The organism is Paenibacillus sp. EPM92 (assembly GCF_016586185.1).
Taxonomy (GTDB): domain Bacteria; phylum Bacillota; class Bacilli; order Paenibacillales; family NBRC-103111; genus Paenibacillus_G; species Paenibacillus_G validus.
Genome location: NZ_BCPS01000069.1, coordinates 1 through 57,671 on the forward strand (window position 1 = coordinate 1; position 57,671 = coordinate 57,671).

The 57,671-nt window shown below is 52.0% G+C and carries 47 protein-coding genes, 1 pseudogene and 2 riboswitches (1 of these 50 running past the window's edge); of the genes and pseudogenes, 39 read left to right on the top strand and 9 right to left on the bottom strand.

Annotation, left to right across the window (positions count from 1 at the left end; genetic code table 11):
* The first annotated feature begins 147 nt into the window (after positions 1-147).
* Positions 148-2,724: an AAA family ATPase gene (locus JMF85_RS16055; RefSeq protein ID WP_201318510.1), complete on the top strand. Its 2,577-nt coding sequence runs from the start codon at positions 148-150 to the stop codon at positions 2,722-2,724.
* Between the two features lie 93 nt (positions 2,725-2,817).
* On the opposite strand, the gene JMF85_RS16060 is transcribed toward JMF85_RS16055, so the two are convergent.
* Positions 2,818-3,939 (bottom strand): phospholipase D-like domain-containing protein, encoded by a 1,122-nt coding sequence (locus JMF85_RS16060; protein ID WP_201318511.1) that lies wholly within the window; start codon positions 3,937-3,939, stop codon positions 2,818-2,820.
* A gap of 167 nt (positions 3,940-4,106) precedes the next feature.
* On the opposite strand from JMF85_RS16060, the pseudogene JMF85_RS16065 reads away from it, so the two are divergent.
* From JMF85_RS16065 to JMF85_RS16125, 13 genes and pseudogenes are all read left to right on the top strand, one after another.
* Positions 4,107-5,101: pseudogene (locus tag JMF85_RS16065) on the top strand (ABC transporter permease).
* Complete coding sequence (locus tag JMF85_RS16070) at positions 5,098-5,964, top strand: ABC transporter permease (protein ID WP_236595872.1); 867 nt, start codon at positions 5,098-5,100, stop codon at positions 5,962-5,964. Before JMF85_RS16065 ends, JMF85_RS16070 begins: the two are co-directional and overlap by 4 nt.
* Before the next feature lie 42 nt (positions 5,965-6,006).
* Positions 6,007-6,924, top strand: coding sequence for an ABC transporter ATP-binding protein (locus tag JMF85_RS16075; protein WP_201318528.1), 918 nt, complete (start codon positions 6,007-6,009; stop codon positions 6,922-6,924).
* Between the two features lie 37 nt (positions 6,925-6,961).
* On the top strand, positions 6,962-7,258 hold the full coding sequence (locus JMF85_RS16080; protein WP_201318512.1) for an ATP-binding cassette domain-containing protein: 297 nt from the start codon (positions 6,962-6,964) through the stop codon (positions 7,256-7,258).
* Between the two features lie 186 nt (positions 7,259-7,444).
* On the top strand, positions 7,445-8,365 hold the full coding sequence (locus JMF85_RS16085; RefSeq protein ID WP_127604335.1) for a carbohydrate ABC transporter permease: 921 nt from the start codon (positions 7,445-7,447) through the stop codon (positions 8,363-8,365).
* A gap of 37 nt (positions 8,366-8,402) precedes the next feature.
* Positions 8,403-9,230, top strand: a complete 828-nt coding sequence (locus tag JMF85_RS16090; RefSeq protein ID WP_127604333.1) for a carbohydrate ABC transporter permease — start codon at positions 8,403-8,405, stop codon at positions 9,228-9,230.
* 66 nt (positions 9,231-9,296) lie between these two features.
* Positions 9,297-11,057 (top strand): sensor histidine kinase, encoded by a 1,761-nt coding sequence (locus JMF85_RS16095; protein WP_201318513.1) that lies wholly within the window; start codon positions 9,297-9,299, stop codon positions 11,055-11,057.
* A 2-nt stretch (positions 11,058-11,059) separates the two neighbouring features.
* Positions 11,060-12,667 (top strand): response regulator, encoded by a 1,608-nt coding sequence (locus JMF85_RS16100; protein ID WP_201318514.1) that lies wholly within the window; start codon positions 11,060-11,062, stop codon positions 12,665-12,667.
* Between the two features lie 215 nt (positions 12,668-12,882).
* Entirely contained in the window at positions 12,883-14,151 is a 1,269-nt protein-coding gene (locus JMF85_RS16105) for an ABC transporter substrate-binding protein (RefSeq protein ID WP_164751691.1), read from the top strand.
* Between the two features lie 87 nt (positions 14,152-14,238).
* Positions 14,239-15,261, top strand: coding sequence for a Gfo/Idh/MocA family protein (locus JMF85_RS16110; RefSeq protein ID WP_127604326.1), 1,023 nt, complete (start codon positions 14,239-14,241; stop codon positions 15,259-15,261).
* A complete protein-coding gene (locus tag JMF85_RS16115) occupies positions 15,258-16,283 on the top strand; it encodes a Gfo/Idh/MocA family protein (RefSeq protein ID WP_127604324.1) in 1,026 nt (341 codons plus the stop codon). Before JMF85_RS16110 ends, JMF85_RS16115 begins: the two co-directional genes overlap by 4 nt.
* Before the next feature lie 20 nt (positions 16,284-16,303).
* The gene (locus JMF85_RS16120) at positions 16,304-17,455 is read left to right on the top strand and encodes an N-acetylglucosamine-6-phosphate deacetylase (protein WP_127604322.1); all 1,152 of its coding nucleotides are present in this window, start codon (positions 16,304-16,306) and stop codon (positions 17,453-17,455) included.
* A 22-nt stretch (positions 17,456-17,477) separates the two neighbouring features.
* Positions 17,478-18,263, top strand: a complete 786-nt coding sequence (locus JMF85_RS16125; RefSeq protein WP_127604320.1) for a glucosamine-6-phosphate deaminase — start codon at positions 17,478-17,480, stop codon at positions 18,261-18,263.
* Positions 18,264-18,405: 142 nt separating this feature from the next.
* On the opposite strand, the gene JMF85_RS16130 is transcribed toward JMF85_RS16125, so the two are convergent.
* From JMF85_RS16130 to JMF85_RS16140, 3 genes are read right to left on the bottom strand one after another with little or no spacing between them, the layout of a single operon-like run.
* Positions 18,406-20,079 carry a hypothetical protein gene (locus JMF85_RS16130; protein WP_127604318.1) on the bottom strand — a complete coding sequence of 558 codons (1,674 nt, stop codon included), beginning with the start codon at positions 20,077-20,079 and terminating at the stop codon, positions 18,406-18,408.
* 14 nt (positions 20,080-20,093) lie between these two features.
* Complete coding sequence (locus tag JMF85_RS16135; protein ID WP_201318515.1) at positions 20,094-21,068, bottom strand: hypothetical protein; 975 nt, start codon at positions 21,066-21,068, stop codon at positions 20,094-20,096.
* The gene (locus JMF85_RS16140; protein ID WP_164751690.1) at positions 21,037-21,207 is read right to left on the bottom strand and encodes a hypothetical protein; all 171 of its coding nucleotides are present in this window, start codon (positions 21,205-21,207) and stop codon (positions 21,037-21,039) included. Before JMF85_RS16140 ends, JMF85_RS16135 begins: the two co-directional genes overlap by 32 nt.
* A gap of 190 nt (positions 21,208-21,397) precedes the next feature.
* Here JMF85_RS16140 and JMF85_RS16145 point away from each other — a divergent pair, with 190 nt between their 5' ends.
* The 7 genes from JMF85_RS16145 to JMF85_RS16175 all read left to right on the top strand — a co-directional run bounded on the left by JMF85_RS16145 (position 21,398) and on the right by JMF85_RS16175 (position 35,058).
* Complete coding sequence (locus tag JMF85_RS16145) at positions 21,398-23,170, top strand: vWA domain-containing protein (protein ID WP_308645025.1); 1,773 nt, start codon at positions 21,398-21,400, stop codon at positions 23,168-23,170.
* Positions 23,171-23,241: 71 nt separating this feature from the next.
* Positions 23,242-26,631 (top strand): tubulin-like doman-containing protein, encoded by a 3,390-nt coding sequence (locus JMF85_RS16150; RefSeq protein WP_201318516.1) that lies wholly within the window; start codon positions 23,242-23,244, stop codon positions 26,629-26,631.
* Positions 26,632-26,685: 54 nt separating this feature from the next.
* On the top strand, positions 26,686-29,094 hold the full coding sequence (locus JMF85_RS16155) for a hypothetical protein (RefSeq protein ID WP_201318517.1): 2,409 nt from the start codon (positions 26,686-26,688) through the stop codon (positions 29,092-29,094).
* Positions 29,091-30,377 (top strand): vWA domain-containing protein, encoded by a 1,287-nt coding sequence (locus JMF85_RS16160; RefSeq protein ID WP_127604310.1) that lies wholly within the window; start codon positions 29,091-29,093, stop codon positions 30,375-30,377. Before JMF85_RS16155 ends, JMF85_RS16160 begins: the two co-directional genes overlap by 4 nt.
* A gap of 23 nt (positions 30,378-30,400) precedes the next feature.
* Positions 30,401-31,036: a hypothetical protein gene (locus JMF85_RS16165; RefSeq protein WP_201318518.1), complete on the top strand. Its 636-nt coding sequence runs from the start codon at positions 30,401-30,403 to the stop codon at positions 31,034-31,036.
* A gap of 66 nt (positions 31,037-31,102) precedes the next feature.
* Positions 31,103-32,368, top strand: coding sequence for a TRAFAC clade GTPase domain-containing protein (locus JMF85_RS16170; RefSeq protein WP_127604306.1), 1,266 nt, complete (start codon positions 31,103-31,105; stop codon positions 32,366-32,368).
* Positions 32,365-35,058, top strand: a complete 2,694-nt coding sequence (locus JMF85_RS16175; RefSeq protein WP_201318519.1) for a GAP1-N2 domain-containing protein — start codon at positions 32,365-32,367, stop codon at positions 35,056-35,058. Before JMF85_RS16170 ends, JMF85_RS16175 begins: the two co-directional genes overlap by 4 nt.
* Before the next feature lie 112 nt (positions 35,059-35,170).
* On the opposite strand, the gene JMF85_RS16180 is transcribed toward JMF85_RS16175, so the two are convergent.
* On the bottom strand, positions 35,171-36,259 hold the full coding sequence (locus JMF85_RS16180) for an NAD(P)-dependent alcohol dehydrogenase (protein ID WP_155614300.1): 1,089 nt from the start codon (positions 36,257-36,259) through the stop codon (positions 35,171-35,173).
* 241 nt (positions 36,260-36,500) lie between these two features.
* Here JMF85_RS16180 and JMF85_RS28085 point away from each other — a divergent pair, with 241 nt between their 5' ends.
* The 18 genes from JMF85_RS28085 to JMF85_RS16270 all read left to right on the top strand — a co-directional run bounded on the left by JMF85_RS28085 (position 36,501) and on the right by JMF85_RS16270 (position 53,815).
* Positions 36,501-36,554, top strand: coding sequence for a putative holin-like toxin (locus JMF85_RS28085; RefSeq protein WP_236595876.1), 54 nt, complete (start codon positions 36,501-36,503; stop codon positions 36,552-36,554).
* A gap of 399 nt (positions 36,555-36,953) precedes the next feature.
* Complete coding sequence (fur, locus tag JMF85_RS16185) at positions 36,954-37,430, top strand: ferric iron uptake transcriptional regulator (RefSeq protein WP_054796706.1); 477 nt, start codon at positions 36,954-36,956, stop codon at positions 37,428-37,430.
* A gap of 340 nt (positions 37,431-37,770) precedes the next feature.
* Complete coding sequence (locus tag JMF85_RS16195; protein ID WP_372813713.1) at positions 37,771-38,256, top strand: hypothetical protein; 486 nt, start codon at positions 37,771-37,773, stop codon at positions 38,254-38,256.
* Between the two features lie 27 nt (positions 38,257-38,283).
* Entirely contained in the window at positions 38,284-38,433 is a 150-nt protein-coding gene (gene rpmG, locus JMF85_RS16200; protein ID WP_127604297.1) for a 50S ribosomal protein L33, read from the top strand.
* A 36-nt stretch (positions 38,434-38,469) separates the two neighbouring features.
* A riboswitch (cyclic di-AMP (ydaO/yuaA leader) is annotated at positions 38,470-38,609 on the top strand.
* Between the two features lie 225 nt (positions 38,610-38,834).
* Positions 38,835-40,001: a KamA family radical SAM protein gene (locus tag JMF85_RS16205; protein ID WP_201318529.1), complete on the top strand. Its 1,167-nt coding sequence runs from the start codon at positions 38,835-38,837 to the stop codon at positions 39,999-40,001.
* 93 nt (positions 40,002-40,094) lie between these two features.
* A riboswitch (cobalamin riboswitch) is annotated at positions 40,095-40,292 on the top strand.
* Positions 40,293-40,479: 187 nt separating this feature from the next.
* Entirely contained in the window at positions 40,480-41,583 is a 1,104-nt protein-coding gene (locus tag JMF85_RS16210; protein ID WP_127604295.1) for a 5-methyltetrahydropteroyltriglutamate--homocysteine S-methyltransferase, read from the top strand.
* Between the two features lie 154 nt (positions 41,584-41,737).
* A complete protein-coding gene (locus tag JMF85_RS16215; protein WP_054796705.1) occupies positions 41,738-41,959 on the top strand; it encodes a hypothetical protein in 222 nt (73 codons plus the stop codon).
* 14 nt (positions 41,960-41,973) lie between these two features.
* Complete coding sequence (locus JMF85_RS16220) at positions 41,974-42,306, top strand: hypothetical protein (RefSeq protein WP_127604293.1); 333 nt, start codon at positions 41,974-41,976, stop codon at positions 42,304-42,306.
* Positions 42,307-42,635: 329 nt separating this feature from the next.
* Entirely contained in the window at positions 42,636-43,319 is a 684-nt protein-coding gene (biuH, locus tag JMF85_RS16225; protein ID WP_127604291.1) for a biuret amidohydrolase, read from the top strand.
* 39 nt (positions 43,320-43,358) lie between these two features.
* Positions 43,359-43,799, top strand: coding sequence for a cupin domain-containing protein (locus JMF85_RS16230; RefSeq protein WP_127604289.1), 441 nt, complete (start codon positions 43,359-43,361; stop codon positions 43,797-43,799).
* Entirely contained in the window at positions 43,796-45,580 is a 1,785-nt protein-coding gene (atzF, locus tag JMF85_RS16235; protein ID WP_201318520.1) for an allophanate hydrolase, read from the top strand. Before JMF85_RS16230 ends, atzF begins: the two co-directional genes overlap by 4 nt.
* Before the next feature lie 316 nt (positions 45,581-45,896).
* On the top strand, positions 45,897-47,435 hold the full coding sequence (locus JMF85_RS16240) for an ABC transporter ATP-binding protein (RefSeq protein ID WP_164751688.1): 1,539 nt from the start codon (positions 45,897-45,899) through the stop codon (positions 47,433-47,435).
* Positions 47,432-48,493, top strand: coding sequence for an ABC transporter permease (locus JMF85_RS16245; protein WP_155614293.1), 1,062 nt, complete (start codon positions 47,432-47,434; stop codon positions 48,491-48,493). The genes JMF85_RS16240 and JMF85_RS16245 overlap by 4 nt, the downstream gene beginning before the upstream one ends.
* The gene (locus tag JMF85_RS16250) at positions 48,490-49,404 is read left to right on the top strand and encodes an ABC transporter permease (protein WP_201318521.1); all 915 of its coding nucleotides are present in this window, start codon (positions 48,490-48,492) and stop codon (positions 49,402-49,404) included. The genes JMF85_RS16245 and JMF85_RS16250 overlap by 4 nt, the downstream gene beginning before the upstream one ends.
* Positions 49,405-49,446: 42 nt before the next feature.
* On the top strand, positions 49,447-50,613 hold the full coding sequence (locus JMF85_RS16255) for a BMP family ABC transporter substrate-binding protein (protein ID WP_201318522.1): 1,167 nt from the start codon (positions 49,447-49,449) through the stop codon (positions 50,611-50,613).
* A 52-nt stretch (positions 50,614-50,665) separates the two neighbouring features.
* Entirely contained in the window at positions 50,666-51,403 is a 738-nt protein-coding gene (gene biuH, locus JMF85_RS16260; protein ID WP_236595873.1) for a biuret amidohydrolase, read from the top strand.
* A gap of 48 nt (positions 51,404-51,451) precedes the next feature.
* The gene (locus JMF85_RS16265; RefSeq protein WP_196426864.1) at positions 51,452-52,138 is read left to right on the top strand and encodes a cysteine hydrolase family protein; all 687 of its coding nucleotides are present in this window, start codon (positions 51,452-51,454) and stop codon (positions 52,136-52,138) included.
* Between the two features lie 51 nt (positions 52,139-52,189).
* A complete protein-coding gene (locus JMF85_RS16270; RefSeq protein WP_127604280.1) occupies positions 52,190-53,815 on the top strand; it encodes a PucR family transcriptional regulator in 1,626 nt (541 codons plus the stop codon).
* A gap of 60 nt (positions 53,816-53,875) precedes the next feature.
* Here JMF85_RS16270 and JMF85_RS16275 read toward each other — a convergent pair whose 3' ends face one another.
* The 4 genes from JMF85_RS16275 to thrC all read right to left on the bottom strand — a co-directional run.
* On the bottom strand, positions 53,876-54,622 hold the full coding sequence (locus JMF85_RS16275; protein WP_141333973.1) for an amino acid ABC transporter ATP-binding protein: 747 nt from the start codon (positions 54,620-54,622) through the stop codon (positions 53,876-53,878).
* Between the two features lie 14 nt (positions 54,623-54,636).
* Complete coding sequence (locus JMF85_RS16280) at positions 54,637-55,296, bottom strand: amino acid ABC transporter permease (RefSeq protein ID WP_054799498.1); 660 nt, start codon at positions 55,294-55,296, stop codon at positions 54,637-54,639.
* 74 nt (positions 55,297-55,370) lie between these two features.
* Entirely contained in the window at positions 55,371-56,150 is a 780-nt protein-coding gene (locus JMF85_RS16285; RefSeq protein ID WP_127604277.1) for an amino acid ABC transporter substrate-binding protein, read from the bottom strand.
* Between the two features lie 360 nt (positions 56,151-56,510).
* Positions 56,511-57,671, bottom strand: partial view of a threonine synthase gene (gene thrC, locus JMF85_RS16290; RefSeq protein ID WP_127604275.1) — the 3' portion only. The gene runs 231 nt beyond the window's last position; the window shows 1,161 of its 1,392 coding nt (coding positions 232-1,392); its start codon lies off the right edge, out of view; the stop codon is at positions 56,511-56,513.

Consider the following 57,671-nt stretch of genomic DNA (forward strand, 5'->3'; position numbering starts at 1 on the left):
CCCTCTACTAACCGTTTCATTTTTCGGGTTAAATCGGGTATTAGAGAGAAAGAAATTTTGAGGATGGATAAGGTGGAACTTTCTAGAAAAAATCGCAGAGGTATAGTAAAGTAATACTATAAAATCAATACTACAGGAGGATTGTTAATGGCGACAATATTAGCGGAAGTAGAACAATGGCTCTCACAACGACCACGTTGGATGCAACACGCGGCGCATCTTCTTATTCAAAATAACAATTTACTTACAGAAGAAAACTTCACAGAACTAACGTTAATGTGTAAGTCTGAAGTGCAACTGATAGATTCTGATATCAAACCTCAAAGTGTTGCAGCGGGTAGCCTTGCTGCAAAAGAAAGTTCATTACAACTAAGACTTGACGCAATAAATAGTATCACGGGCATAAGCGCCCTTAGTCCCAGAAACCCTTTAAATTTTCATAGTCCACTTACAATTATTTATGGTCAAAACGGTTCCGGCAAATCAAGCTATGTACGCCTACTAAAACACATATCTGGAGCCAAGAAGCCTGGAAAGCTAATGGGGAATGTTTATGTTAAAGAACAACAATCCCAGGACTGTTCCTTCGTCATTACAAAAGATGGTACTCGGCATGAGATTAGATGGACACCGGATCAGGGGCCGTTGAATGAACTACGCACAGTACAACTCTACGATACAGATTGTGCTAACGTGTATGTTAATGATGAAAACGAAGTTGCTTACGAGCCATGGATACTATTGTTCTTCAGCAAACTGACGGAAGCCTGTATAAAAGTTTGCCAAGCGCTCAAGCAAGAAATGGAGAATATAGCTTTGACAAAGCTTATTCCCCCTGAAGGAAGTTCCAACACAAAAGCCATTCTTTGGCATAAAAAAATTAAGGATACAACTTCAAACAAGGAAGTTGAGGATAATTGTTCATGGACAGAGGCAGATGAAGTCACACTTAGCACTAAAAGACAACAACTAGCCGAGACAGACCCCATTGAAAAAATGAAACAATTTAGGACTACTGCCCAAAGTATAAAGAAACTACAAAGCATTCTTTCAGACATCAGAGGCTCTCTGACCGATGAATCATGTACTAAGATACTAGAAGCCAAACTGGACTACACGGTTAAAAAGAAGGCTGCTGAAGAAGATGCCAAGACGGTTTTTCAAGGACTCCCTATTAACGGTGTAGGAGCTGAAAGTTGGAAATTGCTTTGGGAGCAAGCACGAACTTTCTCTGAGCAGCTTGCATACCCCGGAAAGTCATTTCCATATACAGAGAGTGACTCGAACTGTGTACTCTGCCAGCAGCCACTTACACCTGAAGCTCAAGGAAGACTAAGAAGTTTTGAGTCATATGTTAAAGATTCTCTTAACAAACAAGCAAAATCTGCAGAGTTACATTACAATACATTGTTAAAAGCAATTAAAGAAGTGCCGTCTGACTCGACACTAGCACTTCATTTCAATTCAATAGGCATTACATCAGATGAAGAAAAGCAAGCTATTATTGAATTTTGTGCAACTCTAAAAAAGAGAAGCGATAGCTTGACTACCGTGACTTCACTTGATCAACTTGAAATCTTGCCGCTAGAAGACTTGTTGAAGTCTTTTGAAGAAGCCGCATCTTCGAAAGAACAACAGGCTGCCGATTACGAGAAATTGGATCAAATGGAAAATAGAGATGACTTGAAAAGCAGTGTAGTTGAGCTTGAAGCACAAAAATGGCTGAATCAAAATAAGCCTGTCATTTCAGAAAACATAAAAATGCTAAGTAAAATCGCAAAGTATAAAACTGCCATTGCACTGACTAATACGCAGTCTTTATCGACTAAAAAATCGTCATTATCCAATGAACTAATAACTGCTGAATATATAAATAGATTTCAAAAGGAGTTGCAATATTTAGGGGGGGCTAGAATCAATGTTGAATTGACCAAAACCCGAGCAGAACGGGGGCATATTTACCACCAAGTTAAGCTTAGAAATTGCCCTCCGAATATCCGTACTTCTGAAGTACTGAGCGAAGGAGAATTCCGAGTAGTATCTCTTGCAGGATTTCTTGCTGATGTTGAAGGTGGGGCGGATAATACTCCTTTTATTTTCGATGATCCGATATCGTCATTAGATCAATTGTTTGAGGAAGCAACTGTGAAAAGAATTGCTAAATTAAGCTTAACCAGACAAGTAATTGTCTTTACTCATCGACTCTCATTTTTAACTCTGCTTGAAGATGCGGCTAAAGAAGCAGGAATCCAGAGTAGTGTTACTTGGCTAAGGGCTGAATCTTGGGGTATAGGTGAGCCTGGAGAGACCCCTGTTTTTGCTAAAAGTCCAGAGAAGGCGCTAAATCAACTTCTGAACGATAGACTTTCTCGCGCTCGTAAAATTCTGCTTGAAAACGGAAGAACAGAATACGATCTTTTAGCAAAGGGTATATGTAGTGATTTTAGAATACTTATTGAACGCTTTATTGAAAACGATTTACTTGGAGATGTTGTGCAACGCTTCAGAAGATCAGTAAACACTCTGAACAAAATACATAAATTAGCATACATATCAGTGGAAGACTGCAAGCTCTTTGAAGAATTTATGACTAAATACTCTGCCTATGAACATTCTCAGTCATATGAAACTCCTGTTATGTTACCTGAACCAGATGAATTGAAAAATGACATGGAACGTATAAAGGCATGGTTAGGAGATTTTAAGAAACGGACCACGGCATAATAGCGTCTGTTGAACTGTCCGTATCAAGGGTTCGAGCCTTACTGGATCGAGCCCCTAATGATATTTTATAGATAAGACCTAATAAATAGGGACTTAATTCCTTGTATTATCAATATTCTCATTTACCACATGTTCAGATAATCCCTTCAAACCAAGCAGAATTTCTTTAAGTATATCGATTGTAATTTCCAGCGATATCTTAATTGAATAAACATCACTCTCAACTTCATTACACAGATCTTCTAAAATCTCATTTGCTTCTCCTGTTGCTATCTCAGTGTAGTGCTCTAACATATCTTCAGTAGCAAGCGAATTATATTCCTCAAAACAATCCCAATACGTGTCTTCAAAGTCATATGAGACGTATTTTTCAAACGTACTATCTATGCCTACAAGCTCAATAATATTATCAGAATCTATTTGGTAACATAAATCTGATATTTTTTCTATTATGTCTTCCAGATCATCGTCATCAGTTTCAATATTGTCGATTAATCCGGTAATATCACTTAGTTCATGAAGGTCGTGAAGTAGTTCCAGTTGATCGTTGTTATTAAATCTTGTTTCTTGACCAATAAAAATCTCTTTTCCATTTCGGCTAATAAATAAGGTATCAATTAATCGTTCATAGTGATTATTGAGTCTAGAAAGGATGCTTATTGTGAACAATCGTAATTGGTTATAATCATCATCAAAATAAGGTACCGAGTTCTCCTTTAGAACATTGAAAAACATCACGTAAAGGTTGTTAATAAAATCTTTGTCTTTTACAATAATGCCCGTTTCGTAGTTTTTACTGCTTTCATTTGAGAAATTTGCAGATCCAATATATACAATATTTTCAGTTCCAATAATTTTTGCGTGATTATTGAAGTTAAAAAACGGAATCATGTTAGCCTTAAAGTCGTCTGGGCTTAATTTCTTTAAGTATGCATTAATATTAGTGCTAGCTGTTTTCTTAAGATAGTCACCTGTCTTAGAGGAACTGTACCATTCAAATCTGGATGGGATATTGGTTATCAATTGAATATCGACATCGCTCTCAAGAGACCCTAAGAGTTCAAATAACTTATCATCTTTTGTATCTTTAGATAGGTTAAATGTAACAATCCTTATAGTTTTTGCATTCTTAAAATCTTCTAAAACCTCTTCATAGCCTAATTCATCTTTTGTAGAGACAAAGGTACCTCCATTAAAGCTTAGTGCAGTTTTCAATCCTCTTCCTCCTCGTATAGAATATATACAAAATTTAACACAGATTGTTCTAACATACTATAAATCCTTCGAATACAGAAGTGATGCAAATTATTTGGAACTATAGAAAGGCCATCTTCATTGAAACTCTACAGGTGGCCCTTCATGCCGATTTGCTGCTGATCCCCATATTTTCAAATTCACCTCGTAAAAAACAGAATACCGGGGTCAAGCTCATCGCGCTGCTGCTCGCTGTCAGCGCCGTCTCCTTTACGCTCGTGCAGTATTCCCCGATCGATCCGGTTCAGGCTTATATCGGAGCGGATATGATGCGGGTGAGCCCGGAACAGCGCGAGGCGATTGCGGCGTATTGGGGGCTGGACAAGCCTCCGTTGGAACGCTACGCGAGCTGGCTGGCTTCATTGGCCAGCGGTGATTTCGGCAACTCCATGATCTATCGCCGTCCCGTCATTGAAGTCATCCAGGAGCGGTTTGCCGCCTCCTTCGCCCTGATGGGCGCGGCATGGCTGCTGTCAGGGCTGATCGGCTTCGCCGCAGGCGCGCTTGCGGCGATGAACCGAAGCACATGGATCGATAAGCTGGTCCGCTGGTATTGCTATACGCTTGCCTCGACACCCACATTTGGGGTCGGATTAGTGCTCCTGCTTGTTTTTGCCGTATGGCTCGGCTGGTTCCCGGTGGGACTGGGAGCGCCCGCCGGGGTGACGGCCGAGCATGTAACCCTGGCCGATCGCATCCGGCATATGATTCTCCCGGCAGCGACGTTAAGCGTTACGGGCATCGCCGCTCTGACGCTGCATACGAGAGAAAAACTGATGGACGTGACGGGCAGCGATTACTGGTTGTTCGCCAGAGCGCGAGGGGAGAGAGGCAAGGCTTCACCCTATTCTGGCGGCACGGTCTGCGCAATGTGGCGCTGCCCGCGGTCACCTTGCAGTTTGCCTCGTTCAGCGAGCTGTTCGGCGGCGCGGTACTGGCCGAGCAGGTGTTCTCGTACCCGGGATTGGGCCAGGCCGCAGTAGAGGCGGGGCTGCGCGGCGATGTGCCGCTGCTGCTCGGCATTGTGCTGTTCAGCGCCGTATTTGTTTATACCGGCAATGTGCTGGCCGACCTTGCCTATCGCCTGATCGATCCGAGAATGAAAGCAGGTGGCGGTGCATGAATCCTCTATCCGGCGTTATGCGGAAAAGCGAAAAACATCGGCTGAAGCTTCACTTTCGGCACCGGACTTGGCTGTCGGCCGCCGCAGCCTGCGTCCTGCTCGCGCTGGTTGCGGCGGCAGCGGCACTGATCGACCCTGCCGGACTATCCTCGAATCTGGAGCACCGCAACGCAGCGCCTTCGTTCCATCAACCGTTCGGAACGGATTGGCTCGGCAGGGACATGCTGACGCGCACGGTCAAGGGGCTCGCCCTCAGCATCAAGGTCGGCATAGCGGCCGGAGCGTCCAGCGTGATCATTGCCGGCTTGACGGGACTTGCCGCGGCCGTGATGGGCAGAACCGTCGACCGGATCATGACATGGCTGACCGATCTGTTCCTCAGCGTGCCTCATCTGGTCACCCTGTTATTAATCGCCTTTGTGCTCGGAGGCGGGGCCAAGGGCGTCATCGTCGGAGTCGCCCTTACGCACTGGCCGAGCTTGTCGAGAATCATCCGCGCAGAGGTCATGCAGGTGCGCTCCGCGGCTTATGTCACCGTCTCCCGCAACTTGGGCAAAACCCGTTGGTGGATCGCCACGCGGCACATGTTGCCGCATCTGCTTCCCCAACTGCTGGTCGGTCTGATCCTGATCGTGCCCCATGCGATATTGCATGAAGCGGCCGTTACCTTCGTCGGCATGGGCCTGTCGCCTCATGAACCGGCAATCGGCATCATTTTGTCCGAATCGATGCGGTATTTATCGTCGGGCTTGTGGTGGCTTGCGCTGTTCCCGGGCTTGTGCCTGCTGGTGCTGGTCCGGGCTTTCGCGATGCTTGGGGAAAGCCTTCAGCGTCTTGTCGACCCGAGGCGGGCGCACGAATAATGGGGAAGGGTCAACGAAGAGAAAGGAGGGATAGCCTTGCCTATGCTGGAAGTGAATGAACTTTCGGTACGTTTTACCCGTTATGAGCGCGGCTTGCGCCAGACCACGATTGAAACGATTCACAAGCTCGGGCTAACGATCGATGCGGGTGAAATTCTGGCTGTCGTAGGAGCCAGCGGTTCCGGGAAAAGCCTGCTTGCTCACGCGATCCTCGGTATTCTCCCGGGCAACGCGCAGGTGTCCGGAACGATCCGGTTTGACGGTGAAGAGCTGACGCCCGCCAGACAGGCACAGCTGAGAGGCAGGGATATTGCGCTTGTCCCTCAATCGGTGCAATATTTGGACCCGTTGATGCGGGTCGGCCGTCAGGTCAGACAGGCCGTTCGGACCGGAGATCCGATAGAACGGCAGCGAAGCGCCTTTGCCAGATACAGGCTGAAGCCCGAAGCGGCCGACTTGTTCCCGTTTCAGCTGTCCGGAGGCATGGCAAGGAGGGTCCTGGTCTCGACGGCAACCGTGAGCGGAGCCCGGCTCGTCATCGCCGATGAGCCGACCCCGGGTTTGGACGAGACGGCTCTCCGGGAGGCGCTCGGCCGATTCCGGGAGCTGGCCGACGGGGGCTGCGCAGTCATGCTCATTACGCACGATATCGAAGCGGCGTTATCCGTCTCCAACCGGATTGCCGTCCTGTACGCCGGCAGCGTCGTCGAAATCGCCTGCTGCGAGGAGTTTGCCGGCGATGGAGCGGATTTGCGCCACCCCTACACCCGGGCGTTATGGCGCGCTTTACCGCAGAACGATTTTGTCCCGATTCCCGGCGCGCAGCCGCTGCCGGACGCTTTGCCGCCGGGCTGCGCCTTCGCTCCGCGCTGTTCATGGGCCACGCCGGAATGCGGCGTAGCGCCTCCGGAGCCTCGGACGGTGCGGGGCGGGATGGTGAGGTGCTTGCATGGCGCTTGAAGGGCGAAACTTGAGCTTCCGGTACGGAGAGTCCTGGTTGCTTAAGAACGAAGAGCTGCGAATCGAAGCCGGTGAAATCGTCGGACTGGTCGGGCCGAGCGGCAGCGGGAAGTCCACGCTCGCCCGCTTGCTTGCCGGTCACGAACGGCTGCAAGAAGGCAGCGTTGTCGTCAACGGGTCTCCGCTTCCCGCCCGGGGCCGCAATCCGGTGCAGATGGTCGTTCAGCATCCGGAGCAGGCTGTCAATCCGCGTTGGAAGCTGCGGCGCACGCTTGTAAAATTTGGATCACGCCATATAAACCCGTGTCCGGGCACATATAGAGCAGGCAAGTGAAGGGGGTGTCCCCAAGGGTCTATTTATGACCTTTGGGGACACCCCCTTCGCGTTGCTCAAGGCATCCGGCAAAACCGTGTATATTTTTATAAATAATTATAGATTTCTCTCATTTATATGAAGAGCTCCAAAAGCTAAGATGTGTTTACAAGCGGTGATCTAGATGAAAATACGGGAGTGAGAAGGATGACAGAACTAACGCAAGCGTCAAAACGCAATCATTCAGGAAAACTTAACCGATGGATAGAACCTATTTGGGGTTATGTGTTCATTGCGCCTTGGTTGCTTGGTTTATTTGTTTTAACAATCGGACCGATGTCCCAATCTTTTTATTTGTCCCTGACTCAATATAATTTGTTAGAGCTGCCCTCTTGGGTAGGGTTTGAGAATTACAAGGAAATTTTTACGGACGATAAAGATTTTTGGACCGCGCTGCGGGTCACGATCACCTATGTGGTGCTGTCGGTGCCATTAAAGCTGTTCTTTGCTTTAATGGTGGCCATGCTTCTGTTTAAGCCTATTCGCGGCATGTCCGTTTACAGGGCTATCTTTTATTTGCCGTCACTGGTCGGAGGCAGCGTAGCGATTTCCGCCATTTGGCGAAACCTTTTTGGAATGGATGGATTTATAAACAAGTTTGCGAGCTTCCTTGGCATACAAGGCATCGACTGGATCAATACGCCTGAGACAGCGCTGTATACGCTGGTGATGCTCGCCGTGTGGCAGTTTGGATCTTCCATGGTTATTTTCCTGGCAGGCTTAAAGCAAATACCAAAGGATCTTTATGAATCGGCCTCGGTGGATGGCGCTTCCAAGTTTCGTTCCTTCTTTTCAATCACCTTACCGATGCTGACGCCGATCATCTTGTTTAACCTGGTTATGCAAATTATCGGGAGCTTCCAAATGTTCACGCAAGCCTTTATCGTCACGAAGGGCGGTCCTATTAACTCGACGCTAGTCTATGCCTTGTATCTGTATCAGAAAGCGTTTGCTTACTTTAATATGGGCTACGCCAGTGCTTTAGCTTGGATTTTGCTTACGATCATCGCTTTGTTCACGGCTCTTGTGTTTTGGTCTTCCAAAAAATGGGTTCATTATGAAACGTAAAACAAGCTCTTATTTTAATGGATGAGGTGGCGGCTCGATGAAACAAAACAGGCTCTATCAATATACATTTTTAACACTTTGCAGCGTGGTGATGATTTATCCTATCTTTTGGCTGGTTGGGAACGCTCTGAAATCAAATGAAGAAATACCTAAGTCCAATTTGATTCCTACCGAGTTTCAGTGGGAAAATTTCTATGATGGCTGGGTAGCGATTCCGGGCTTCAGCTTTGCGCATTTTTTCTACAATTCTTTTTTCATAGCGGTGCTTTCCGTTATCGGGACCTTGCTTTCCAGCGCATTTGTAGCGTACGGTTTCGCAAGATTGAATTTCCCCTTAAAGCGGTTTTGGTTCGGTATCTTGATGTTAACCTTAATGCTTCCTACCCAGGTTACGTTGGTTCCGCAGTATATCTTGTTTAAATATTTCGATTGGGTGGGAACTACCCTGCCGCTGATTGTTCCTCATTTCTTGGCCGTTAGCCCGTTTTTTGTATTTCTGCTCATCCAATTTATTCGTGGAATTCCTAAAGATTTGGACGAGTCCGCGAAAATAGACGGCTGTACGACGCCTGGAATTGCGTTTAAGATCGTACTGCCTCTGTGTACGCCCGCTTTTATTACAACGGCGATTTTCAGCTTCATCTGGACCTGGGACGATTTTCTCGGGCAGATGATTTACTTGACTGATACCGCCAAATACACGGTTCCGCTGGCCCTGCGTCTATTCCTGGATAATTCATCGGCGGTAACATGGGGACCTATGTATGCGATGTCGCTGCTATCGGTTATACCGTGCTTTGTCATATTTATCGTGGCCCAAAAATATTTCGTGGAGGGAATTACCACAACGGGGATCAAGGGATAATGTTTGCAAAACGCTTTACTTGACCTTATGCTAAAGCTAAATTACACAGCGACAGGTGATAGGGGCATGAGGAATCCATTTAAAACGTTTTCTTTTCAAACAACGCTTTTTACTTCATTTATTCTGATTTCCGCTATATTGATTTCCCTTCTCGGAATAACGAGTTATTATATCACGAATCAGGAAGTCGTCGAGCAAACCATTTCTTCAAGAAAGCTCTTGCTGAACGAGATTAATAAGCAGCTGGACATTCAATTACAGTCGGTTGAGAACGATTCTTTGGTGCTAGCCAGTAACCCGAAGCTGATCCAATATTTACAGCATAACGAAGACAGCTTCGAGCGAATTGGGCAAACCTCGGATATTATGGATTTACTTAGCCGTCTCAGCTATGTCAAGGAAGGCATACATTCCGTCCAGCTGTATGCCAAAGACACTTCGTTGAATCATCATATCGCGGCAAACGGCGTGTATGATTATGGAATTTTAGAGAGCAGCTCATGGTTTAACGAGATTAAGGATGCCGATTATTGCTGGGTGGGGACTCATCCCATCGAGGTGGAAAGCTATCCCGTCGATGAACGAATGGTAGTTAGCTTTGCAAGAAAGGTGCTCTCCTCTTCAGGCAAAGAGGTTGGAATCCTCGTCATCAATTTGAAGATGTCGTCTATGCAGAAGATCGCCTCCAGCAGCGCGACGGAGGTCAGCCGGTTTATTTTCGATACCCGCAACAGGCTGATTGCGCAGTTTAATGACGATCCGGCCGATCAGGTATCCTACGAGCATATAAAAAGCAGAATTGCTGCAATTATAGAAGAATCGGCAGATGATCATTATGCGGTAGCCAGCTTCGCGGAGAAAAACTTGATCATCTGGAATAAGCAGGCTCGTACTTCATGGATAACTATGGATATTATACCGTGGGACAATATTACGAAGGGGAGCCGCCGTATTGAAAACGTCATCCTGGTGGCGGCCATCTTTTGTATCCTGCTTGCCATTGTCATGGCCTTTTTGTTATCCCGGCAATTCGTCCTTCCGATCCGCAATTTGATTCGTGCCATGAGATTAATGAAAACAGGCAGGCTGGATGTGCAAATTACAAACGATTACCAGAATGAATTCGGCGATATGAATGAAAATTTCAATCAAATGATAGAACGTATCGATCAATTGATTATTCAAGTGAACGAGCAGAATAGACGGAAGCGTGAAGCGGAGATCCAAATCCTGCAGGAGCAGATCAATCCTCATTTTTTATACAACACGTTGGATATGATCAACTGGCAGGCTATTGAATCAGGCTCCCGTGAAATCAGCCATATGCTGGCTCTGCTCGGCAAGATGCTGCGGATCGGTCTTTCCAGCGGCGCGAGCTTCATCACGGTCCGCAGGGAAATGGAGCATCTTCATTGCTATGTGGAATTGCAAAAAATAAGGTACAAACAAAAAATTCAGTTCGTGATCTCCGTGCCGGAATCGATGGAGAAATATTATATCCCCAAACTGATTATTCAGCCTTTTGTAGAAAATTCGCTCATTCACGGCCTTCATGCTTACGAGGAGGGAACGATCACGATTTCCGGACGGGAAGATGAGCAAAGCTTGTATTTGACCGTGGAGGATAACGGCAAAGGAATGGACGTTGAGCATGTCGCAACCGGCAGGGAACACAATGGATACCGCAACGTACATGAACGGATCCAACTTTATTTTGGAGAGCAGTACGGCGTACAAATGGACAGCCAAATCAACCAAGGGACCAGGGTCGTCTTGTCTCTGCCTAAGCTATTATCGGAGCCGGCGAATCCTGCAAAAGGGGAATGAAAATGATCAAGGCCGTAATTATCGATGATGATATGACTACGATTCATGGACTTACCCGCTCTGTCCGGTGGAACGATTATGGGATTGAGGTGGCGGGAACCGCCAAAAACGGGAGAGAGGGATTGGAACAAGTCCGCGCCCACCGTCCCGAAATTATTTTAACCGACATTTATATGCCTGTCATGGACGGCATAGAGATGCTAAAGGCTTTGCGTGAAGAAGGAAACAGGGCGGAAGTTATTATATTAAGCGGTTACGAGGATTTCAAATATGCTCAATCGGCAGTTAAGCTGCAAGTAAACGATTATTTGTCAAAACCGGCTACGCTGGACGAAATTGAACGTGTTTTGCAGGAAGTGGCGGATAAAATCAGAAAGAAGATGCATTCCGAACGAGAGGAAAAGGAATTAAGGGAGCTTCTGGAGCGTAATTTGTCGACGACAAAAAAACAAATGCTGAAGGGCTTGCTTGAGCCCGGATTTTGCCAGACTGCCTTTTTCGATAAAGTGTCCGATTATTTAAAGATGGATTTATCTCGACAATATTTTACGGTGCTGTTGATTGAATTTTTCATTAACCGGGAGCGGAATTCGTACAGACCCCGTGATTTGTCGTTGTTTGCCTACGCCGTCAAGAATATTGTGGACGAGCTGTCGCAGTATAAAAAAGGGGTTTATGTGGCAGATATCCAGCGGAATTTGATCACGGTGATCGTGTCGACGCCAGCACAGGTCAAAAGGGAGAACGTAAAGCGGCAGGTCACACAGATGGCGGCTGAATTTCTGGAGAACATTCAAAAATATTTAAAGCTGCAGGTCTGGGCTTCTGTCGGTTTAGCGGCGGATCATGTAAGCGGCATTCCTAAATCTTACGCGAGTGCTATTGATTTGCTGGCCCAACGGGAAAAAATGTCCGATAAGCAGTTAATCACGGAAGAAGATATAAAAGATATTTCCAAAACGACTGTACGCCGTCCGATGGAAAGCTATCAAGCTATTGTAGACGCTGTCATGATGGGGCAAGAGGATCTTGTGGAGGAACGAATCGCCGAATTGACCAAGAACCTTCATAAGGGCGCCATCCCGAGCATTAGCGTCCTCAGGGAATTTTCCATTGACATTGTCGCCGTCCTGGCTCTCGCCTTACATGACCATGGACTGCAGGTCGAGGATATTCATGCAGGCTTCAACATGTACAAGGAGTTGGAGCTGCTGTACAGCGTTGATGATTTTGCCGCTTGGTTGCGTGACCTTCTTCTTCCGGTGTGCGAGGTTATGAATCGGCGGGGCTCCCAGAAGCACCGTAAAACGATCGAGTTTATCATGCGGTACGTGCAGGAGCATTATTCGGAAGATATTACGCTGGACGTATTGGCGGAGAAGGTGTATTTGACTCGTAATTATTTGAGTCAAATTTTCAAGCAGGCGACCGGGGAGAACTACAACAGCTACTTGACGAGGGTTCGTATGGAAAAAGCGAAGGAACTCATGCTTAGCGGGAATTATAAAGTCTTTGAGATTTCGCAGATGGTCGGATATAAAAACAACGCGTATTTTAGCCAGCTCTTCAAGAAGCATACGGGACTTAATCCCTCCGAAATTAATCAGTAGGCTGCCCCACGGCTCTTACCGCGAAGCTTTGTATTTTTTTAATACATTTTGTAGATTTCTCTTATTTTATAAAACAACAGAAATTTTATAATGAGATTGTAAACCAGTAAACCTTAAGGGGTGTATCTACAATGGCAAGGTATGATCGATTAGGCCGCAGGTTGTCTACTTCATTTCTAACATTGACTTTATGTAGCGGTCTTCTGGCAGGATGTATGCCTACACAACAGAAAAGTGCCGCTCCAGCCAAAGAGGATTCCAAGGATCCGCAAGCGCAGCAAAACGTTGAACTGCGCTTTGCCTGGTGGGGAAGTCAAGGCAGACATGACAGAACGCTGAAAGTGATCGACAAGTTCCAACAGCTGCATCCGAATATCAAGATTAAGCCGGAATATACAAGCTTCGACGGGTATTGGGAAAAGCTCTCTACCCAGGTAGCAGGTAACAATGCGCCTGATTTGATGCAAATGAGCATTCTGTATATCAAGGAATATTCGGACCGCGGTGTACTGGCAGACCTTACACCCTACGCGAATAAGGAAATTCAAATGCAAGATCTAAACGAGGACGTTATCAAAAATCAAGGAACCATTAACGGTAAGTTAACCGGTTTACCGGTTTCTGATAACGCTTCCGTCTTAATTTACAACAAAGAAATGTATCAACAAGCGGGCGTCGAGCCGCCGAAACTGGACATGACCTGGAAAGAGTTCTTCGATAAAGCGCGTGAGGTCAAGTCCAAGCTGGGCGACAAGGTCTATGGGGCCTTCGATATGTCGACGTCCTTAGAGGCTTACATGTACTATCTGTTCTCCGTCGGAGATACGTTGTACAAGAATAATCGACTCGGCTATGATGATCAAAATTTCAAAAACTGGCTGAAGATGTGGGATGATGCCCGGAAAGAAGGCATCGTGCCGCCGGCCACGATGACCGCTTCGTTCCTGCCGATCGGAAACGCCGATCCGAATAAGGACGCCTTAATGAAGGGCGTCGTGCCCATTATGGGACCCCAGTTTACGGCTACGTTCCCGGCTTATGAGAACGTGATGAAAGACAAGATCGATATGGTCTCCTATCCGAAGGACAAAAAAACCGGCAGCGTGCTGTTGCCTGCCATGTTTCTTTCCGCATCTGCCAAATCGAAGCATCCGAAAGAAGCGGCCATGTTTCTGGACTTCTTCTTAAACTCGAAGGAAGCCGCAGATATTCTGGAAATGGATAGAGGCTTGCCGGAAAATAAAAAAATGCTGGAGTACTTGACCCCCAAATTCACAGAGCGTGACAAAAAAATGGCGAATATGCTGCAGCATGTGACCAGCATTCAGCCGTCCATGTACGATGGAGGACCTAAAGGCGCGGGCGAAGTGACTAAGCTTTTTGAGCAGACGGTGCAAAAGCAGCAATTCGGCAAATCGTCTATTGATGAAGCGGCAGCCGATTTCCGCAGGGAAGCCGATAAAATTTTCGAGAAGAACAATTAATTTCATAGCAGGAATATAGAAGGCCGCTCAACAGCGGACTTCTATATTTCCAGCGATATTTTTGGTGTAAAGGGGATTAATGCGAACATGAATTCACGCCGGTTTGCCATTATAGGCTGTCAGCATGCGCATATTGGAATATTTATCAGCGAAATGCTGGAATTAGGTTACACTTGCGCAGGAATATTTGAGGATGATAATGATGAGCTGGCCCAAGGCTTTGCTGACCAATTCGGCATCCCTCTTGCGGAAGATAAAGAAAGCTTGCTGGGGGACGACATTGCTGTCATTGGCTGTGCTTCGATCAATGCACATAAAATAGATGTCATCGAGCTATGCGAAAGCCGCGGGAAGCATGTGATGCTGGACAAACCGGCAGTCACAAGCAGGGAAGGACTGGAGCGATTGAAGGCTGTGCTTGACAGGGGGCGCATTCAAATCGGCATGCTGCTCACCGAACGGTTTCATCCTGCCATCTATACGTTGAAGCAGCAGCTCGAGCAAGGTGCTTTAGGCGATATCGTCACGATCGGCATGCGAAAGCCTCACCGCTTGGATGCATCGAAACGGCCTGCCTGGTTTTTCTCCAAGCAGCTTTCAGGCGGAATTCTGATTGATCTGCTTGTTCATGATTTCGATCTTCTCCGCTGGTTTACGGGAAAAGAAATTGAAAAGTTCGATGGCTGCGTGGGCAAAACGATTTTGCCTGAGCACCCGACCTTTTATAATACGGCAAGCGTTCAAGTTGTCATGGAGGATTGTATCGTGGCCCAGCTTTATGCCGATTGGCATACCCCGGGCAAGAGCTGGACGTGGGGTGACGGACGGATTTTCGTAACAGGAACGGAAGGATTCGCCGAGCTAAGGCTGCAAGGGGATCCATTTGTTCGAGAAGAGAGCACCATGATTCAACTGACGAATGGAGAGCCTGCTGTCTTGGTCCCTCTCCTTTCGCCACCATGCACGATTACGGAAGATTTCATCCGGCGTATACAAGGCTTGGATTCCCTCCTGACCCACAACGATATTCTTAAGACAACGGAAGCGACCATCAAGGCCGATGGGCTTGCAACCATTTTAGATGTGCACGAGAGGAAGATTCAGCGATGAAGAAGGAAAGAACAACGACGAAGTTTGCGATCGTGGGATGCGGTGTTATTGCCGAGATTCATGCCAATGCGATTCAAGAAGTTGAGGAGGCCGAGCTGATTGCGGTTTGTGAAACGGAAGCAGAGAAAGGACAAAAGTTCGCGGATAAACACGGTGGCAAGCTTTATACGCAGCTTGAAGATATGCTGCGCAACGATGATATCGATGTGGTTTGCATATGCACGCCAAGCGGGTATCATGCGGAGCAAACCATACTTGCGGCACGGGCCGGTAAGCATGTACTGGTGGAAAAACCGATGGCGATTCACTTGGAAGACGCACACCGGATGATTCGGGAATGCAAGGAGCAAGGTGTGCTGCTGGCCACTATTTTCCCAAGAAGAATGTCGCCTGCCGCCCAATTTGTAAAGAAATGGATCGCGGACGGTAAGCTTGGGAAATTAAGCTTGTGCGACGCTTATGTGAAAATTTTCCGCAGTCAGCAGTATTATGACAGCGCCGGCTGGAGGGGGACTTGGGAGATCGATGGCGGCGGATCGATGATGAATCAGGGGATTCATACGGTTGATCTGCTGCAATGGCTCGTCGGTCCTGTGAAGTCGATTTACGGTCGCGCCCATACGATGCTTAGAAACATCGAGGTAGAGGATACGGCCGTGTCGCTGCTAAGCTTTCAGAACGGGGCTATGGGAGTGATGGAGATCACGACGACGGTATACCCTGATTTGGGTCAGCGATTGGAAATACACGGCGAGAAAGGTTCCATCATTTATAAAGAAGATGAAATTGAATTGTTACAGGTCGATGGAGAAGATATTCAAATCCCAACGTTCGAGCCTTTCCGTGTTATTCCGGACGGACACCGCATCCAAATTCGTGACATGGCCCTCGCCGTACAAGAAAAACGCGCCCCGATCGTGCCAGGCGAAGAAGGAATTCATGCATTGGACATTATTCTCGGCACCTACGAATCTTCTAAACGACAACGTGAAGTCGTTCTGGACCATTCGGATCGATCCTGACAAAGGGCGGGTGATCATCAATGAGGTCCCGTGGGATAAGATTTGATACAAATGAAGCGGTTGAAGTAGAAATCAGCAACGGTTTGATCGTCTCGGTCCGCTCCATTGCTGAAGAGGAAGGGCTTCCTTGGATTTCGCCGGGCTGGATTGACTTGCAGGTCAACGGCTATAACGGATTTGACTTCAACGGTGAAATCACAACGGTTCAGGATGTGGCCGGTGTCACGGAATCGCTGTATGAAAAGGGCGTTACCCGTTACTTGCCGACGGTCATAACGGGAAGCTTCGAGAGAATCAAGCAAGCCATGACGGCCATCTCTGAGGCTTGTGAGCAATATCCGAATGTCAACAAGTCGGTAATTGGCATCCATTTGGAGGGGCCCTATGTCTCCGGCGAAGATGGTCCACGCGGGGCTCACGACAAGACGTTCGTGAGGGATCCCGATTGGCATGAGTTTGCCCAGTGGCAAGAGGCGTCGGGCAATCGGATCCGCCTGGTTACCGTGGCACCGGAAAGAGAAGGGGCTATCCCTTTTATTGAAAAACTGAAGGCAGCCGGTATTGCGGTAAGCATAGGCCACACCTGCGCTAGTCTGGAGCAGCTTGAACAAGCGGTAGCCGCAGGAGCTGCCTTGTCGACGCATCTGGGAAACGGTGCACATCCTGTATTACCGAGGCATCCCCATTACATATGGAATCAATTGGCGGAAGACCGGCTGTGCGCTACTTTTATTGCAGATGGCCATCATCTGAGTAAGGCTGTGTTAAAGGCGATGCTTCGAGCGAAGCGCGATCAATTCATTCTGGTGAGCGATTGTGTGAAATTCGGAGGCATGAAGCCAGGCCGGTATTCAAGCGTAATCGGAGCGGAAGTTGAGCTTCATGCCGACGGCAAGCTCACGCCCGTAGACCAACCGCTGATATTGGCAGGTTCTGCCCAAGCTCTGGATGTGGGCATTGCAGGCGCCATACAGCTTGCCGGAATTACGCTGAATGAGGCGATTCAAGCGGTCACGCTTCGTCCGGCACGTGTCCTCGGCTTTCCAGGCGGAGATTGGCTGCGGCCGGGTAGTGCTGCCAACTTCACGCTCTTTACAGGACCTGATGAACGGGGTTCCCTGGAAATTAGAGAGACCATCGTAGGCGGGGAAACCCAATACTTGAAGCCTTAATGGCATAAGGAGGAGGAGCCGTATGACAATCAGCATCAAGCCTGAGCGAAGTTTGACGGCAGACCATTTAAAGGTCGGGGTGTATGCCAACCGACGCGAGCTGGGTAGGGCAGCGGGAAGCGAGGCGGCGGAAGCAGTCCGTAACCGGCTGAAGGAGAAGGAGCAAGTTCGTATTGTATTTGCAGCCGCGCCTTCCCAGAATGAGTTCTTGGAGCAGTTAGCTCTGGAGGATGGCATCGACTGGAATCGAATAACCGCATTTCATATGGATGAATACATCGGCTTACCGCAAGGCTCGCCGCAACGGTTTTCGGAATTTCTCAAGAGGAGCATCTTCAACAAAGTACAGCCCGGAGTGGTTCATCTGATCGATGGCAGCGACGGAGTGGAGGCGGAGTGCCGCAGGTATGCGGAATTGCTGCAGGAAGCGCCGATCGACTTCGTATTTCTCGGGATCGGCGAGAACGGGCACCTTGCATTCAATGATCCGCCTGTAGCTGATTTCGCTGATCCTTATGCCGTTAAAGCGATCCCGCTGGAGACCGCATGCAGACAACAGCAAGTCAACGACGGGTGCTTTCCGGATCTGAATGCGGTGCCTACACACGCCCTAACCTTAACGATCCCTGTACTTATGTCCGCTTACCGACTATTCTGCATGGTGCCGGGTCCGACCAAACGCGAAGCCGTTAGGAATACGTTAAAGCTTTCCATTACGACAGCATGTCCGGCGACGGTCCTTCGCACCCACCTGAATTGCACCTTGTATGTGGATAACGATTCGTTTGATATGACTTCATATGGATAGCCCGCCAGCTTCATTCTTAATCACGAGCCACAGACGACTTTGATCTCTGTGGCTTTATTGTTGTCGTGATCAAAGGGAGGCACTTGAGAAAAACAGTACGACGCATCCTCGTTTTCCAAAGTCCTGCAATGGCTTCAATGAATTACTGTTTTTGAGTCCCGTTTTCCGCCGGTTTCTTAGGTATTTCCGGCTGCGTCTCGCTGCCGGAACCTTCGGGCTTACCCGCGTCGGGCTCCGGCGGATGGGGCTTGCCAAGGTCGGGCTTTGTTTCCTCTGGTTGAGCGGGCTCGTTCTTAGCCCGATCCGGCTCAGCGCTTTCCGCTCGAACAAGCACATAATGGTCCTGCTCGTAGCGGTAATAGCCGCGCAGCAAGGCTCCCGCGTCCGACGCGCCGGTTTCCGCCGACAGCGGACGGGCAACCGTCAGCTCGCCGTCCTGACCGGACATTATCGCGTCCGCTTCCACGTCAAGAACCGGATGCAGCCCGGTATTGCCGATTTGCACGAGCACATACCGCGCTTTGCGCTGCGCAGAAACGCCTTCGATCAGCAGCAGCTTGTCGCCGCCCGGACTTGCCGGCTCCGAGTAGCGCACCGACTTGGGCTTCACGCCGGGGCTCAGTTCGGTTTCAAGCAGCCCGGGGCTGCCGTCCGCTTGCAGCTGCGCAAAGAAAAGCCGCGTGCCTGTCTCGCTCAAAGCTGCCGCCTGCGCGGATCCGTCCCGTCCTTTGAGCCTCGTCACCGCTGCCAGCTTGCCCGGGGCGCCGGCTGCTTGCAGCAGCTGCTGAGGGTCGTTCGCCAGCTTCCGCTGCTCAACCGCCAGCAGCTCCTTCGACGTGTCGCGGTAATCGCCGATCGTCCGATACAGGGCGATGGCTTCGTCGTACTTGCCGCTGTCGGCAAGCGCAGCCGCTTTTACCAGCCGATTGCGGATAACCGAGTCGACATACGCGTCGATTTTGCTGCCCGGCCCGGCCCAGGCCTCATACGATTTGAGCTGCTGCGCAGCGTCCAGAAATTTCCCCAAATCCTGCTTCTCGACGATGCTGAGCGAACCGAGTGCGAGCTTCTCCAGCTTCGGCGCGATCCATGCCGCCTCCCAGCCCAGCCGTTCATAAGAGATCCTCAATTCTTCGCCGAGCTTCCATACTTCCTTGTAAGGCTTCGTTCTGGCGAGCGCATCCAGCCTCGCCGTATCGCGACTCTGGAGCAGCGCGTTCACCGCTTTGCGCTTGGCGGCGTCGCCGCCGTAATACGCCGCGGGAATCAGGATCAGCTCGGAAGCCGCGCTGCCGGTGTCGTCCGCGGGCTTGCTGCCCGCAAGCCGTTTCTCCGCCGCTTTGCGGGCAGCGGAGAAGGCGTCCGCGAGCGCCGTTTCGAGGTGCGCTTCGCTTGCGGCCTGTGCGAACCGCTCGGCGTCGGCTGCCCCCCGCGCGGCGTGCTGCTGCTTGGCTTCCTGGTAGTCGGCGTGCGCCTTTGCCAATCCGGCCACGCTGCCGGAAGCAGCCGCTTCGGCAATCGAAGCGGAGAGCGAGGCCACGGTTCGCATCGTGTGAACAACCGGCTGCAGCTCGGCGAGGGAGGCGGATATTTCCTCCTTGCGGTAGTCGAAGCCGGGAACCGAGCTCGCTTTCAGGTACTGCGCCTCCGCTTCCATCAGCCGCCCTGCGGCTTTATGTGCTTCGGCCTGCTTGTACGCGCGAACCGTCTGCAGCGCCGCATACGTTTTCCAGCCCGCCAGGGCGAGCATGATCGCGAGCATCACGGCAGCTGCCGTTCTGACGCGGTTCGCACGTTGATAGGTAAACCCCTTCACAAACTTTCCCGCCTTTACGATTTGGAATGAGTATCTTCACCGGACAGTACCGGTACGGCTTGCGGCTTAGACGCGTCGCCGCCGAAGCGGCGGTTCACCGTTTGCCGCACGCGTTCGAACAGCTCGGGATCCTCGTCCGCGCGTTCTGCCGCAAGCTGTTGAAGCCGGCGCAGCCGGTCCTCCGGCAGCGCGTCGGCATAATCCAGCACAAGGCTGCGGTAGAGGGGCAGATGCGACCGGATGCGCAGCGCCGCTGCGGCTGCTGCCGTCAGCACTTCCGAACCGTGCGGAAGTCGTTCGATCTGTTCGCGGTGCTTCACGACATATTGGATCGTCGGCCGGTCAATGAGCTGTGGCTTGACCCGGCCGACCTCCAGCAGATAGGCCACAAAATCGCCGTCGAACCGGTCCGGAATGAGCGAGGTCAGCTCAAGCTCCATATCGCTGCGCAGAATGAAGCGGTTGAGGCACATGAGCTTGAGCAGCCGGATCGGGTTGTCTTTGATGAAAAATCCGATTTCGCGGAATTTCTCGTACGCCGATTTGTAGTCTTCGGCCTTCAGGTCGGCTTCCGCCTTGTCGATATCCTGCAGCAGGCCTCGACGAATTTTTTCATGTTCTTGCAGGAGTAGACGGCTCAATATACGTCTAAGGAGATAAGGCTCATAGGTTTGGCGGATTCTGGCGTAAACCGCGATCAGCACCGCGCCGGTCCCTAAGGCAGCCGCCATCTCGGCAAAGCTGCGCGCCACAAGAAAGCCCGCCGCCGCGAAGATGCCGAGAACGAGCATGTCCGTATAGGCGCGCTGCCGGCTCACCGCCTCCGCGGGCTTCGGAAGCGGCAGCCACGTCTGCACCGCGCCGCAATCCGGGCAGCTCTCGGCGTCCAGGCAGGTGTAGGCGCCGCAGCGCTTGCATTGGCGCAGACGTTGAAACAAATAGGCCGTTCGCATCGTCTTAGTCAATTGGATGGGTTTTTTTGGACTCATGTGACACCTCCTTGAAGCGTCCGGCCAAAGCTTCGTCGATTTGTGCGAGCGAAATGTCGTGTTTTTTATAATAGACGAACGTCAGCAATCGGACCCCTGCATACAATGCGGCGACAAGCAAAACGATCAAGGTTAGCATGGCACTCTCCCCAGGACAGCGAGAATCTTAAGAAAATGATAAGAATTCGCTGAGTAGCATTTTTATTTAGGACCAGATATTATATTAAATTACTAGCGACTGTAATGAACATTGTACAACCCTATCCGACAAAATACTACAAGAGCGACAGCCTTCGGGCGCAGGCGCTTGTTTGGAGGAATGACCCGCTGTGAGAAAAAGAAACCTATGGCCGCGCACGCTGCTGCCGCTGCTGCTGGCCGTGCTCCCGCTGCAGACGGCTGCGGCACAGACGGCCGGGCCGGCCGGCGATGCGAGAATGGACGCCGTGCTTGCGGTGGATGTCAGCACATCCATGAACGAAAGCGACGTGAATAAGGTAAGCTTCGAAGCCGTCAAGCTTTTTGTCGACATGGCTTCGGTACAGGGCGACAAAATCGGCGTCGTCGCCTATACGGACCGCATTATGCGCGAGAAAGCGATGCTCCTGATGAAGGACGCGTCGGACAAGCAGAGCGTGAAGACTTTCATCGACCAGCTCGACCGCGGGCCTTACACCGATCTGGCCGTCGGTGTGAATGAGGCGTTGAAGGTGCTGGAGAACGGAGCCGATCCCGCTCATACCCCGTTGGTCGTCCTTCTGACGGACGGCAACAACTCGCTGCCTGCCGGCAGGACGCAGGAGCAGTCGGACAAGGAACTGGCCGGAGCGGTCGAGCGGGCCAAGACCGAAGGCATTCCGATCTATACGATCGGACTGAATGCCGACGGTCAGCTGAACCAATCGGCGCTCGAACGGATTGCGGGTGAAACGGACGCCAAATCGTTCGTGACCAGCTCGGCCGACGATCTGCCGGCCATCCTGAGCGAAATCTATGCCCGCCATTTGAAGCTGAAGGTGCTGCCGATTCAAGAGCTGAACGGGAGCGGGGCCTTCCAGGAGGTGGCGCTCGACATTCCGAACGCCAGCGTCAAGGAGGCGAACATCTCGATCATGTCCGGTTCCCCGGTGGAGCTGAAGCTCTCCGATCCGAAGGGCACGGAGGTGCCTATACCTTCGGACAAGATTCTCTTTTCGTCGTCAAGGGCTTATTCGCTTCTCAAAATTTTGCAGCCCGCACAAGGGACCTGGAAGCTGCAGGTGAAGGGCGCGCCGAAGGATAAGATCAAGATCAACCTCATTTACAACTACGATCTGAAGCTGCAAATGGAGCCTTTGCCTACTCAGACGTGGAAGGTGGGGGATGATGTTGCAGTTCAAGCGTATTTGGAATCGGGCGGCCGGAAAGCCGGAGATGCGGATCTGTACAAAAGCTTGAAAGCGACGCTGATCGTCAAGGATCTGCAAACCGGCAGGACGGAGGAAAAGCCGCTCGTCTCCAGCGCGCAGGGAATTGCCGGCAGCTACAAGCTGCCCGAAGCGCACGAATACGAGCTGAAGGTAAGGGCGGAGGATGCGGGCTACATCAGAGAGACCGACCCGGTCAAGCTGTCGGCGGCGGGTGCCGCCGGCAGGGCGCCGTCACCGCAATCGGGGCCGGAAGCGGCGGAGCCGGGTCTCGGGGCCGGGGCGTGGGCGGCGATCGCCGCCGGCGTTTTGGCCGCTGCGGCTGCGGGGCTGTACGGCTTGGCGCTGTGGCGCAAAGCGAACAAAGGCTTCGTCGGGCAGATGGTGATCGAGGTGCGCGACGAAGATACGGGAGAGCGGACAACCCCGCAGTACCGCAAGCTGGACGCCTTCAAAGGCAAGGTCACGCTTCACCAGCTGCTCCAGCTCGCTCCCGAATTTGCCGAGACGAAGGATTTGACGTTCCGCCCCGGGCCGAACGACAGCCTGCTGCTGTATAACGGGTCGGCCTGCGTCATCGAGAAGGGCGGACGGGTACTGGACGCGGCAGGCGGCAAAGAGCTGCGGGCGGGAGACCGCATCCGCATTATGCTCAGCGGGGTCCACCGCTCGGTGACGCTCGAATACATCAAATAGCAGCTTCATGAAAGAGACAAGCAAGCTTGAGCATTCTAACCGTTCATCGTTATCCCATAGGAGGGTCAAACATGAAAGCAGTCGTAAGAGAACATATTCAGCAGCTCGACGTGTCGCTCGGCGGTGGCATCGTCAGCGAGAAAATACGGGTCGACACGATCGACAACCCGATGCTGGTCATCGGTCTCGGAGGAACCGGCATCGATGCGCTGCTCCGCTTAAAGTATCAGGTCAACCGCCGGTTTAAGCTGCCCGAGGACCCGTACACCAAGAAAAAGCGCGAAAAGCCTGACAATATCGAGTTTCTCGCCTTTGAGACGAACGAACACGACCGGGGCAAAAGGTACAAAGGCATCGGCCTCGACCCGATGACCGAGTTTGTGCTGCTTGCCAACGCCGAAATCGGCAGCGTGCTGCAAAACCGCAGCATCCTCGAGCCGTACATCAAGGAATGGCTGTCGCCGGAGCTGACGATTACCGACGGCATTAACGGCGCATCCGGCGTCCGCCAGGCGGGGCGTCTGCTGCTGTTTACCAAGATCGTGCAGGTCGTGCAGACGATCGAGCGCAAAATCAAATCGCTGATGGTCGGCACGAACAAGAAGCTGATGGTGTTCGTGCTGACCGGCTTGTCCGGAGGCACCGGCAGCGGCTGCTTCCTCGACATCTCGTACATCGTCCGCGGCATTCTCGAGCGTGATTACGGTGCGGCCGGGGTGGACAAGGTGAGCATTCTCGGCTACCTGTTTACGCCGGACGTCAATTTGGCGAACAAAAGCCTGACCGAGCATTCGCGCGAATATATCAAGAAGAACGGCTATGCCGCCCTCAAGGAGCTCGACTACTGGATGAACGTCGACGAGCGTGGGGAGCGGTTCCGGCAGCAGTATGCGAACATTCTGAACGTCCAATCGCCGATGCCGCCCTTCAACCTCGCCCACTTGATTTCGGCGACGAATCTCGAGGGCAAGCTGCTGGAGAACGCCTACGATTACTGCATGAACGTAACGGCCGAGAATATCACGAATTTTATGGCCAGCGAGCAGAAGCAATCCGGCGAGGAGTTCGCCATTCACGACTACATCAGCAACATCCGCACGAATATTAACCAGATGCCGAAGGCGTATGCGGCCAACTATCAATACAACATCCTGGGCGCTTCGTCGGCGGTGCTGCCGATTGAAGAGATGACGACTTATTTGGCTTATAAAGTGTTCCAGCGCATGGAGAACATGTTCAATGCCGGTCCGTCCCAGGAGGACGTCGAGAAGCTTGCCCATAAGCTCGGGCTCGATCCCGATTCGATCCACCGCGAATTCGACAAACGCGTGCCGGAGCCGCTGCCCGGCTACAAGAACAGCGAGCGGCTCAGTTACGCGAACGTCGTGAAGCAGCAGGTCGTGCACGTCGACACGGAGCTGGAGCAAAGCTATTTATCCCGCGCGCGCGAGGAATATATCAAATGCCGGAAGCAGCTGCCGGGCGAGATCAAGGAGCGGTTCACCGAGCAGATTACGCGGGTGTTCCTGCATCCGGAGCAGGGGCCGTTCTATGCGTCGCGCATGATCTTGCAGGACAAGGGCTTCTGCCTGCTGAAGCTGATCTCCTCCTACATCGAAGCCTTGAAGGAAAATTTGGCGCGGCTTCCGCGCGATCTCGAAGCGGCTCAGGAAAGCGCGCTGCAAAAGCTCGGCGAAGCCAAGAGCGCGTTCATCTCCAAGGACCGCAAGAAGGATGCTTACATCGAGGCCAAAATTCAGGAGTACCTGCTGCACGCGGATCGTGAGCGGATGGAGCAGATGATCGAGTTTTACGAGGATTTGTACACGCTGATCAACCAGGACAACTCCCGGATCTATCAGGTGTTCACCGAGCTGCTGAACGAGCTGAACCGGATTTTCAAGAAAAACGGCCAGATCTTGATGAACGGCGACGAGCAGGTCGACCACAAGGGGAATAAAACGTACTACTGGAACGTCGTCAGCGTGCCGGATATGGCGAAGATGATCGGCCGGTTGACGGAGGACCGCAACTCGCAGGAGCTGATCCGTGATTTTACGCAGGAGCTGCTGGCGAAGGCCAACCATTGGGTGAAGGAGCAGGAGGTCGATATCGTCGGCTCGATTTCGGACTTCCTCACCGAGCAGTTCGGCGAACTCATCACGAAGTCGATGGAAGAATATTTGATCATCCAATACGGCCATGAGGATTCGATCGAGAAGCTGGTGGAGCAGCGCATCGCCGGAAGGCTGTACGAAGAGGCGAAGCCCGTGTTTCATCTGACCAATTCGTCGGGACACTTCAATTTTCCGTCGTGGGGTTTCGTTTCGGTTCCGGTGAAGGCGCCGAACATCTTCAAGGGCATCCGCAATTTTCAAGACAACGCGATCGCCAATTCGCGGTTCACGATCAAGGAGAGCGAGGTGAAGAACCGCATCTTCTGGCTGAACACGCAGAACGGCGTGCCGTTGTTCCTGTATACGCCGCTTAAGGTATACGAGGAAAGCTACGAGCGCTCGATTCTGGAGCCCGAAGGGATCGGCCGGCATCTCGTGCAGACCGACAAAGTAAACTGGACGTACTTGCCGTCGCCGATTCCCGAGCGTTCCTGGGGCGACACCTATGTGAACGGACGGGTGCGCAGTTACAACGCGGAGGTCCGCGCGCTGTTCGACCGGGCGCTTGCGCTCGGCTGCATCCGTGAGAAAGCGGCCGATTCCGGAGCGATCCACCGCTATGAGTGCGTGCTGTCGGGACCGCTTGACCTGGAAATCAAGGTCGCGTCCTACGCGATGCAGCTGCAGGAAGCGCGTCCGAACTTGAGCGAGGTCAAGCGCTGCGCGACGGAGCTGCGGACGCTGCTTGAGCAGGGGCTGGAGCCGGTGAGCGTGAAGGATATTTTCGGCAGCGTCAGCGAAGAGATGGCGAAAGAAAACCTGATCCGTTCGCCGGAGCTGCTGCGGCTGGTCAAGGAAGAAATCCGCAAATACGAACAGATTCGCGAACGCGTCGAGGAGCTCGATAAGGTGATCGCCGCCCATCAGGACGAGGAGCGGCTGATGAAGCAGTTCATCGAGGCGATGTATACGGGAACGATTGTCCGCAGAGGCGCGCTCTATGTGTACGATCACGGGCCCGACGAAGACCCGTGGGAGCCGTTCGCCAACGTCATGCAGGCCGGACGGTTCCTGGATTTCGAAATATACGCCAAGCTGCGCGGACTCCAGCCGAAGCAGATGGCCCAGCTGCAGCGCAAATCGTCCGAACGGAGCAGGCAAATGACCGCATCCGAAGACATCTCTGACCTGCTCGGCAAGCTGCAGGAAATGGCCGGCGTTTATCAAGACGCCAAGGCGGCGCTCGATTACGACCGCGGCGATTATGTGAACGGGGAAGAGCTGTACCGGTTCTACAAAGAGATGGCCGGCAAAGTGAACGAGATGGTGCGCAGCCTGAAATAGGGCTGACAAGATAGAAAGCCGGAACGGTTCGTCCGGCTGGGGGAGAGAGCGCACATGAAGGAACGACTCGCGGCGTTTACAGATCACTACGCCGAACGAAAGGACAGGACGGAATCGGGCGGGGACGAGCGGCGGAGCCTCCGCCATCCGCTCGTTTATCTCGTCGTCGGCGACCGGTCGAAGCAGGCGCTCGAACGCCTGTTCGAGCTGAATCGCACACAGTGGACGCATCCGGAAGGCGTGATGTATGTATATGCGGGGGCTGAGGAGCTGACGGGGCCGGTGGCCGGCCATGCTTTCCAGTGGCAGCCGCCGGTGCCTGCGGATGCGGACGACAAGCGCTCCCTGAGGTCCCGGCTGCCCCAAACGCTGTACGGCAGCGAGGAGAAGCTGCAGGAGTTGAACGGGCTGCTGCGGCGGCTCGTGGGCCGGATCGGGGAAAGCGGACGCTTGTACGCGTCCTTGATGCAGGTGCACGTCGCCGTGATCACGCGCGCGGACGATCCTTGGAACGCCCTGCTTCCCGAATTGACGGTGCTGCTGAAATCGGTCTTCGCCGAAAGCTTCCGCACGGTTTCGGCCGATCTGTTCGCGCTGCTGCGGGAGAAGCAGGCGCACGGCGATTACGCCTACGATGCGGCGCTTGGCGTCAGCTTCCTGCACGAGCTGGACCGCATGCAAAGCCGCTCGTTCCGGTTCGAGGCCGGGCTGCAAGTGACGGCCGACGGCCTCAAGCTGCCGGCGGTCCATCCGCCTTCGCCCTTGTTCGATACGGCTTACATGCTCGGGGACAAGGACGAGCGCGGACGGTTCGCCGAAGACGATACGGCGGTTTGCGCAGAAATTGTCTGCCGGTTAAGTTTCTTGCGCTGCCGCCAGACGGCGGACGCCGAAATCCGGCACAACCCGTACAATCATCAGCTGTTCCGGCAAAATATGATGCCGCCCGGGGCGGCCGAAGCGCACTATGCCTCGGCGGGGCTCGCCAAGGCGACCCGCCCGGACCGGGCGATCGCGCTCACGGTGCTGCTCGCCCTGCACCGCCGCCTGCTCAGGCTGATGCAGGAGAGGGGCGAAGCCGGACAGCGCGAGCTGCTGGAAGCGCTCGGACTCGATGCGGGGCAAGCCGATACGGTCGTGCAAGCCGCCATGGCTCAGCTGCCCGACCCGGTTGAAGAGATGCATGGCTTGCTCTACGAGCCGATGTCCGTCCCGGAGCTGCGGCGCATGACGCTGCGTCAGGCGGAGAGCGCGCTCTTCGGGAGCAACGCCCGTGATTTCTTCGAGCGGCAGAGCGAGCGGCTGCGGGGAGCCTTGTCCGCGGCCAGCCATGCGGAACGGCTTCGCCAAGCCGTAGAGCAGCGGCTGGTGAGCGATCCGCGGTACGGGCTGTGGGCCGTATACCGCTGGACGTCGGCGGATGAGCGCCACGGGTTGACCGGCGCGGTGCGCGAATGGCGGCTGGAGAACGACAGGCGCCTTACGGCGGGGCGCGCGGAGCTGGATGCGCTCTACGAAGAGAGCGCGGACAGGCTGCCCGCCGCCCGCGGCGGCATGCTCGGCCTGTTCGGCGCCAAGCCGAATGTGAAGGCGACGGTCGGCGCGCTGCTGGACCGCGTGTACGGCCTGAAGCGCGAGCTGCTGCGGTTGGAGCTGAAGCGCGAGCTATTGCTGCGTTACGAGCAGCTGCTGGAGGAGACGCACGAACGGCTCAGGCGGTACACGGAGCGCCTTGAGGCGATCGACAAGCGGCTGCAGGAAGCGTGCCGTCTGTGCATCTCCGAGGCGAACGACGAGATGGGCCGCAACGTCGAGGAATACTATGCGCAGGCGGTGGAGGTCATCGCGGCCGAGCTGGAGACGCGTTGGGGAGCCCGATTCGAGTTCGACGAGCGGCGTATGGGTTCCGTGGCGAAGCTCCTGGAACAAGGGGACGAGGCTTATGCGGAGCGGCTGATGCAGGTAGCCCGGAGCGATTGGTTCACTCATTCGCTGTTCGCGCAGCCTTTCGAACAGGAGCTGCTCGAGCGGGCCAACGTGACCGTCAGCTACGAGAACCGGCAGGCGCTGACCAAGGAAGAGCTGTACCGAGATTTATGCCGGGCGCTGGACGAAGAGTCTGCCGTTCGGGTGGACGTGTACCGGTTTACGCATCGTCACCGCTATGAGGAGAGCTACTTGTTCGGCGATGCCGACAGCGAGCTGCTCCGTTATGCGCTGGCGTCCGGGGAACAGGCGCAAACGAAGCTGGGCTGCATGCACGAGCAGCGGCGCAGCGGAGTCGAGAAGCTGCGGATTATGGGCGGTTTCCGCCGGGAGGACTTGATGGTTTACCGGGGCGGCAGGCGATTTTACGAAACGTACCTGCAGAACGGTTACCGGTTCCATAGGCCCGGATGGGAAGCTTCGGAGCCGGAAGCGGCTTCCGGGGCGGACGCCAAGGAAAGAGGGGATAGCCGTTGAAACGGCGCAAATGGAATGGTTTGCTCGTCGGCTTCGCCCTGGCGGGCGGACTGGCAGGCTTTATCGCAGGAGAATGGCTGCTGGGCCGCCTGTCGGGCTCGCTGCACGAAACGCTGCTGATGGGATTGTACTTCGGGCTGTTCGCCCTTCTCGTGACGGCCGGCTGTCTGCTGGCGGAAACGATATCGCCCAAGCTGAACGGCGCAAATTGGCGGCTGCGTTACGCTGCCGAAGGATGGAAGTGGCTGGTGCCCGCTTCCTTCGTCCTGCTGTTTGCCGGCGGCGCGCTGTTCCAGTGGGTATACGGGCTTGATTTCGGACGCAAGGCGGCGCCGAAGGATTACGTGCTGCTTCTCGACATGTCCGAGAGCATGAAGGAGAACGACCCGAACATGCAGAGCCGGATGGCGGCGGCTTCGCTCGTGGCCGAGATGTCGGCGGACAAGCGGGTCGGCGTCGCGATTTTCAATGAAAATACGACATGGCTTCAACCGCTCGTCGGCTTGAAGGACGAGGCGGTCAGACGGGATATTGCGGGCAAATTGGAGGGCGCGCCCGAGCCGGTTGGACAGACCGATATCGGCAAAGCGCTCGGGCAAGCGATCGAGCAGATGAACGTATCGGGAACACCGGCGAACCGCGGAGCGGTCATTCTGATTTCGGACGGGTACAGCGAGACGAATGTCGCTGACGTCACCGCGCCCTATGTGTCGCGGGGCTTTGCGATTCACACCGTCGGCATCGAATCGCCGGGGAACGAAGAGGGCAAACGTCTGCTCTTGCAGCTGGCGGAGGCGACCGGAGGGACGTACCGGCACGCGGAGCAAGCCGAACGGATTCCGGAAGCGATCGGCCATATTTATGCGGCCCAGCAGAACGGGCACTTGCTGGAGGAGCGATCCGGACCGGAGGCCGACAGCGTATATCGCGCGTCGCTCCGCGTTGCGATCATGCTGGTTGTCGGCGGGCTGCTGGGGCTTTCGCTCGGCATCGTGTTCGACAACCGTTACTTGGCGAGAAGCTTCCTGCTCGGCGGGTCGGCGGCCGGTTTGCTGGCGGGACTCGTGCTGGAAGGCGGGCTGCCGACGGACCACCCGGCTTTGACTCGTGCGGCCGCTGACCTCATATTGGCCGTGGTGCTGTCGCTGTCCACCGTCCTGTTTGCGGTGAAGGAAAGCGGCGTCGGAGCGGGCTTGCGCCCGTTCCGGCCGGCATCCGGCTACGGCAGACTGCCGGAGCGAACCGGAACGCAGGGCGAGCGGACCGGCAAACGATTCCGGTAACGGGCTAAAGGAGGAGACGGCCGATGTTGTGGACAACGGCGGAAGAGCGGCATCGCATCATGAAGGCCGCCTCGCGGCTTGCAGAAGGGGAATGTCTGGTGACCTGGCAGTGGCCGGCAGACATTCAATATGTGCAAATTTACAGCTTCGGTCCCGGGGAAGAAGAGTCCGGCGAGCAGCCGGACGAGCGCCGCATGAAGCTGTATACGCGTGAAGAATACAAAGTTCGCGGCGGGTACCGGCTGCCCGCCGATTTCATCGGAGCCCGGTATTTCCGCATCTATCCTTGCTTGATGGAGGAAGGACAGCTGGTGGCGCTGCGCCAAGCGGACGGGGACAATCTCGCCCGCGTCAGCGGGGGGCGCGCCAAAGTCCGCTACTCGATTCAGTACGGACTGGGCTGGTTTGCCAAGCACCGTTCCGTGCGCATCCGGCTGCACTGTGAAATACCGGTTCCGAAGGAAGCGCTCTGTTATGTCAAGAAGCAGGATGCCGTGCCGCTGCACGCGGATGACGGCACAAGGTACCCGCTGCTTCGCGATTTGCCGGCGGGAAGGTCGGAGCTGCCGGAGATCGATGTCGGACGCCGCGATCAGGTGCGGATTTTTTTGACCGACGGAAGAACGTATGGGGACCAATTCGAGGTCGTCCCGGAGTAAGTACACGAAGCTCAGCAGGCTTTGCGTGTAAGCAAACCGGGGAGAAGGAGTTAAGGAGGAACGTGCATGCTGGACTTTTTCAAGAGCATATTCGATAAGAAAGCGCCCGTGAAGGAACGGCCGCCGTATTACAGCATCGTGTGTCCGTACTGCTTTGCCAAATGCGAGCCGTCGGATGTGGTGTTCCGCGCTGCGCACGTCAAGGAGAACGATGACGAGTTCGCCCTGCAGGAGGACGAGCGCCTCAACGCATGGCGCCGCAAGTTCCGGCTCGCCCTGCCCGACATGGAAGCGATCGTCGATCCCGAGTTGATTCCGGAGGAAAACCGGATCTATGCCGGGCAGGTGCTGGTCGCGGTGACGGACCGTTACGGCGTGACGACGCGCCGACGGCTGTGTCCGAGCTGCCACAACGAGCTGCCGATTACGGCCGGGCAGGTGCCGAGCAACATCATCTCGATCGTAGGCGCGTCGCAGGTGGGCAAGTCGGTCTATATGACGTCGCTGATCCATACGCTGCAAACGGAGACAGCGGCGCACTTTCAGGCAGCCTGCATGCCGCTGAGCGCAGACATCTCCCGCAAGTTCCGGCACAATTACCACGAGCCGATCTTTGAGCGCGGCAGCATGCTAGCGTCGACCAACCCGAACGAGCAGCAGGAGCCGTTTATTTTTCAATTCGTGTTCAAGGACGAATCGAAGCCTCCGCTGCTGCTTGTTTTTTTCGATGTGGCGGGCGAAGGCATGGTCGAGCGCGACTACCTGGACATTTATGCGGCGCATATCCAGAACTCGTCGGGTATTTTGTTTCTCGTGGACCCGCTGCAGGTACGCACGATCCGCGACAAAATCCGCCTGAACCTCGGCGGGGAGGAAGGGGAGTTCGCGGGACGATACGACGAGCCCCGGGAAGTCGTCATTTCCCTGTACGAAAACTTCATCTCGCACCAGCAAAGCGGGAAGACGGACATTCCGACGGCCATCGTGCTGACCAAGAGCGATATGCTGCAGTATTTGCAGGAGGAGGACAGCGACTACATCCGGCCGAACAGCAACGTGTTCCGCGATGTGAGGCACCGGGGCTATCTCGACCGTACGGAATTCGAGAATATTAACGGCGAAATCCGGCGTTTCCTCGAAAAGGTGGACCGGCCGTTCAAGGACGCGGTCGACGTTTATTTCCGCAATACGGCATACTTTGCCGTATCGGCGCTCGGTTCGAACCCGGTGAACCGGCGCGTGCATGGCGTGATTAGCCCGATACGGGTGGACGAGCCGTTCATCTGGCTGTTGAACCAGCTCGATTATATCGACAGGAGAGATGCCCCGTGAATGCAAATCCGCATCGCAGCATTCAACAGCATTATTTTACGCGGGAGCGGGAAGGCGTCTTTCGAACGAACGAAGGCTTCGATACGGTAGCCGTGTCGCCCGGTCTTGACCCGGCCTTCATCAAAAACGCGCTGCATCCGTACTGCTTCTACAAGGGTCCTCGCGACCTGCCGGAATCGGGGGACGGGCCATCGGAAGCGGCGTACCCGGCGGCGCTGTCCGTGTATCATGCGGACAACGGCGACCTGGTGATCGGGCAAACGGTCTATACGTCCTCCGATTTCACCGGACAGCGGAGCGCGTTTTTCACCCATCAATACGTCGTGCCTTCCGAACGGAAGGATGAATGGCTGCGCCATCCCGAACGCCTGTTTGCGTTAGGGGGCTTTGCGACTTCCTACGATATCGCGCAGGGCAAAAGCTTGCCGGAGATTCACGATCCATCCGCCGTTTACGGCCATTCGGAAGCGGGGAAGCGGGTGGAGACGGATCGGCTGCTGGCCCGTTTCGGCCTCACGCAAGAGGTGTTCGAACAGCTGCTCGCGTCGCTGATGGTATCCGTAACGAACCGGCGGAAGGTGTACGTCGTGCTGGACGCCGAGGCGGCGCAGGCGGAACCGGACGCCCGGCAGTTGATGAGGCTCCTGTTCGATTGTCTGCCTTACGCGTTCCGGCGACGACTGGGCGTGTTGACCTTTGCGGGAGAACCGGAAGGGAAACAGCATATTCATGTGACGTTTCTGGAGAAAGGGGCGCTGCGCCAAGCAGACCGGCAGCTCGAACGGGACATGCTGTTCGAGCTGTCGGCCGGAAAGACGACGGGGGCCGAGTCGGCAGGGACGGCGCGCAGACTGCTCGATACGATATGGACGCTGCGCAAGGAGCCGGAGCGTTTGCAGGAGCTGTTCGCGTTCTGCGAGGAGGCGCTGCTCGGGCAGGACGCGGTGCAGTCGCTTTCCTTGCCGGCGTACGACGAGCTGTCCGTGCTGTTCGGCATCGAGCAGGGCGAAGACGCCTTGTACGACGCCGACCGAGTCGGCGTGTGGAAGGCGCTCGGCGTATATAGCAGCGGGCCGGGAGCCGGTCGCGGCAAGCCGCGGCTCCGCGAGCTGCTCGTCCGGCTGCTGCGCCTGGAGACTGCCGACGTCAAGCGCATCGCCGACCGGGCGCAGATCGAAGCGATGCTGGGCTGCGAAGCCTGCTTGGAACGCGGCGAACGGGCCCTGCTTTGCCGCGCGCTGGCGTTATACGTGCTGCGGGCGGCGGCAGGCGGGGATATTCGCGCTGCCGCTCCGCTGTTGGAGCCGGTGCAGCAGCGGCCGGAGACGTTCCGGGCCGTATTCCGCGAGCTCTGCGGACTGTCTCCGCGAACGGCCGAGCGCTGCGCAACGTTCGCGCTGGAACGGGCCGAGGGGGCTCGCGCCTTGCAGACGGTGCTGACATTCTGGCTGGCCCATGCGGGTGCGCTGCCGGTGACTTTCCTCGCCGGCGAGACGCTGACAGCCGTCAAGCGGCTGCTCGGCAAGGAATCGCCGGCACGGAAGACCGAGACGGCCTCGGCGCTGTTCCGCTTCTTCGACGAACTGGCCGAACGGGAAGGCCTGCAGCGTTACGTGGATTACGGAGAGCTGATGAAGCTGGAAATTCAGCTGGGGTTGCTGGAAGAGGTGCCACTAAGCGAGCTGGGGGCGGACGATTTGGTCCGATTGGGCTTCATGCTGGACCCGCCGGCTCCTGAGCTTCTGCCTCACCTGACGAAGGGCCATCGGCTGACGCTCGAATTGTGGGCGGCGGTGTACCGCGTGCTGACCCTGGAACGCGGCGGTGAGGCCAAAGCGGAGGCCTGGCTTGCCAAGCTTGGACCGCTGGAATTGGAACGGGCGCAAGCCTTCCTTCGCAGCGCGTGGGACGACGGCCTGTCACGCTCCGTATTTTCACGCATCGCCTTCGGCTTCTATCAGGGCGGAGACGGGGTGTCCGGAAGCCGCGGATCGTACGATTTCGATTCCTTGCTCGATTACTTGGCGGCACAAGGCGGCAAAGAGACGGTGTACGATTTCATCGAGTGGAGCGCTGCGGAAGAACGCTTCCCGGGAGCGCGGGGCGGAATCGATCCGCATTACCGGGCTGCGCTGAACCGCTATTTCGACCGGTTCGACAAGGGGGCGCTGCGTCAGAAGCAGGTCCGGCAGCGGCTGATGGCCGTGCCGAATGCTGCACTTGCCGCGCTGTTCCGCGATATCCGGCAGCGGCAGGCTCCCGCGTGGCAGCGTTTCGCGCTGCGCAGGAAGAAATCGACGCTGCTTGCGGCGATTGTCGGGACGGCAGCGTTGATCACGCTGCTTCTCGCCTGGAAGCCGGTCGTGGCGTTCTTCATCGAGCCGATTCCGGAGCTTCAAGTCGATGAGCTGCCGGAGCGGACGACATCAGGCATTGTGACGCTGAAGGCGCAAGCCACGGATGGTTACGACCGCTCGCCGGGCATTTATATCAATGGCGAGCTGGCCGGCAAGAGCAGCGTCAGTCGAGACATTGTGCTCTCGTCCGGCTCGAACGTCATTACCGTGAGGGCGGAAAACAAGTACGGCGGCAGCAGCGAGCCGGTTCAGAAGACGATCGTGCTGGAGTCGCCGATCGGTCCTAAGCTGCCTGCCGCTCCGCCGAGCGGCATCAACAGCGGCGGCCGGTAGGACGGTATGACAAGAAGGGGCTGCGCGAGCGGCCCCTTCTTGTCACTGCTATCGGTCCTGTTAAACACCGTCTTTTTGTGTGACGGTGTCAAGTAATAGCTGAGTTCCTGCTTCAGCTAATTTTCAAAATGGGTTTGATAGCTACCCCTTTTTTTGAATCTTCAAATGCATCATTAATTTGAGTGAAATCATAGAACTTGACCAATTTATCAAATGGAAACATTCCTTTTTTGTAGTACTCAACCAATTCAGGAATGAACAATTGAGGTACAGCGTCGCCTTCAATGACTCCTACCATTGTTTTTCCTTCTGCCATAATTTCTTCATGAACATTGATATTCATCTCAGGGGTGACCCCTACAATCGCTAGTTGACCAAGCGGACGCAGTGCTTGCAGACCTTGACGCACCACAATAGGAACACCTGTAGTGTCAATGCCATAGTGGGTTCCACCTTTGGTAACTTCCTTGATCTCTTTAACAACGTCCGCATGTTTACTGTTGATTACATAGGTAGCTCCCAATTCTTTAGCAAGCTCCAAGCGGCTTTCATGGATATCAATGGCAATTATATGTTTACATCCAACTATTTTAGCTGCCATGATAGCACTCAAACCTACCGCACCCGTACCATAAATAGCAATAGAACTGCCAAAAGGCGGTCTTAGTTTGTTTAACACGGTTCCACTACCTGTTTGAATACCGCAGCCTAAAGGGCCTAATAAGGCTATATCAACATCTTTGTCCACTTTTACTACGTTTCTCTCATTTGCTATGGCATAAGTACCGAATGAAGACTGTCCAAAAAATGTAGAAAGTTCATGATGATGTTGATGTAAACGGTGTGTACCATCTTCCATTTTGCCGCCAAAGTTTAATGCGTTAAAGTCCACACAAACAGATGGATGGCCTGTCAAACAATTTTCACAGTGCCCGCAAGATGCATAAGATAATACAACATGATCTCCTGGTTGGACGGTTCTGACACCTTCCCCTACTTTTTCTACAATCCCGGAACCCTCATGTCCAAATACGGCTGGAAATGGGGATAACCCTATATCGCGAGCAACTGCATCCGTATGACATACACCAGAAGCAACAACTTTAATTAGTACCTCATTTGCCTTAGGATCGGATATTTCCACTTCTTCAATTTTAAATTCTTCTCCCATACTATGAGTAACTGCAGCTTTTATTTTCATTTTTTTCCCTCCTGAAATTCATATTTCATTAAATAAGGAACATAGGGTAACCAAAACCGGCATTCAAGATTTCATTCAAAAATGATTATGTCCTTCTTAAAGTCGTTTGATACTTATTGAACCAGCTTTTTTCTTAAGCGATCTTGAAAATCTCTCATAGCAGAGACTACCCGGTATTTCCAAGGATTCTATGAAAACTCGAAATGTTCTGTGACCCATAACGATCATGTTTCTGTTCGGCATGTTTATTATTGCTCTTTTAACATACATCAGTAATAACAACAAGAGAAAGTAAAAACCCACCCCAAGTTTGGCAACGCGGAAGGTGGGTCTTTGTCTTTTGAGAGCTCAGAAGGGAATCCCATCCAAGCCAATTGTACGAGGCCAAGTGTTAGCAGCACTTGGTCTTTATTAAATAAATCATAACATATGATGAGCATCCCAGCAATTATTAGTTACCATGACCGAACAACGGATTATTGTAGATGATGCAGCGGACTGAATCGGGGCTCTCGCTGCGATGATGTTCGACCGATGTGTTTGTCATCTTCCGCCTCATGCGGACAATTGAATAATCAATTCCATTGCTTCTTACTTAGAATTGCGATAAGATTAGAATAATTATAAATAGTGAGATTCATTTCGCGGACAATAAAAAAATTTACGCGCGTCGAGACTAAAGGAGAGTGCATCCATGATGGTATTGGAACAACTCGACAAAATCAATCGGCAGTTGAGGAGCAGCAACTATAAATTAACCCCCCAGCGCGAAGCGACGGTTCGGGTTTTATTGGAGAATGAGCAGGAACATCTGAGCGCCGAGGATGTGTATATGCTCGTGAAAGACAAATATCCCGATATCGGCCTGGCTACTGTATACCGGACGTTGGAGCTGCTGGCCGAGCTTCATATCGTGGAGAAGATGAACTTCGGAGACGGGGTTGCCCGCTTCGACCTCCGCAGCGAAGAACATACGCATATGCACCATCATTTGATTTGCACGGTATGCGGGGCGCTCAAGGAAATCAAAGACGATTGGCTGCTTGAATTGGAGAATCGACTTCAACAAGAATATGGCTTTAAAGTAACGGATCATCGTCTCGACTTCATGGGCACCTATCACACCTGCAAAAGTAGCGAATGTAAAAGAGCAAGCAAGGCAATATCTTAAAATGCCTTGCTGACGGGGAGTCTTTCGATCTTGGAAAGACTTCTTTTTGTTGTGCAGGAGAAGACCCGCCTGCATAACCGTTGCGAAGTTACCGGAAGACCGAGAGGATCTATGGAGCTGGCAAAATCAGCCTAAACTCGTCGGCGAGGTAAAAACTTCAAGCTTCGCAGTTGACTGGCCGTTAAGGTTAAGGTATGATGTGAAGTAATCGTAAAAATTACAAATATTATTGTCGTGAACGGCCCCGGTCCAAGTTGTAGTGACAAAAATGCTAACATCCGGTCAGGGAATTGTGCCCTAACCCTGCGTGCTGGGTTTATAGCGGTTTACATGGGGGGGTGTGATATTGAAGAAGAGCACACAAAACGATGATGAGACGATCATTAGTCATCACTCCCAGACACAATGGCAACGCCGGGAACAGGAATTGGCCTGTTGGGTGCAGCGGGCGAAGCCAAGAAAGCGTCCCAAACAAACCGTTATTTTGGGGAACACCCCGGTCGATGCCGAACTGCTTATGGCTCTTACCCTCCTTAAGCGGACGCGCATCCAGACGGAATTTTCTTGCGCGGGCGTAAGTTTATTGGATGAACCTGAAGATCATTCGCTCTATGCGTATATAACCATCACCGGCTCGGCGACAGCGGATCGATTCGTACAGCTGGCCCTGACACGGATGAGACACCGTCTGCTTGTAACATGGGAGCCGCGCCGGAACCGGTACGATCTTTCTTCATTTTTTATCGGACACAACCGTTCTTTCTGCTTGCTGATGCAACGATGCGCGGAAATATTCGCTGAGCTTGAGGACGAGCAATCAAGGTAATTGGCAACTGTAGAGGAGGTGAACAGGATGAGGGTAATCGTAACATTGGCTTGCACGGAAACGGGAGATCGTAACTATACGACGACAAAAAACAAAAAGAATCAAACCGGACGATTGGAAATGCGCAAATATTGTCCGCGTCTCCAAAGACACACCTTACATCGGGAAACCAGATAAACATATTTCCTTGACTTCTCAAAAATGTTTGTATATCATAAACGTACGCTTAATTTCCGGTTTTCGAATCGGAAAGCGGGGGAACCAATGTAATTGGGGCGAATCATGTAACGATGTAGGGAACCATCTTTCCCGAGCCCGGCAGCTAACCTCGTCAGCAGGAGATGGGTCAAGTTTCTACATGCATTAACCTGCATCTATTGACCCGAGATCAGGGTCTTTTTGTTTGTTTGAAGACCCTTCGAATGACGATCGGTTATCGCCATGCTGCGATATCGTTCGTCTCGAATCGGGTCTTTTTGTTTTACTTGTTAAAAGAAAGCACAAATCGTTTATTCCAGGAAAAGGAGGGAACAGATCAGGTCTGTGGTTTGAAAAAACTCGTAGTAGGAGGAGCAAATATGACACAGCCGAAATATATAACGGATATTGATAAGATACTGGAAATTCCTGAGGATGAAAGAAAGAAGCTTAAACCGATTACAGATAAGTTTGTATTTCGGGTGAACGACTATTATTTGAACCTGATTGATTGGGACGATCCTGAAGATCCGATCCGAAAGCTGGTCATCCCTAATGAAGGGGAGTTATCCGAATATGGGCGCTGGGATGCCTCCGATGAGGATACCAATTACGTAGTGCCGGGCTGCCAGCACAAATATCGGACTACGGCTCTCTTGCTGGTTTCTGAAGTATGCGGTGCATACTGCCGATATTGTTTCCGGAAGCGACTCTTTCGCAATGACGTTCATGAAGCGACGAAAGATATGGATCCCGGTCTAGCCTACATTGCGAGTCATCCGGAAATTAACAACGTGCTGCTTACCGGAGGAGATAGCTTGATTCTGGCAACAGCCAAATTGGAAAGCATCCTGAGCCGGTTAAGAGAAATCGACCATGTTAAAGTTATACGGCTCGGTTCGAAAATACCTGTTTTTAATCCGATGCGGATTTATGAAGACGAACGATTGCTGGAAGTCATCCGCCGTCATTCAAGCGTAAACCAGCGGATTTATGTGATGGCGCATATCAATCATCCTCGCGAGATTACCGCCGAAGCCAAGAAAGGCTTTGAAGCTCTTCATCAAGCCGGCGCTATTGTTGTCAATCAGACGCCTATTCTTAGAGGGATCAACGATAACCCCGAACGATTGGCAGAGCTGCTGGATAAGCTGTCATGGGCCGGCGTAACCCCCTATTATTTCTTCGTCAATCGTCCGGTGGCCGGCAATCGCGAGTTCGTTCTGCCGCTGCAGCAAGTGTACCGAATCGTGGAAGAAGCCAAGGCGCGCACTTCAGGCTTAGGTAAAAGGGTGCGTCTATCCATGAGTCACACCTCCGGCAAAATCGAAATTCTGGCTATTGATAACGGAAAGGCCTATCTGAAATATCACCAGTCGCGGGATAACGAATACGGCAAGTTCATGGTGTTGGATTGCCCTGAAGATGCGGCATGGTTCGATGATCTGCCAGGTAGCGATCAATATTGGCAGAAGCCCCAAAAGAAAACCGATGAAGTTATTTCGGTGAATGAGCTCCCTGATCTGCCGCGAGCGCATGCTAGATGAACAACCACATAAGTCATGTAATAAAGCATCGCTGTGCTATATTCTAACTTGATATAAACAGGATAATAGGATAAGATCTTAATTAATTACAACTGAAAACCTGTGGGAACAAGGTGCTCTAGCTATAGCTAAAGCTTAATAGGGAAGTCCGGTGCAAAGCCGACGCGGTCCCGCCACTGTAACGGAGGAGTCTCAGCTATACTGCCACTGATCTTGATAAACGTGGATCGGGAAGGCCGCTGATGATGTGAATTCCGGAGCCAGGAGACCTGCCTGTTCTGACAACACTGCTTCAACCTACGGAAGATAGGAAAGTGTTAATGACGGGCCGCTGCTTGTTCGCATGCAATCATAGGCATCTTTTCCTTCTTTTTGTTGAGGTGAAGATGTCTTTTTTGCATGGTTTTTCATTTGGATCATCCTATGTGGAGTGAATCCGGCTTCACTACATCCTATTTTAGAAGAGGAGATGTGCAAAATGACGGCAGTACTGGCTAAAGGACCATTCCGGGCAGATCATGTAGGTAGTTTTTTAAGACCGGAGCGACTTAAACAAGCGCGTTTACAAAAGCAAAATGGGGAAATTACAGCAGAGCAATTGCGTATCATTGAAGATGAAGAAATCGTCCGGCTTGTTGACATGCAAAAAAAATTGGGCTTGGCCGCTGTGACGGACGGTGAGTTTCGACGCGCTTGGTGGCATTTCGATTTTCTATCGCAGCTTGTTGGTGTTGAGCTCTATGAAACGGAGCAAGGGATTCAATTTCAGGGTGTTCAAACCAAAGCTCACGGAGTGAAAGTAACAGGTAAAGTAGATTTTCATAACCATCCTATGATCGAGGATTATAAATTCCTTCATCAAATTGCAGGCAATCATGTTGCTAAATTTACAATTCCTAGTCCGAACATGTTATTTTTTAGAGGGCATATTGAAGAAGACGTTTATCCGAATTATGATGAATTTTTTAATGATTTGATCACAGCTTATCAAAAAGCGATTCAGGCTTTCTACGATGCCGGTTGCCGCTATTTACAATTGGATGATACCTCGTGGTCCGTATTTTTCTCCGAGAAAGGTCAGGAACAAATTGCGGCAAGAGGCTTTTCTGCGGAACAATTAGCACAGCTGTTCACCAGGGCTATTAACGAATCGATAGCCAATAAGCCGGAAGATATGAAGATTACGATGCACATATGCAGGGGCAATTTTAAATCTACTTATGTGGCCAGTGGCGGGTATGATCGCGTATCCGAATTTATTTTTGGCAAACTCAAGGTAGACGGACTGTTTTTAGAATTTGATGATGAGCGATCCGGCGGATTTGAACCTTTACGTCATGTAAATAGAAAGGATATCCAACTTGTATTAGGATTAATCACGTCCAAATTCGGTGAACTGGAAAATCCGGAGCGTATCAAAGCAAGAATTCATGAAGCTGCCCAGTATGTAAGCTTGGATCAGCTCTGCTTAAGCCCCCAATGCGGTTTTGCTTCAACGGAAGAAGGCAATCTTCTCACGGAAGAGGAGCAGTGGGACAAAATACGTCTTGTCGTTAATATTGCACAAGACGTTTGGAATTAATACGGGAATGGTGTGACAAAACCTTGAGAAATCAAGGTTTTTTATTTTTTTCCAAATAATAGTCCGGTTGAGGAGTCAACCGTCAATCATAATTTTTATCTCTTTAACGAAAAATAAATAACAATAATTTTAAATTAAGGAGTCCGATAATGCGATGTTGAAAATTTTGCTTTCTTTGGCTTACTTGATCATCGTTATTTCTTTGATCGCTTCCATTGTATTGATCCGGAGGCAGCGAACCAAAGAAATGGATAAAGGAGTGAATCCCACTTCAGTCAAGCATTACTTCATCGCTAACCCCATGATGATAGCTTATGTGCTGTTTCCGATTGTTCTTGCGATCGGAGCCGCTATTTGGATGTATTATTTTTATTAACGCGGAGGACTAACATGGAGAGAAATAAGTATTATGTATCGGTTCAATCCAGGTCGATCATGTCTAATCAAGGCGATGCCGCCTATGAATTAGAAATCGAGGCAACCGACGAAGAAATTAAGCAGCTTCAGGAGTTGTTTGAAGTCGAGGAAGATTTCGAGATAGACACTTTTTGGAGAGCGCATGCGGCAGGCATTCCTTATCATTACGACCAGGCCAACGTCGGATACGATATGGCCTTACAAGAAATCTATCGAAAAATTCACGCTCTAGGGACGAAGGAAACGAAAGATCAAATTGAAAAAATGCAAATTTTGAATCAATCTTTAACCGGAAAGAGGGACTAGGGTCCCTCTTTTTTAGTCAGGAAAGCGTTAAAAACAAGCAGTAGACTCTATTCCGGAATATCCGGAAAAAGGTCTATTTTTTTTGCACATATGATTTTACAAACGATTTCAATGTAATAAAAAATGACACAATATTTATAATCAATCGTTTTTTGTTAAAAAGACACAATAAAAATCCCCATTAATTGTTGAATGATGATAATGAAATCAGGTTTTTTACGTCATATAATATAACAATAAGGGACGGGGATCATACAATAACAACCTTTTCCCAAACATTTGTTAAGTTATATATCATCGTTTAAGCAGGGAGAAAGGGATGTGATTTTATGCAAGTGGAAGCGAACCCGTACAACTGGCCGTTTGACGGGAAGATTGTGCCGGAGAAAACGGCGCTTGTCATCATCGATATGCAAATCGATTTTTGTGGAAAAGGGGGGTATGTGGATCGGATGGGCTATGACATTTCCTTGACGGCAAGAGCCATTCAGCCTATTCAAGCGCTGTTGGAGAGGGTACGGAAAATTCCAGGTTTTACGGTCATTCATACGCGGGAAGGGCATAAGCCCGATCTCTCCGATCTTCCTGCGAACAAAAGATGGCGAAGTAAACAGATTGGTGCGGAGATCGGTTCTCCCGGGCCCGCGGGCCGTATTCTTGTTCGGGGGGAGCCGGGCTGGAACATTATTGAAGAACTAAAGCCTTTGGAAGGGGAACCGGTGATCGACAAGCCCGGCAAAGGAAGTTTTTATGCGACGGACCTGGATTTGATTTTGAAAAACAAAGGCATTACACATTTGATTTTAACTGGCATTACCACCGACGTATGTGTGCATACGACGATGCGGGAAGCGAACGACAGAGGGTATGAATGTTTGATTTTGGAAGATTGCACCGGGGCGACGGATATCGGCAATCATCAGGCGGCTCTCAAAATGGTAACGATGCAGGGTGGGGTTTTCGGCAGTGTATCCGACTCTTCCCGGGTGCTGAAAGCGTTGGAGCATTTCTAAACGGACAATTCGGCTATCTATCGTTGAGGAGGACATCACATGATCACGGGAAATGAAACCAAAGTTATTGTTGGCGATGAGATGGAATGGGAGCTAATGCCCAACCACAGAGAGCTGTATCACCGGGAAATCTTGAATGCACAGCAGGCGGACGGGCTGGGAATAAGGACCAGCTCCATCCTCTGGGAAAAAATCGGTCCGGGCGGACAGGTGCTCCCGCATTATCATGATGTAGCGGAAATCATCCATATTACGGTTGGGAAAGTAAAGCTGCTGTGTAATGGGGAGTGGAAAAACTATCAGGCCGGGGATACCTTTCACGTTCCGGCAGGAACCGTACACTCCGTACTTAACGACGATATCGTTCCGTCGGAGCAAATCAGTATCTTCCTGCCGGTTGAGGAAGCTGTGCCGCCGAATCAATTTTTTAACACGCACTTGGTAAAGGATGTTACCAAAAAGGATGGTGATAATGGATGAACACCCGCATGCTTCCGAGAGAATTGTCGATTTCTTGGTTACGGGAAATGTATCAAAACAATGTTTGGAGTCCTGAAGAAGTTGTGAATGAAATTATAAACCGGGCCGCCGAAGATGCGGAAATGAATATATGGATTACGCCGCCCAGCATGAAGATGATTCAGCCTTACTTGGACCGTCTGAAGCTTCTGGACAAGGGACTAGCGCCGCTGTGGGGGATTCCTTTTGCGATCAAAGACAATATTGACTTGGCGCATGTACCGACAACGGCGGGTTGCCCGGATTTTGAATATACGCCGACAGAACATGCGACCGTTGTAGAACGATTAATTGAAGCTGGAGCTATTCCCGTCGGCAAAGCGAACCTGGATCAATTCGCAACCGGTTTGGTGGGAGTAAGAAGTCCTTACGGCGAGACAAAAAACGCCTTGCGTGGAGAACTGATCAGCGGGGGTTCAAGCTCAGGTTCCGCAGTTGCTGTAGCGCGCGGCCATGCAGCTTTCGCTCTGGGGACGGATACTGCGGGGTCGGGACGTGTACCGGCTGCCTTGAACAGGCTTGTCGGTTATAAGCCGACGCTGGGAGCGTGGTCGACAAAAGGCGTTGTTCCGGCCTGCGCCGGCTTGGACTGTGTTTCGGTGCTTGCGCACAGTTTGGAAGACGCGCTCGCGGTAGATGCTGTAGCGCGGGGCGTTGATCATGCGAGTCCTTGGTCACGAAGCTTTCCGGCTCCGACGCCTGCGCTCCCTCGAAAAATTTATTTGCCTAAAGAGCCGCTGAATTTTTTCGGAACCTTTGCGAACGAGTACAGCCAAGCTTGGGATTTGGCTGTAGAAAGATTGAAGAAGCTGGGCATCCCCGTCGAATATACGGATACAAGCAAGCTATCTCAAACGTCGGCGCTGTTGTACGACGGACCGTTTGTCGCTGAGCGGTGGGCCGGATTAGGCGATTTCGTCGAAGCGCATCCGGGCAGCGCTCTGCCGGTGACGGAACAAATTTTGCGCTCAGGTGCGACAACGGATTACAGTGCCGCTTCGTTGTTTAAAGCCTGGCATACGCTGCAGGCCCATAAGCTTGAAGTAAGAAGATGGTTGGCAGACGCCGTTCTGATCTTGCCGACTTGCGCAGGGACATGGACTCTTCAAGAAGTAAGGAACAACCCGATTACGGCAAACAGTGCTATGGGGCTTTATACCAATCATTGTAACTTGCTTGATCTTTGTGCGGTTGCTGTGCCGGCGGAAGACGCCGCGCCGAATACACCGTTTGGAATCACAATGTTTGCGCTCGCGGAGAACGAAGCGCTGATATGCGGCGCCGCTGCTTGTTTTGCCGATTCCTCTGCCAATCTGGCAGGAGTTGACTTGACGACGGAGTTGAAACCCGTGTCCCGGGATATGGTTCCTGTCGCCGTTTGCGGCCTTCATATGCGCGGGTATCCGTTGGAAAAGCAAATGAAGGAGTTTGGTGCGCGTTTTGTACGTGATGCCGCAACGGCGGCGAAATATCAAATGATCAAGCTGCCGACGGATCCTGCCAAACCGGGTTTGATCAGGAAGGAGCAGGGAGGGGCTTCCATTCGATTGGAATTGTGGGAAATGCCCACGGACCGTTTCGGTGCTTTTGCCGCAGCCATACCTGCTCCGCTTGGGATCGGGAAAATCGAGCTGCTGGATGGAGTGGAGGTTCCAGGATTCATTTGCGAAGCTTATGCCGCGGCAGAGGCCGTAGATATAACGAGCTATGGAGGTTGGCGTAATGCCGTTGAAGCGGTATAGCTGCGGGAATGGATGGATAGGAGCGGCAGTTTTTGCCGTATAACATAACATGAAAGGCTGTCTCAAAAGTGAGCTTTGGAGCTGGAGAGACAGTTTTTTTTAACGGCAAAGCCCCAAACCTGACATTTAAAATGGGATTTTATTGAAATTATATGTTATATATATGTTATTTTTATAAAAAATCACTAAAAAATAATTGTTGATTTTGTAACAAATTCATAAAGATAAAGCGATTGAAAGGTATTATAATAATTCATGTAAATTAATCATTCATTTTAATGTTATGATATATAACATATTTAAGGTGGGTTGGAAGATGAATCATTCTCGGGATACCGCCGATTTCTATCTGTTACGGACCGAAGGCTTAACCAAACGTTTTGGTTCGCTGGTTGTCAATAAAGACATCAATCTGGAGGTGAAACAAGGCTCTATTCACGCCATTCTTGGAGAGAACGGCGCGGGTAAAAGCACTTTAATGAAAATGCTGTACGGGGTATATGCCCCCGATGCAGGCGCCATTTATATGGATGGCGAAGCCGTTTCATTGCATCCTCCCCTTAAGGCGAAGGCAAAAGGCATTGGCATGGTGTTTCAGGATTTTCGTCTGATTCCGGCAATGACTGTATTGGATAATATCGCACTTGCCATGTCGAGTGGTGGTTGGCGCCTTCGGAGAAAGCAGCTTCGTGACAGCATTCTGGGAATTTCCGAAAAGTACGGATTATCGGTTGATCCCGATGCGCATGTATGGCAGCTTGATTTAGGTCAACGCCAGCGTCTTGAAATCGTGAAGGTGCTGCTGATTCCCGGAACGCGCGTGATTATTTTTGACGAACCGACCAGTGTGCTTGTGCCTCAAGAAGTGGAAGCCTTCCTTCAGATGCTGGGTTTGCTTAGACAAGACGGATACGGCATTCTGCTCATTACACATAAGATTAATGAAGTTCTGGCTTGCGCAGATCAGGTAAGCGTTCTGCGCAGCGGTCAAATCACCTATACGGCGAGCCGCGAAGACGGATTGGATGGGAATGTGCTGATTGCGGCAATGATGGGGGCCAAGACGCTGAAGCCAGTGAACAAGCAAACCCAAGATGCCGCACGGGAAAACCCGGTGGTGCTTCAAATCGAACGCGGGACTATCCTGGGAAACCATGGCGAAACGGTGCTTAAGGATATTCAATTGACTTTAAGACAGGGGGAAATTACCGGTGTAGCTGGAATTTCCGGGAGCGGACAACGGGAATTGGCCGAAGTGCTGTTCGGTCTGCGTCATTTAACGTCCGGCAGGCTTACGGTTGACGGGAAAGAGTTAGAAGGCGGCACAAAAGCGTTTATGGAGGCCGGGGTCAGCTTCGTCTCTGAGGATCCGCTCAAGGAATCGGTGATCCCGGGTTTTACTATACTTGAGCATATGGTCTTGGATGGAATTCCGATGAAGCCTAAAGGAGCCGGTATCGATTGGCAGCATGTCCGAAGCTTGCTGGAGGGTAGTGAGGAGGCCCGGGCCCTCGCGTTGGCGGCTGCCGATCGGCGCGCGGATCAGCTTTCCGGAGGAAATGTGCAGCGAATGGTGCTTTCCAGAGCCCTGATCAGAAAGCCCAAAATCCTGATCATCAGTTACCCCAGCCGGGGACTGGACATAGGAACGACGCGTACGATCCAACAGCAGTTGATCACATTAGCGGAGAGAGGAACGGCTGTATTACTGTTTTCGGAGGATTTGGATGAATTGTTCAAATTATCGGACAGGCTGGTTGTTCTTTCCGGCAAACAATTGCGCGGGCCTTATCGTCCGTCGGAAACCGATGCATCAGAAATCGGCTCCCGCATGTTGAAAGGAGAATTGGCATGAAGCAGCAAGCGGATACGGTTGCATTACCCGGGCGGTCCTTTTCGCTCGGCGGCAAATTAAAGCTGTTCGCATTTCAGGTCGGTGTATTGATCGTTCCTTTTATGATCTTTGGCGCGTTCCTGTTGTTTTTCGGTGTAAACCCGGTGCAATTGTACGTTTCGATGGTTCGTTCCACATTCGGGAGCGCCTATGGCTTTGGCGAAGTATTGCTGAAGGCAACGCCGTTCATTTTGACGGGCCTTGCCGCAGCCTTACCGGCCAAAGCGGGTTTGATTAATGTGGGAGGAGAAGGACAACTTGCGATCGGTGCTCTGTTTTCCACATGGTTTGCCGTGTTTTATCTTGACCATTTCCCGGCCTGGGCTGGCCTAACGCTAATGCTCGCCGCCGGCGCTCTGGGAGGGGCGGTCTGGGCTGGAGTCACGGCTATTCTTAAGGTCAAGGGTAAGCTTAATGAAACGATCACCAGCCTGCTGTTGAATTACGTCGCCTCCTTTACCGTCGGATTCTTTGTACACGGATTATTAAAAGATCCGAAATCGTTCAATTGGCCCTTTTCCCCCGAGATTGCGCCTTCCTTGCGGCTGCCGGTTATGGATGGCACGAGGCTTCATGCAGGCATTGCAATCGCGTTTGTTCTGGCGGCAGTCGTTTGGTTCGTCTTGGCGAAGACGCAGCTCGGCTTCCGTATTCGGGTGCTTGGCGGTAACATCTTTGCTGCGGAGCGCGCCGGCTTTAAGGTGAACAAGATGTTTTTTTGGGTGCTGATTGCCGGGGGCGCTTTGGCGGGTATAGCCGGGATGATTGAAATTGCAGGTATTGAAGGCCGCCTTCGCCCAGCGACAGGGGTCAATTACGGGTATCTTGGCTTCTTGGCCGCCTGGATGGCCTGGAATCACCCTCTGCGTCTTATCGTTTCGGCGTTTGTGCTCGGGATGATCAGCGTCGCCGGCAACTCGCTTGAGATTGGTTCCGGACTTCCATCTTCTTCGGTCTATATTTTGATGGCGCTGGTTCTGTTCTTTCTGCTCGGCAGTGGAAGGAGGTTGAATAAATGATAGCGGATATTTTGACAGGGGCATTTCGTTCGGGAACATCTGTCATGCTGGCAAGCCAAGGGGAATTGATCTCGGAACGTGCCGGCGTGATCAATCTGGGGACGGAAGGCTCCATGCTTGCCGGGGCACTCGGAGGATTCGCGGTTACGGCTTGGACCGGCAACCCGTGGCTCGGTACGCTGGCAGGCGGATTATGCGGCTTGCTCATCTCTGCAATCCACGCCTTTCTGGTTCTCACCTGCCATGCCAATCAGCTGGCGACCGGACTAACGATCATGTTTTTCGGTATGGGGCTTACTTCGTTTTTTGGACGGGGATTTGTCAGCAAGCAAATCGTCGGTTTTAATCCGATACCTATCCCTTACTTATCGGATATTCCGTTTCTGGGCCAGATTTTATTCAATCATGATCCGTTAACTTATCTATCCATAGTTCTAGTGCCTTTGTTATGGTATTTGTTGTTTCGTACCCGGCTTGGAGTCATTCTCAGAGCTGCCGGCGAAAGAGAGGAAGTGCTCTTTGCCAACGGATTCAATCCGAAGCTGGTCCGGTATGCAGCCGTATTGGCCGGAGGTTTTTTGGCCGGCATAGGCGGCGCTCAGCTTTCGGTAGCTTATACCCACAGTTGGGTGGAGAATATGGTGCAAGGGCGGGGCGTTGTAGCGGTCGCGCTTGTGATCTTCGCTTCCTGGAAGCCGACAAGGGCGATGCTCGGCGCTTATTTGTTCGGTGCCGCTCAAGCTCTGCAGCTTACCGTTCAGCAGACGCAGCTGCCGATTTCTCCGTTCTTCCTGTTCATGCTGCCTTATCTGCTGACCCTTGCGGCTCTGCTGGTTGTGGAGCTTCGACAGCGAAGCCAAACCCCTGAGGCTCTGGGTAAAGTATTTACCGGAAACTCGGCCGGGTCATGAGGTTTCACTTGAATTTATATATAAAAATGGAGGGAATCACACATGAAATGGAACAAAATGAAGAGCTTTTTGGCATTAACGCTGGCTTCTGTCATTCTTTTGGCCGGCTGCAGCCAACCCGGATCGAATCAAGCGCCAACTAGCGGCAGCGGGGCGGAAGCCGCCAAAAGCGCCGGCTCCGTCACTCCGGGAACTGGCGGGACTGCTGTCGGTTTCATCTTCGTAGGCGCGCGTGATGATTACGGGTATAACCAGGCGGCTTATCTGGGCAGTGAAGCGGTCCAAAAGGCGTTCCCGGATTTAAAAGTGCTGCGGGCCGAGAACGTCCCTGAGACGGCAGAGGCTGAGCGGGTCATGGAGCAGATGATCCAGGAAGGGGCCAAAATTATTTTCCCGACCTCTTACGGACACCTTGATCCTGCGCTGAACGTGGCCAAGCGCCATCCCGAAGTTGCTTTCTTTCATCAGGGGGGTCTGAAAACGGCGGACAATTTGGGTACCTATTTCGGTACGATCTGGGAGCCGATTTATCTTGCCGGTGTTGCAGCGGGCAAAATGTCTAAAACAGGGAAATTGGGTTATATCGTTTCCGTTCCGATTCCCCAGGTGCTGCTGAACGTAAATGCTTTTGAGCTTGGAGCCAAATCGGTAAATCCGGATGCGACGACATCGGTTGTCTTTACGGGAAGCTGGTGTGATCCGGGACAGCAGGCGAATGCGGCCAACTCGCTGATCGACAACGGTGTAGATGTATTGACGCAGCATCAAGATTGTACCAAAACGATCATCGAAACCGCCGAACGCAGAGGCGTCATGTCGGTTGGCTATCATGCGGACGCTTCCTCTCTGGCGCCGAAAGGATGGATTACCGGATCTGTATGGAACTGGCCGGATTTATTCGTAGATATGGTGAAAACCGCTGTCGACGGTAAATTTAAAGGCAGCAAGTACGAAAGTAAATATCGCGGAACCTTGAAAGACAACGTCGTTCAAATGACAGCGCTCGGTGCGGGGGTTCCGGATGATGTGAAAAAGTTTGTGGAAACGAAAAAAACGGAATTGCTTGACGGTACGCTGCAGCCGTTCAAAGGGCCTATTGAAGATCAATCGGGCAAAATTCAAATCAAGGAAGGAGAAATACCGCCCGTTGAAAAATTGGAAGCCGCCGATTATTTAGTGAAGGGCGTCCTCGGAAATATACCGAAATGAGCACCGTAAACCATTTGTACCGTCAGGCCCGGGTAAGGAGCGTGCGGCGAATTTGAAATGGCATAGACAACAAGGACAATCAGGTAGAATAACCGTTCCGTCTTATCCTTATTCATGGCCTTATGACGGGGAGCTTGTCCCCCGGAAAACAGCGCTGCTAGTCATTGATATGCAAAATGATTTTTGCGGAAGAGGCGGCTATGTAGAACGGATGGGGTACGACCCGCATTTAACGGCGCGTACGATTGATCCGATCCGCAGATTGCTTGAGGTCGTTCGGTCCATCCCCGAATTCACCGTCGTTTTTACTAGGGAAGGACACCGGCCGGACCTTTCCGATTTACCGGACAATAAACGGTGGCGCAGCCGGAGAGCGGGTGCGGAGATCGGAAGCGTCGGCCCCTCGGGCCGAATCTTGGTAAGAGACGAGCCCGGTTGGCGGATTGTGACGGAACTTACCCCCTTGCCGGATGAGATTGTTGTGGATAAGCCCGGCAAGGGCGGTTTTTTCGCCACGGATCTTGATCTGATTCTGAGATCGCGCGGAATTACGCATCTGATTCTCACCGGAATCACCACGGACGTCGGCGTTCATACCACGATGCGGGAAGCCAATGATCGCGGGTATGAATGCTTGATACTGGAGGATTGTACCGGCGCAACCGATGTAGGCAACCATGTGGCTGCGCTGAAAATGGCGACGATGCAAGGCGGTGTTTTTGGGGCGGTGTCCAGTTCGGATAAATTAATCGGCACGCTCCTCAGGCTTCATCTGCATAACTCGAACTGAGCATTGGTTCGCCTGCATTCAAAAATTGCCGGAGACGAGGGAAGTCAAATGATGAAACCAACCCTAACGCTGAATGAGTCCCTGCCGTATCCGTTTGTGTTTCGTCCCGACCGGACAGCTCTTGTTGTCATTGACATGCAGAATGATTTTTGCGCACCGGGAGGTTTTGGGGAACGGCTTGGAAATGATATTTCGTCCACACGGTCCATTATCCCGGTCATCTCGCGCGTCATGGCCGCTGCCAGATTCGCCGGCCTGATGATCGTTCATACCCGGGAGGGGCATCTGCCCGATTTGTCCGATTGTCCGCCGTCCAAGCTTAGGCGGAGCCGGAGACAGGGGGCCGGGATTGGAGACGAGGGACCGATGGGGCGAATTCTGATTCGTGGAGAAAGGGGACATGCTATCGTTCCCGAACTCACCCCCGAAGCGGGGGAGATCATAATCGACAAGCCTGGAAAAGGAGCGTTTTTTCAAACGGATTTACAAGCGATTCTTGAAGAAAACCGGATAGAAGCGTTAATTTTATGCGGGGTCACGACACATGTTTGTGTGCATACCACACTCCGGGAAGCGAATGACCGGGGGTATGAATGTCTTGTGCTGGAAGATGCAACAGCCGCCTTTGATCCTGAAGATCATGCGGCTGCACTGCGGATGATTTGGCAGCAGGGCGGAATTTTCGGGTGGACGTCGATGTCGGAGCCGGTTGTAAAAAGCCTGCGAAACGCTTGACAACGACTGCATTGAAAACAGACACGAAGTGCGCACCGGGAGGAATAAACGATGGAAAAGGAAGCTGTGTACGGCTTTACTGTAAAAGATCTTTTCTCGATCCCTCATTTCAAGGAGGCTGTTCTTCTTGGGGGACGGTCCGGCTTGGAGCAGACGATAAGCAGAATCAATGTGATGGAAGTTCCCGATGTGATTAATTGGGTAAAGCCTGGCGAGTTCTTAATGACAACGGGGTATCCCTTAAAACATAATCCGGAATTGTTTGTCACCTTAATTGAGCAGCTTGTGCAAAAGGGCGTAGTCGCTCTGGGCATCAAGACGAAACGATTTATAGACACCGTGCCCGACTCGGCTGTGAAGGCTGCCGAGTTTCATGGACTCCCCTTAATCGAGCTTCCCCCGGATACCGCATTTTCCGATGTTGTCCGCGAAGTGATGGAACGCGTTCTCGTCACGGAAGTAAGGCAGCTAACGCTTCTTCAAAGCCGGGTCCAACGCCTGTCCCAAGTGCTATTGCACGGGGATGGGCTTCATGCGTTTTTACACCATCTGCAGCTTCTCATTCAAAACCCGGTTGTATTGCTGGACCCGGGCAATCGCTGGATGGCTTCACCTTCAGCTGAGCATTTATGCAGGCAGGTAGACGAGGCCGGATGGGAGAGACTCAGGGAGGACCGAACCCTTGAAACCAGTTTCATCCAGGCAGGGGAGCAAATGATTCGCGTATACATTACATCGGTGCCCGATGGACAAGTGCAGCAGCCGTCTCTTTTGCTGATGCTGGAGCAGCAAAGCGAATACGGAATTGTCGATACGTTGACGATGAACTGGGCCAGCGAGCTAATCGGCTTTGAAATAAACAACTCGCAAGTCAGGAAGAAAATTGAGGCCAAGTATATCGACCAATTTCTGCAGGATTGGATAGCCGGGCGCATCGTTTCCCCCGCGGATTTGCGGATGAGGGCAGAAGCATGCGGACGCCCGTTCATCGAGGGATCGTCCTTTTTGGTAGGCGTCGTAACCTTTCATGAACGAAAGCCGGAGGTGAGCGACCTTCAGGAAATAGCCCGAAGATTAAACTGGGATGCCGCCGGTAAAAAAGATATGATTTGGACGGTTCTCGAAGAGAGCTTAGTCGTCCTTATCACGTTGATAAACAGCGGTGAGAAGGATCAGAAATGGAGAAAAGATGCGCTGGGAGACGTATGGTCTCTGCTGCGCCCCAAACTTCTGGAGAAGCGCGCGACATTATGCTTGGGCCGGGAGGCTCAAGATCAAAGCGGTGTACCGGCCAGCTTTCGCGAAGCCAAACGCGCAGCGGAAGTATGCCGTGAAAGCCATGTGAATGATGCGATTGTTCATTATCGCGATTTAGGCATATATCTTTTGCTGTACCGCTTGCAAGGAACCGAGGAACTGGAGGAATATAAGCGAATTTTTTTACAGCCGCTAATCGAATATGACCGTAAGCATCAAGGCTCGCTTTTACAAACATTGCGAACTTATTTTCTTAGTAATTGCAATGTAAAAGAAACTGCGGAGCGTTTGTTTATTCACTATAATACCGTCAATTACCGGATCGAACGAATACGCAACGAGCTTGGATTTCATCTTGATGATCCGGAAACGAGGCTGCAGCTGCAAATTGCCGTCAAATTGGACGGATTAAATGGATAGAGGGCAGCAGGCATGCAAAAAAGCGCAGTCTATCCATTCGATAGAGCTGCGCCTGAGGAACTATTGCCAACTCCGGTTCAGGAAGGCTTTCGTTCGGTCAAACCGGGGAGTTGTAAAGAGCTGCTCCGGATGGCCGGTTTCGATGATCTCTCCATGATCCATGAACATTACCTGATTGGCCACTTCCTTGGCGAATCCCATTTCATGCGTCACGACAATCATCGTCATATGCTCTTCGGCGAGACTCTTCATCACCTGCAGTACCTCGCCGGTCAATTCCGGATCGAGGGCGGAGGTGGGTTCATCGAACAGCAGGATCTCGGGATTCATCATTAGCGCCCGGGCAATGGCGACACGTTGCTTTTGGCCGCCCGAGAGCTTGGCCGGGTAAGCCGACGCCCGTTCGGCGAGACCTACCTTTTCCAGCAGCCCGGTGCTTCGTCTGCGAAGTTCCGCACTCGGCTCTCTTTTGACCATTTTGGGAGCGAGCTCCAGATTTTCCTGGACCGTGAGGTGCGGGAACAGATTGAAATGCTGGAACACCATGCCCATCTTGGAGGTGATCCGCTTGATCTCCTGAGGCTTGGAGTAGACCCCGTCCTTGACAAGATAGTCTCCGGCTACGTTGATGCTGCCGCCATTAATCTGTTCGAGATGAACCAGACTTCGGAGCATCGTGCTTTTCCCGGATCCGGAGGGGCCAATCACCGCAACCACATCGTTTTTATTTACTTGAAATGTAATCTGCTTCAGCACATCCAGCGTGCCGAATGATTTTTTGAGGTTGGTTACTTCAATGATAGCCACGTTCGCCATTCCTTTTATTCAAATTTAAATCTTTGTTCCAGCCATTTGAAGAGTGCGGTTAGCAAGAGCGTCATGAGCAGATAAATCATACCGGCTATAAAGAAAGGCACGATCGTAAAGTCCCGGTTCACTGCCGTCTGGGCAAAGTGCAGCAGTTCCGGAACGGCAACGGCATACAGAAGCGCGGTATCCTTGATCAGCGTAATCGACTCGTTGGACACTGCAGGCAGTGCAACGCGGAACATTTGAGGCAGAATAATTCGTGTCATGGTCTGCCATTTGTTCAAACCCAGCACCTGTGAGGCCTCATATTGGCCTTTATCAATCGCCAGCAGACCGCCGCGGAAGATCTCGGCAAAATACGCCGCATAGTTCAAGATAAAGCCCAGGCATGCAGCGGTAAACCGGTCCAGCACCAGATATTCGCCGACCAGCGGCAGCATCGGCAGCCCGAAGCAGATAAAGAGCAGCTGCAGAAGCAGCGGCGTCCCGCGCATGATGTAGATATAGGAATGGGCGAGCCAAGCGATAGACTTGATGCTGCTTTTTACAGCTAGCGTGAGCACGAAGCCCAGCGGAATGGATACCACAATGGCGATTAGAAACAAGAGGACCGTCATTTGGGCCCCTTGCAGCATCGGCTTGATCATGGTGGTGATGTAATCTGCGGACATGAAGAAATTCCCCCAAAAACAAAACAGGATTTCCGAGAAGAAATCCGGCTTGCCTGATCATCATTCGGTTTTGTTTACTTTAATACTTTGTCTTCGCCAAACCATTTTTGCGAGATTTTCGACGCGGTGCCGTCCTGGTTCATTTCGTCAAGCGCTTTTTGCAGCTTCTGAAGCAGGGCGTCGTTGCCTTTCTTTACGCCGATTCCGTACTCTTCCGGAGCAAGAGATTCACTGAGCAGCTTGAAGGTGCCCGTTTCCTTGGCCATATAATACTTAATCACGACCTCATCAATGACCACCGCATCGACACGGCCGATCTTCAGATCGCTCAGGGCGAGGACGTTATCCGAGAACTCCGTAACGGTTTTGATCCTGGATTTGATAGGGTGGTCATTCAAGGCATCTGCTGCGGAAGAAAGCGATTGAAGCCCTACAACCTTGCCTGCCAGATCATCGAGCTTGGTCAGGTTGGATTTTGCCAATGTCACAACCACCTGCGCATTTTTGAGATAGGGCTTGGTGAAGAGGACTTTCTCTTTGCGCTCGTCCGTAATCGTATATCCGTTCCAGATCAGATCGATCCGCCCGCTGCTCAGCTCGGATTCTTTTGTTTTCCAGTCGATAGGTTGAAATTCCACCGTGGTGCCCATTTTCTCGGCAGCCGCTTTGGCATAGTCGATATCAAACCCGACGATCTCATTCTTCTCATCCCGGAACCCCATCGGTGCAAATTTGTCGTCAATGCCAATCACCAGTTTGTTGTCCTCGCCAACCGAGCCCTTCGAACCGGAGCATCCTGCAAGGAGGGAGAGCGATGCTGTGATAACCATAACCATAGTTGCCAAACGTTTCATCGAATGAAAAACCACCTTTTACTAAGTATCCATTGCTTTATTGCGTTACCACTTTATCAAGAATTATATGATATCACACTCTTATAAATAGTGTCGATAGTTGATAATGAATGTCATATATTTCCTGATGTTTAAATGGGGACGAGTAGGGAACCGGAAAAATGAATTGTAGTATATAGATAGGAAAAGGATCGGATGGGGGCGGATTGAAAGACTAAATAAAATAATTAATCAAACATTGTCATATTAAGGGGCGTAAATATTCCGTAGCTGACTGGAGGAATTGACATGGCCGAAGACAACGCAGCAAACAACAAAAGCCATCCCGTAGGATGGCTTTCTCACGCAGCTTGCTGAGGATTAATTAAAAAACGTCACTAACTGTTTCTTTATTTCTTCGTTGGACCCGCCGACAACGGTTTGGATTTGCGGTTTGTCGAACAGCGCCTGGATTTGCTCGGGGTAGGTCTGACTGATATTGCGCAGCCGGATGGCTTCGTCGAACTTCGCCGGGTGGGCGGTTGACAGAACAACCGTGACCTCTCCCTCCGCCGCTAGCTTGTCGGATGCTGCTGCGCCGCAGGCGGTATGCGGATCCAGCAGATAACTGTACTTCTCATAATACGCACTGATGGTGTTTAGGCATTCTTCGTTCTCCACGCTGTAGGCCGAGAAGTCGGCTTGCACTCGCTTCAATACGTCTCCGGTGATGACGATGCGGCCTTCCGCTTTGAACTGCGCCATGAGAGAGGTCACGGTGTCAGCGTCCTCTCCATACAGGTAAAACAAATATCGCTCGAAGTTACTTGCTACTTGAATGTCCATGGACGGACTGTATGTTCCTCGGAAAGCGCCCGGTTGATATACGCCTTCATTCACAAAGCGTGCCAAGATGTTGTTCTCGTTCGTCGCCAAGATCAGTTTATGGATGGGAAGTCCCATTCTTTGAGCCAGGTAACCGGCAAATATATCGCCGAAGTTCCCTGTCGGTACGCTGAAGCTGATCTTATCGGCATGCTCTTTGTTCGCTACCTGGAAGTAAGCATAGAAGTAGTACACCGTCTGTGCGAGAATCCGGGCAATATTAATGGAATTGATGGCACGCAGGTGGTACCGGTGTTTGAAACTAACGTCGGCGAATAGTTCCTTAATGATTCGTTGGCAGTCATCAAAGGTGCCTTCCACGGCGAGGTTAAGCACGTTGGCGTCATTGACCGTGGTCATCTGAAGTTCCTGCACCTTGCTCACCTTCTGGTGTGGATGCAAGATACAGATGCGGATTCCTTCTTTGCCGCGCACGCCCTCGATCGCCGAAGCGCCTGTGTCACCCGACGTCGCTCCAAGAATGTGGATGATGGAGTTCGTTTTACGGGAGACGTAGGAATACAGATTGCCAAGAAATTGTAACGCGACATCCTTGAAGGCGAAGGTTGGGCCATGGAACAGTTCCAACACATATCGACCGTTGTCGAGCCGGCGTACGGGTGTTACATCCTCGTGGCGGAATGTCGCATAACTGTC

Excerpts from the sequence above, each read along its gene's own strand:
- JMF85_RS16055 (WP_201318510.1), top strand. The coding sequence starts at position 148 with ATGGCGACAATATTAGCGGAAGTAGAACAATGGCTCTCACAACGACCA.
- JMF85_RS16070 (WP_236595872.1), top strand. The coding sequence starts at position 5,098 with ATGAATCCTCTATCCGGCGTTATGCGGAAAAGCGAAAAACATCGGCTG.
- JMF85_RS16075 (WP_201318528.1), top strand. The coding sequence starts at position 6,007 with ATGCTGGAAGTGAATGAACTTTCGGTACGTTTTACCCGTTATGAGCGC.
- JMF85_RS16085 (WP_127604335.1), top strand. The coding sequence starts at position 7,445 with ATGACAGAACTAACGCAAGCGTCAAAACGCAATCATTCAGGAAAACTT.
- JMF85_RS16090 (WP_127604333.1), top strand. The coding sequence starts at position 8,403 with ATGAAACAAAACAGGCTCTATCAATATACATTTTTAACACTTTGCAGC.
- JMF85_RS16095 (WP_201318513.1), top strand. The coding sequence starts at position 9,297 with ATGAGGAATCCATTTAAAACGTTTTCTTTTCAAACAACGCTTTTTACT.
- JMF85_RS16100 (WP_201318514.1), top strand. The coding sequence starts at position 11,060 with ATGATCAAGGCCGTAATTATCGATGATGATATGACTACGATTCATGGA.
- JMF85_RS16105 (WP_164751691.1), top strand. The coding sequence starts at position 12,883 with ATGCCTACACAACAGAAAAGTGCCGCTCCAGCCAAAGAGGATTCCAAG.
- JMF85_RS16110 (WP_127604326.1), top strand. The coding sequence starts at position 14,239 with ATGAATTCACGCCGGTTTGCCATTATAGGCTGTCAGCATGCGCATATT.
- JMF85_RS16115 (WP_127604324.1), top strand. The coding sequence starts at position 15,258 with ATGAAGAAGGAAAGAACAACGACGAAGTTTGCGATCGTGGGATGCGGT.
- JMF85_RS16120 (WP_127604322.1), top strand. The coding sequence starts at position 16,304 with ATGAGGTCCCGTGGGATAAGATTTGATACAAATGAAGCGGTTGAAGTA.
- JMF85_RS16125 (WP_127604320.1), top strand. The coding sequence starts at position 17,478 with ATGACAATCAGCATCAAGCCTGAGCGAAGTTTGACGGCAGACCATTTA.
- JMF85_RS16135 (WP_201318515.1), bottom strand. The coding sequence starts at position 21,068 with ATGAGTCCAAAAAAACCCATCCAATTGACTAAGACGATGCGAACGGCC.
- JMF85_RS16140 (WP_164751690.1), bottom strand. The coding sequence starts at position 21,207 with ATGCTAACCTTGATCGTTTTGCTTGTCGCCGCATTGTATGCAGGGGTC.
- JMF85_RS16150 (WP_201318516.1), top strand. The coding sequence starts at position 23,242 with ATGAAAGCAGTCGTAAGAGAACATATTCAGCAGCTCGACGTGTCGCTC.
- JMF85_RS16155 (WP_201318517.1), top strand. The coding sequence starts at position 26,686 with ATGAAGGAACGACTCGCGGCGTTTACAGATCACTACGCCGAACGAAAG.
- JMF85_RS16165 (WP_201318518.1), top strand. The coding sequence starts at position 30,401 with ATGTTGTGGACAACGGCGGAAGAGCGGCATCGCATCATGAAGGCCGCC.
- JMF85_RS16170 (WP_127604306.1), top strand. The coding sequence starts at position 31,103 with ATGCTGGACTTTTTCAAGAGCATATTCGATAAGAAAGCGCCCGTGAAG.
- JMF85_RS16180 (WP_155614300.1), bottom strand. The coding sequence starts at position 36,259 with ATGAAAATAAAAGCTGCAGTTACTCATAGTATGGGAGAAGAATTTAAA.
- fur (WP_054796706.1), top strand. The coding sequence starts at position 36,954 with ATGATGGTATTGGAACAACTCGACAAAATCAATCGGCAGTTGAGGAGC.
- rpmG (WP_127604297.1), top strand. The coding sequence starts at position 38,284 with ATGAGGGTAATCGTAACATTGGCTTGCACGGAAACGGGAGATCGTAAC.
- JMF85_RS16205 (WP_201318529.1), top strand. The coding sequence starts at position 38,835 with ATGACACAGCCGAAATATATAACGGATATTGATAAGATACTGGAAATT.
- JMF85_RS16210 (WP_127604295.1), top strand. The coding sequence starts at position 40,480 with ATGACGGCAGTACTGGCTAAAGGACCATTCCGGGCAGATCATGTAGGT.
- JMF85_RS16215 (WP_054796705.1), top strand. The coding sequence starts at position 41,738 with ATGTTGAAAATTTTGCTTTCTTTGGCTTACTTGATCATCGTTATTTCT.
- JMF85_RS16220 (WP_127604293.1), top strand. The coding sequence starts at position 41,974 with ATGGAGAGAAATAAGTATTATGTATCGGTTCAATCCAGGTCGATCATG.
- biuH (WP_127604291.1), top strand. The coding sequence starts at position 42,636 with ATGCAAGTGGAAGCGAACCCGTACAACTGGCCGTTTGACGGGAAGATT.
- JMF85_RS16230 (WP_127604289.1), top strand. The coding sequence starts at position 43,359 with ATGATCACGGGAAATGAAACCAAAGTTATTGTTGGCGATGAGATGGAA.
- atzF (WP_201318520.1), top strand. The coding sequence starts at position 43,796 with ATGAACACCCGCATGCTTCCGAGAGAATTGTCGATTTCTTGGTTACGG.
- JMF85_RS16240 (WP_164751688.1), top strand. The coding sequence starts at position 45,897 with ATGAATCATTCTCGGGATACCGCCGATTTCTATCTGTTACGGACCGAA.
- JMF85_RS16245 (WP_155614293.1), top strand. The coding sequence starts at position 47,432 with ATGAAGCAGCAAGCGGATACGGTTGCATTACCCGGGCGGTCCTTTTCG.
- JMF85_RS16250 (WP_201318521.1), top strand. The coding sequence starts at position 48,490 with ATGATAGCGGATATTTTGACAGGGGCATTTCGTTCGGGAACATCTGTC.
- JMF85_RS16255 (WP_201318522.1), top strand. The coding sequence starts at position 49,447 with ATGAAATGGAACAAAATGAAGAGCTTTTTGGCATTAACGCTGGCTTCT.
- JMF85_RS16265 (WP_196426864.1), top strand. The coding sequence starts at position 51,452 with ATGATGAAACCAACCCTAACGCTGAATGAGTCCCTGCCGTATCCGTTT.
- JMF85_RS16270 (WP_127604280.1), top strand. The coding sequence starts at position 52,190 with ATGGAAAAGGAAGCTGTGTACGGCTTTACTGTAAAAGATCTTTTCTCG.
- JMF85_RS16280 (WP_054799498.1), bottom strand. The coding sequence starts at position 55,296 with ATGTCCGCAGATTACATCACCACCATGATCAAGCCGATGCTGCAAGGG.
- JMF85_RS16285 (WP_127604277.1), bottom strand. The coding sequence starts at position 56,150 with ATGAAACGTTTGGCAACTATGGTTATGGTTATCACAGCATCGCTCTCC.